The organism is Streptomyces sp. NPDC001220 (assembly GCF_053597895.1).
The window spans coordinates 1-55288 of record NZ_JBSFJE010000028.1; the positions used below are offsets into that span (position 1 = coordinate 1).

A 55288-nucleotide genomic window follows, 5' to 3' on the forward strand; every position below is an offset into this window, starting at 1 on the left:
GCGGCGATGTCTGGGCTCAAGTGCACGACCGCGCTTGACACACAGCCGCGCTGCCGCGTTTCGGCTGCCGCGCTCGTCATTCTGAAACGATCAGTAAGACTTGTCCCGTAACTGATCTTCGACTGCAACAGGGGTGGATCGCCTGCGTTGGGGAGCTCCGAGCCATGCGGCCGAGAGTGGGTTGTGCAGCCGGGCGGCGCCAAGCGCCAAGGCGTGGACGCTGTCGCCTTGCAGTGGCAGTCACGCCGCAACACCAGGCTTCGGTCGCGCTGCTGGGCACTTGCTGGGGAGCTGCTGCTCGTGGAGGAGCGGAGCCTCAGCTGTTGTGAAAGCGCCGGGCCGCAGCCACGAGTTCGGCCGACAGCGCGGGGCCAGCACACGCGTGATCAATCAGCAGGTCCCGGTACGAGTCGTTCGGCAGATACGGCGCCAGTTCGATGAGTTCGCTCAGATCGGCACGCGAGCCGGTCAGTCGTGCACGGTAGGCAGCCCCGGCCGCGCGAAGTGAGAGCTCAGTCGGCTCGTACCTCATCCCCTGGTCGATCAGCCGGACCGCAGAGGTGAAGTCGCCCTGCTCAGCACGCACATCGGCCAGGTCCAGGTAGAGCGACCAGTTGGCCGGCTCCAGGGCAAGAGCGCGCTCGAACGCCGCCACGGTCTGCTGAAGATCACCCCGCTTGCGCCACGTGCCCGCTCGCACAACCTCCGTCAGCATGATCCGCTCCACGGAGTCCGCCTGGTCGCAGAGGGCAAACGACGCATCGGTGAGACCGCACGCCCGCAGCAAGATCGCCATCTTGGCCAACGCCTCCGGCAACGGCTGGCGGGCAGAGACCGCGTCGACGGCTTCGAACCAGGGCCGAAAACGTTCCCGCATGCTTTCGGTGTCCAGATCACGGCCGTAGTCCATCGTCCGCATTGCGGCCTCGGCCAGCGCATCGGCACTCACCACACCGAGGAATCGTTCATCGCTGAACCAGGGAGCTTTGGCCCAGGCGATGTCGGGTCGCACACCCGTGGCCGATCCGATCGCCAGCGCTGCGCCGTCCATGTCGCCCTGAAGGAAACTGATGTACGACTGCGCCAGTACCATCCTCAACGAGTCGGCACCCTGAACGACCTCGGCCAGCTCCGACGGCTTGTCCCTCCACAACTCGGCAAGCACCGCATAGGGCTCGGGGTTCTCAGGTGCGGAGGCGATGGCACCCGCCAGATAGTGCACAGCTGCTGAAGGGCTGCCCCCGCAGTGGGCCATCACTCGCGCGAGACCTACTCCAGCTGCTACCGCCCGATTCGACATCGTCCGAGGGTATCTCTGGCCCGAACTCTGTCGGCCGTCACCCCATGGCTCGCTGGAGACGATGCCATGATCTTGTTGTGGCAGGAGTGATTGCGGCGTCGGAACCGTCCTGGATAGCCCCATTCACCGGGCTGAGCCCGCGGCAGTTCCGCAAGCTGATCACTACGCTGCGGCGTGAGGGCGCGGACCCGGTCCGCAAGGGCCGGCCCTGGGGGCTGCCGTTCGAGGACCGGGTTCTGTTGGTCGCCGCGTACTGGCGCACAAACCTGACACTGCGGCAGCTCGCCCCGCTGTTCGGGATTTCAAAGTCCGCGGCCGACCGCATCATCGGGCATCTCGGTGCCCTACTCGCCCTGCGGCCGCGCAAGCGGTTCCGCAAGGACGCCGTGCTCATTGTGGACGGCACCCTGGTGCCCACGCGCGACCACGCGGTCGCCGAGCAGTCCAAGAATTACCGGTACTCCACCAACCACCAGGTCGTCATCGACGCCGACAGCCGTCTGGTCGTCGTGGTGGGCCGGCCGCTGCCCGGCAACCGCGCCGACTGCAAGGCATGGGAGGAATCCGGGGTTAAGGCCGCCGTCGGCCGCACCATGACGATCGCGGACGGCGGCTACCCGGGCACCAGCCTCGTGATGCCCCACCGGCGCCGAAAGGGCGAGGAACTCCCGGACTGGAAGCAGGCACACAACAAGTCCCACAAGCAGGTCCGTGCCCGAATCGAGCACGCTTTCGCCCGCATGAAGACGTGGAAGATCTTGCGCGACTGCCGTCTCAAGGGTGAAGGCGTACACCACGCCATGAGCGGCATCGCCTACCTGCACAACCTCACCCTCGCCGGGTAGAGGAGGGTGCCGCACGGCGACCGACCTGGCCCATGCCTATTCGAAGACCAGTTACAGGACAAGACTTAGACGGCCGGCCTCACGTCCTGGCCGGAGGTCAAAGGCATCGTGTGGAAGACCCCTTGTGCTCTCAGAGCGCGTTCTGCGAGCTCTGGTCGGCTCTCGGCTTTCGGCTCTCGGCTGGAGTCGGTGGCTGGCGTGTTGTGACTGAAAGGGGGAGTTGGCTTGCTGGATCTCGGCATCACACGCCGCCGGGCGGCAGGTTGCCTCTCATGACACGCCGTAGGCGCCCGTCGGACTGGCGGGCAGACTGCGTCCATGCAGCTCCCCGCACAAGCCGTTGCAGCCACCGCGCTGATCGAAGTCATCAGGATCTCCGCCCTCCCGACCAAGCGGAGCGCCCCATTCCCTGGCGAGGTGGTCACCCACTGGGCCGGGAGTGAGGCCGCCGACGCCTTGGCCTTGATCGAGACCCTGCCCGGCAGCGAACAGTACCGCTGCGGCTTCTCGCCAGGCTGGAGCATCCGGGCATACGAGGACACCCTCGACCTCGCGTTGTTCGAGGCGGCATTCTGCTTCAGCTGTCATGAGGTCCGGATGCATGGAACGGCTGTGCCACCCACGCTGGCCACGCAGTTCTTCGACGCGGCCGCCCCGTCGGCCCAGACCCTCCTGGCCCTCTTCCGCGAGGCGGCCCTGTAGTCAGCAGGCTTCCGGGTTCGGCGCTCAGGCTGGCCAGACGGGCCAACCTGAGCGCTCAGCCTCGTCGAGGGCAGCGAAGATCTCGTCGACCAGCCGCTGGGCCATTCGCCATCGCCTCCAACGAGTATTTCGGCGGCTGGACGCACCTTCAACGGCACCATCATCGAGCTGAAGCCCCCGGTTCCCCGGCGCGATCACCGGTGATGTGAAAGATGGCGTGTCGCTCCGTCGTACCGGTCGCGACATCCTGTGTCGAAGCCAAATATCGGCGCTGCCTGCTCCCGAGGCCGCGTAAGCCCGGCACCATGCGGTCGTTCACCCGGGGGAGCGCCTCCCGTCGACGCAAAAAGCAGGACTTCATGAATTCTCATTCTCGCTGCTCAGAGGCACTCTGCAGATCGCTGGTCAGCTACCGGATGACCGGACAGCCCACCTAAGTGGCGTCCCGTGATGATCTTCTGGCCAGCAAGATCGACGGACACATCCGGTCAACTGACCACCGATCAAGGAAACGCTCTCTAAGAGCTGTCCCGCTAATGATCTCAAGCCGTGTGTTGGGCGATCTACTGAACTTGAATAGGTGATGTCGGGGTCGGCTGCCAGGCGGGAGTTGCGCGCCTCGCGGGCCTATGGGTATTGCCGGGCAGTCCATCGGGAGACGATCTTCCCGTGAAGCCCCTGCCGCAGTTGCCGAAGCCCGAGTTCGTCTTGATCGCCGTCGAGACGCCATCCGAGGTGCCCACCCAGATCGCTGTCGATCTCAGGGAGACCTGTATCCCCTGCGGGTTGATCGGATACGAGTACCGGCCACTGAGCGAGCCGGTGTACTTCGGGGAGATCGGTGAACGGGGGCTGGTCGCCATCGCGACGAGTGGCCTGTTCGGACGTATCGCCATCGATGTGGCCAGTGGTCACGTGGTGCAGATCCCCCATGTCGAGTCATCGACGACCCATCACGTGAACCGCGACCTTGACTCCTTCGGCCGATGCATCGCGGCCGTGATCGCACGCTTCCCGTTCTATGCGGACGACGAGGAGGGGTTTGAGGAGGTGGCGGAAGAACTGCGCGAGCTAGTCTCCGGCATCGACGGGACCGCTTTCGCGGACAACGGGTTCTGGGAGACCTTCTGCGACGACGTGGCGATCGGAGACTATGCGGACTGGGATGCGTGATCCGGACCAGTCCCCCACGTTGGTCAGCCGTCCAGGCTCAGGACGGTGGCAGCGATGCAGCCATCGACAAGGTCAGGGCGGTACTGGATCTTCTTGAGCCGACGTTTCACGGCTCTGGTGATCTCGCTGAGGTCCGCAGCGGCCAGGTTGCCCAGGTTGCGCTTCACCAGCGCCCAGATGCCCTCGGTCGGATTGAGGTCAGGGGCGTAAGCCGGCAGTTGGAACACGGTCAGCCACGAGGCATTCGCCTCGATGAATGCCTTCATGCCAGCGGTCAGGTGGAGGCGGACGTTGTCCGAGACCAGCACGATCGGGCCCCCAAGCTGGATTCGAGCGCGGACGACCAGGTCGCGGAAGTCCCGCCATCCGAAGACCTTCGGCTCATCCTTGCGGCCCCGATACTCGCGGATCGCATAGATGAGCCGGGACCGCCGGCCCGGCTTGAAGCAGGCCATGCCTGCCATCGACGCCCGCCCCGAGCCCCGGCCCCGCACCCTCACCACCGGGGTCTGCCCGATCCGGCCCCAGGTCCTGGCACGCGGCGGAGCCATCGACTGCCCGGCCTCGTCCTCGAAGACGATCCAAGCACTGCGCTCCGCCGCGGTCCTCTTACCCGCGGCCAGGTCTCCTTCTTCCACACCTCGACCCATCGTCGTCCCGCTCGATGGCGCGCCGGGCCGGCTGCTGCCAACTCCAGCCTTCAGCAACCGCTACGTGCCCTCGACGGTGTAGGAGACGTGGAACAGCCGGCCGATCAACGTCTTGACCCGCGCCAGCGTCCATCGCTGGTCCGCCCAGCCGTGGATCAACGGGCCACGCTCCAACTCCCGCTCCAGCCTGGCGACCTGCGGTGTGCTGAGCCGGGACCGTCCCGGAGAGCCTTGCGACAGGACCCCGACCCGGCCGCGCTCGCGCCAGGCCCGGCGCCACCGCTTCACCGACCGCTCGGTCAACCCTTGCTGATGCGGTAATAGCTTCGCTGGCCAGGCAGTTGGATGGCCCCATCCGGGCATGTCCTGGTGTTGCTCTTCACGACTGCGGAAGTCGAGTGTGCGGCGCGACTACTGAACTAAGTGATGTCGGGTTTGTCGCGGGCTGACGTGTGTCAGATGTGGGCCCTGACTTGCTGCACCGGATGTCTGAGTGCGTCCCCGATGGCGGTCAGTTCCTCGTCGCTGAACCAGGCGCGCTCTGGGTTCCAGACGGCGATCTCGAATCGGGCAAAGCCACAGGGCCAGTCGTACTCCAGCGCGTCCAGCGAGGTCGCAGCGCCGCAGCACGGGACCACCAAGGCAAGGGTCGCGAAGCCGTCGTCGCAGTGAGCTTCGAGTAGGTCAGCCCACCACTCGGTGTCGATCGACGCGCCGCATTGGGGACAACCGATCTTCTGCAGATTCTGACCACAGTCGACGACGGTGAGTGCGTCGTGCCAGGTGACGTCAATCTCGACGTCGACGCCGTCGGGGAGCCCAGGGGCCAGGTCCTCCACGAGCGACGCAGCACGCTCAGCCGCGGCCGGCTCAGGCTGCCAGTGCGGATCGGTCGGAATGACAGAGAGGACATCGTCACTCACGAGCTCACTCGATTCATCAGGCGAAACCTCATCCAGGCGACGCGATGTTACCGAACGCGCATTTGGGTGACAGGTTCTCCAGGCGGGGCATGCCTCGAAAGCCAGGCCCGTGCCGATGAGACAGCCATCGAGCAGCTGGGGCCGGTACTGAATCATCTAGAGCTCGTGCTTCACCGTCCGGGTGATCAGACCCAGGTCGGCGGCCACCGTTTCACCGATCTTTCAGACACCCGCAGAGTGGCGGCGATGACTGGTTCCTGTCCCCGGCTTCGAACCGAGCCACAGCATCCAGCCGTACCAGCTGCCGGGCTGCTCTCTGGGTGTCGGTCAAGCCGCCGCCCTGCTGCGTGTACCTCACAGTGACAGCAGTGGAGCACAGCGAGCTCAACGCTCGGCCGAACGACCCGACATCACCAATCAAGTTCAGTAGTGGGAGCAGAGCTCTTTGCATGGATCTCGGCGACCACTGACTCTTTCCGTAATTCCTGGCCCGATCAGCCGCGCTTGATTCGACCCCGAATTGCCAGAGCAGCTAGACCTAGCAGAACGGGCTCGCTGAAACGGCTGACCATCTCCGTATATGTGCCCCACGTCGTCAGGCTCTGAGGGCTTGCGCGGAATACTACAGAATTCAGTACTATGCGGAGCGCTGCGTCCGCACGGTCGAGAGTGAATCTGTCAGCAACAGGTGTCCGTAGGGTAGGATCCTCCGTGTCGATTTGCAGGGAGATGGAGCTTCCTGTCGGCGGCACCACTCCGGTGACGCTTTGTTTCGATGGCGAATCAGGCAATCCGAGACCCATCATTAGCAGAATGGTCGTCGCAACAGATACGGCGAGCCACCCGAGTGCGCGGGAAGCGCGTAGTCCATATCCGGAAATCAGCCAGTAAAGATGGAGCAGCCAACGCTCTGCTCGCGAAGTTTGAAGGTAATCTCGGCGTCGCATCTCCATCTCGCCATAGTAGAAATCTGCTGCACCCGGTTCGAACTTGCTGTCTTCAAGCGCCTTTCGTAGTTGTCGGTAAAGGCTAGCAATATGGGCGGGCTCAACCAGGATTCCCGGTATATCGTAATCGTGATCGTTCCACGAGCGTGCTCTGTGTTGAATGTGGCGCGCTCGCCATTGGTGCTCATCCGCTATGGCCACCCTCCGCGACCAACGAAATGGTAGTATTCCCATTCTGGTCACGTGGTGATCGGGGCCTGCGAAAAAGCACTCACCTTCAATGCGAATTTGGTCAAGATTTCGCGCCCCGAAGAATCGGCACTCGTCCATCCATAGATCTATGATGGTCAACTGTGCGGCGTTTACGCCCCTCAGCGAGACGACCCTCGGAAGATTTCGGAACAGAAAGTTCGACTCGTCCATTCTTCTGCCGTCGGGTAGTTCAAATTCTCCGAGGTGGCTTACCAGCGACGCCTGGTCGCCAAGTGTCGCGCTAGTGAGATCTATTCTCGCGTGGCGCAGTTGTAGGGAAGTGGGACCCTTGAAGGTTGCCGCTGTGCAGTCGATATCGGACGCGGCCAGCTGGAGCCTAAGTGCGCTCTCCGCGGTTGTGTCGCGCAATTGAACTACGCCGCCGCATACCATGACCCCTTCCCATACACCTTCGAACCGAGCTTTCTTGAATTCGGCGTTACCGGCAATTTTTACGCCGACGAACGAGGTTTCTTGTAGAAATCTTGACCGAGAGAATTGTGTACTATTCGAGAAGGATGCATTATCGAATATCGCGTCACCCTCAAAGGTGACGTCATCGAAGTCGGCGAATCCTCGGAACGCGGTATAGTGGAAGTCTGCCTTACCTTTGAATGTAGCACCGTTGAAGCTGGCGTCACCAATAAATACCGCATCGGACGACGCCGCCCATTCTTCTCTTAAATAAGGTCCGGAAAAGGTGATGTCGCCGAGGAAAGTAGCCGAGTCGAATCGCACCTCATAAAAGAACCTTGTGGTATTCACCAGCTCTTCAAAGAGCTCGGCTGTGAACGAGACTCCACGGAAGTCGGCAGGGCTTCCAGCGGCTATCGCGAGCAGTGCCACGGATCGCCGTGAACGGTCCAGATGAGCCAAGCATCTGTCCCACCATAGCGCGCGGATTCCGGCACAACCTGCACGGTGCCCACAGGTGTGCCAATTAGACGTCCCCGGGATGGTCATGCACTTATCTTCCCTGCTCGTGGTGCTGAAGTTGGTTGGTTTCGGCAGGTTGAGGAGCCAGGGGCGCGGCGCGGTCGTTGACCTTCCGATTCCGCGCAGGTCCTACATCACAAACGACAGCTTCGCGCCCGCACCGTGGTTGGCCTGCTAGAACGGGAGTTCGAGTCTGGTGGCCCCTCGTTGGGGGGCGTCACCTGCTCGTGGAAGTCGCGTGTGGCGGCTTCGCGGGGGGTACCGGTGCAGGTCGGCTTCCAGGGCTATGGTGCCTATGCCGATGACTTCTTCGACTCTGGTCAACTTCTGCTCATGCGGTAATAAGACGTCATTTCACTTGGTGAGTCGGCGGTGGCATATGAGGGTTGCGGCGATGGCGGTGAAGGCGAGGAAGTGTTCCGGCTTGCGTTCGTAGCGGCGGTGGAGGCGTCGGCAGCCGGACAGCCAGGACACGGTCCGTTCCACGACCCAGCGGTGCCGGCCCAGGCGTCGTGATGACTCGACGCCCTTACGAGCGAGACGGTGCCGGATGCCGCGGGATGCGAGCCATCGCCGCAGGAAGCGGTAGTCGTAGCCCTTGTCGCCATGCAGTTTGCCGGGCCGTCGGCGTCGTGGGCCGCGACGGGAGCGGATGGGCGGGATGCCGCGGATCAGCGGGATCAGGGCCTGGCTGTCGTGGAGGTTCGCGGCGGAGATGTCGACCGACAGAGGCAGACCCTGGCGGTCCACGATGAGGTGGATTTTCGAACCCTTCTTGCCGCGGTCGGTCGGATTCGGTCCCGTCAGCTGCCCCCTTTGAGGGCCCGGACAACCCTCGACATCGACGACGCCCACGGCGCCCCGCTCCGGATAGACATTGGCGCGCATCTGCTGCGCACCGCCCTCACCGCGCTCTTCCCTGCGGGCACCCTGCCGCCCCCGTACGTTCTCCAGCCCCTCCCGGCGAATTGGAGAGACGACGCCACCACTGAACGTCGCATCAACGACCGGATGGAGGTGGTGGAACGCACCGGCGGCAAGATTTTCGTCCAGAGGCTCCGCTATCGCTGGACGTCCAGCACACCAATGCCTTCACACCGTGGCAGTCTGACCCTCCGCCCGGTCAGCACCGATGAGGAAGCGATCGATCTTCTCACCCGCATCCTGCCGGGCACGCTGGATGCCTACAGCCAGGCCGACGTCGCCCGTTCCTCGGCCAACGACTACGCACGCGTGTAATACCACGACGAACTGCTGAGCTATCCCAGTCCGTGCGCATGGTGGCGGATCGGGGTCTGCCCAGAGGGCGAACCGATCGGCTTGGTTGTTCCGGCGCAAAGCCCGAACGGCTTCGTGATCGCCTACCTCGGCGTAATCGACGGCCACCGAGGCCAGGGCTTCGTCAACGAACTGCTCGCCAAAGGGACCCAGGTGCTGGCCGCCCAGGGCGCCGAACGCGTCACCGCAGACACCGATCTGGGAAACCAGCCGATGGCCCGAGCATTCGAGCGTGCCGGGTATGACAACTTCGCCGGGCGCATCGACATGCGCTGGGACTGATCGGCACCTCCCAACCTTCACCCTCGCCCCGCCCATCAACCCTCTCGCCCCCCTGGCCACTGACTTCGGTTTGCGGGACATCCCTTAGGCGTCGTCACCCGGCAGTTCTTCCCTCAACTTGGTCATCAGCCGGGTGCGCAGGGCCGGGGGGATGTCACCGAGATCGATCTCTTCCGCCTCGTAGGCTTCCATGAACATCAGCAGGCCTTCGGTGGCCGGCCCGCTGCACCGAAGGGCTGCGCTGGGCCGACTGGTTGCGGTTCACTCGCCGCATCCGGTCCAGCTCCGCGCGGCTGGGGATCGTGAATTCCAGCAGGGTCCCACCGGCCAGTGGCCTGTCCTCGCTGAACTGTGTCGCCCTTGTCGACCAGCAGTTCGAAGCCCTCACCATTGAGCTGAACCGTGTTGATACCCAGGTGCACCAACACTCCGTGCCCCTGGTCGTCTACTACAACGAAGGCATGAGGGTCCAGCTTCACGACTACTCCGTCCACAGGGCGACTGCTTCAGCAGCCTCCCGGATCGGGTCGACCGCGGTGCCCGGACCCACCATGGCGCCCGAGAACACGGGATCGGGCACGGCAGCCGGCCCAACCGCATTGTCCGCCAGCCGGGACGACACTGACGTCATTGCAAGCACCTCTGCTTTGGCATCCGCAACGTACGGACGCACCATCCGTCCGATCTTGCGGCCTTGCACGATGAGACCGTCGCCGACATCAACGCGGACCATGCGGACGAGTGATCACGATGCAAGACGGGGAGAAAGATCCCCTGCGTGCGTGTCGCATCCCGCGCCTGCAGACTGCCTCAGCTGCCGGGGGATCGAATACTTTCGGTCAGGATCTATCCGTGTGGCTGGTTTGTGATGCATGGTGTGGGGACGGGCGCGATCCAATCCCCCAGGTGAGGGCCCTTGTTGGGCTCTGCCGTCCTTCCTGTGATGGCGGGGCCTGCCGCCCCTCCCGGCCTCCCCACGGGAGGGTTGGCGGCTGCCTGCGCGCGGACGACTGGACGCAATAGGCCGGTCGCCGTCGGCCTCCTCTGCGTGATTCTCCTGCTCCGGGGCAGCGCGGCGGTGGCTGGGCGTGTCGTCGCCCACCTGGAAGGGTGGTCCCTCACCGTGCCCGTTCCGGGCCTGTTCCCGGTGGTGATCTTCGCCGCGGGCGCCGCGGCCCTGTATCTCGTCCTGAGTCTCAGGAAGCAAGCGCCTGCGCAGGACCGGTGCCCCTCGACGCGGCCGGCTCCATCGCGGAGACGGAGGCCGGGGTGGCGGAGCACATGCCAGGCCGGTTCCCTGGGGGCGAGCCTGACTGTGCCGGGGGAGTGCGCGGGGCGGGATTCTCTTGGACTCCCGCCCCGCAACCGTGTGCCGAGCCCTTCCTGTCGGTCCGGCACAGAACGGGTTCTGTCACACCTGCGGTTCTGTCTCGCACCCGGCGGCAGCGGAGGGTGACGCCATTTGAGGAGGGTGCTGTGACGCGGGAGCGTGAAGCCTGTACGTCCCTGCATCTGGCGCGCGCTGCGGGGGAACTCCATGAGGCCACGGACGCAAGACAGCGGACCGCCGCCTCGCACCGTGGGCCGGGGACGGAGGGAGCCGTGCCTGCATCGAACGCGCCAGCCCAGCGAGGAGAAGGAGGACGTCATGGCCATTGCCGTGATCGGAGCGACGGGACGCGTCGGCAGCCTCGTCGTGGAGCAACTGCTCGGCGCCCATCAGGCAGTTCGAGTGCTCGTGCGTGATCCCGACAAGGCTCACCGGTTGTTCGACGCGGCAGGCGGTGACCTCGATGTCCGCGCGGTCCCGCTTGACGACCGGAGGGCGATCCATGCAGCCCTGGCGGGGGTCCGCGTCGTGTTCGTCGCGATGGGCTCGGTGGGGCTGGAAGGCAACCTGCAACACCTGATCCTTGATGCCGCCGCCCGCTCGCCCACCTTGGAGCAGCTGGTGCGCCTGTCGGTCCTCAACGCGGGCCCGTCGTCACTGGGGCTGAACCAGCAAGGCCACTGGAGTATCGACTTTGCAGCCGAGGCTCTCGATCTGCCCTACACCACCATCCGGCCCTCGGTCTTCTCCGCCTCGGTTCTCGCAGCGGCAGCCGAAATCCGCTCCGAGCGCATCTGGACCGGCTTGGCCGACACAGGGAGAGTTGCCCTCTGCGACCACCGCGATGTCGCCGAGGTCGCAGTCCGCATTCTTCGTGATTCCACTACCTGGAGCACCCACTACGACCTCACCGGCCCCCGCCTGGTCAGCTGGCCCGATGTGGTGGCTCTGATCTCCGCCGAACTGGGCGCATCCGTGGAGTTCCGCGTCATTCCGGATCGGACTCTCCTGCACCGCATGATCGATGCCGGAGTCCCGCCGAGCAAGGCCGAACTGCTCGTCACCCGGGAACGGGCCATCCTCCGCGGCGAGAACGAGCGCACCAGTGAAACCATCAGTGAACTGCTGGGGCGCCCCCCGCGCACAGTGGAGACCTTCCTCCACGACTACATCGACTGCTTCCGATGACATCTCCCACCGCATGGTCTGCGCCCGCGCCGCACCTTTGCAACCGTCAGCGCCCGCCGCATCCCCCTTGCCGAACCCGTCCGCGACTGCCTGGACACCTACCTCGCCCACCGCCACCGCCCATGTTGCCGGGGACTGAATCAGACAACACCTCGCCCCCTCACCCCCGCGCCCTGCGCGAGGACCGCCTCATCGCCGCAGCCCACGCCACCGACGGCGACGCCAGACACCTCACCGGCCTTTTCGGCCTGAGCACCAACAGCGTCCTGCGCCACACCAGGACCGTCACCCACCCCCCCGCCTGGAGGCCCTGCAGCGACCACGCCATGGGCAGCCGTAGGCCGGGACGGACTCAGCTGACTGTCATCATCGCCCGGATCAAGGAACTCCTGACACGAAAGGCCCGATCAACACCGAAACTTGCAGTTGATCCGAAGAATGATTCACCGCCAATCCAGTCGACGCTCACACGACCGCACCCGAAGATGATCGAATGGATGGCCGGCATCGGCGGACGCACAGGGCGGCAGCCGGACTCCGGGAGCACGTGCGATAGCTCGAGGCCCGGACATCCTCGTCCTTGACGTTGCGGCCGTCGGCGCGCAGCCAAGCTACGACGGCGTCCAGAGAGCGAGATCCACCTTCAGCCTGCGAACATCCCTGGCCCGCGCCCCGATCATCCGAGGCCATGTCATCATCCGCCCCCAGAACGGCCCCACAGCCGCCCTAAGAGGTCCTAACAGAGGCCGTCGATCATGTGACTGTCGAGCTGGTTGCTCGTTGGTCCCGTCGTGGGAAAGGGGGAGTCGCGGTCGTGGTTCGTGTCGGATGAACTGTGGCTGCTGATCGAGCCGTTGTTGCCCGAGCCGGGGCCGAAACTGGTCGAGGGCAGACCGCGGATCCCGGACCGGCAGGCGCTGTTCGGGATCTTGTTCGTGCTGCACATCGGCATCCAGCGGTAGCACCTGCCCCAGGAGCTGGGCTTCGGGTCTGGCATGACCTGCTGGCGGCGCCTCGCCGCCTGGAACGAGGCCAGCGTGTGGGACGAACTGCATCTTGTGCTGCTGTGCTGCTGTGCTGCTGAGGAAGCTACGGGCAGCGAAGAAGCGGGACACGTCGCGGGCGGTGATCACGCGCTGCCATGAGCATGCCTGGGGTAGGCCGCCGGCCGATTTCGATCTGACCCGTCAGGGGCACGCGGACATAACCCGGCACTCGCTGCCGTTCTCCGCCTCAGAGATTTTCGACGTTGAGAACCACGAGGGCGTCCTGGTGACGTACGAGCGTGAACTGCCCGGAGACCCGATGCGGGTCGACTCCACACACGCGGCCTATGAGCGCGAGCTGCCCACACAGCACAACGACGCACTCCTCGCCGTTCTGCGGGGTCTGGCCTCCGTGCCGGGTACCGACGCCATGCGTCAGTTGACTGTGCAGGGTGACGACCGTCCGTTGTGGCGGGATCACGACTGCTTCCGCGACGCGCTCGCGGCTCTGGTTGCCCGGGCCGCACCGGGCTCTTCGTCCACGAACTCGGGTACGCGCCGGCGACCCTCACCCTTTTGAGGTGGTTGATACCGCACTCGACCACGTGGCGCTCGCGGTAGTAGTCGGCAGGGTCAAAGCGCGGTGGCCGGCCACCAGCCGACCGTGGGCACCGGCCAATGCAGTGCGCGGCGCCTTCCGATTCCAGTGGCTCATCCTCCGCTGGGAAAACTTGCCGGTCCGAGACGGCGGCGACGTGCTCGCTGTCGGCAAGTCGCCCCGCAGTAGCGGGCCGGGCGGCCAGTGGGCCGGGCGTCGAGCCGGGCACCGCACTGATCGCACCGTGGCGCCGCGTGAAGCGTGCCGGGCATGTCACGGAACGCCTGCCCTTCCGTGACGGATCCAGGACTCCGCAGGCTCTCCAGCGCCAGCCGCACCATGCGGGTGCCTCCGTTGCGGTCGCGGTGTGCGCCCCGCATCGTCGCGCACCCGACGGTGAGCGCGGCGACGTCGTCCGCGCTGACATCGATGCGGACCCCGCCGACCTGCTGGGCTGCGCGGAGCAGTTCGTCGAGTGTCTGGCGGAACCGCCGCGCCGACGCGGCCAGGCCCGGGCGCGGCCAGCTCGTTTCCGTGGTCAGGGCGTCGCACGCGTGCTTGCGCCCGTGGGACGTGTCGACGACCTGCAGGAGGAAGCCGAAGAACGCCGCGACAGGGTCAGTGCGGGCTGCCCACCGTCGAGCGGCGTCCACCAAGTCGTCGATCTGCTGGACGAGTACGGCCTCCAGCAGAATCTCCTTGCTCGGGAAGTGCCGGTACACGGTGCCGGCGCCGACCCCCGCCTGCCGTGCGATCGCGCCGAGCGAGATGTCCAGGCCGTGCTCGTCGAACGCCCGGGATGCGGCGGCGAGGACCTTCGTGCGATTGCGGCGGGCATCGGCCCGGCCGATGTCGTGGGGGGCTGCGGTCATGTCACGTAATCCCTTGTCCGTCGGACTCAACCGGGTGGAGCATTCCACATCGCCACCGGGCCCAACACGACCGTGCCCACCGACAATCCCGGGGCGGAGGACGACATGACCACTGACCGCTTGGTCGTCGTGACCGGTGCGACCGGTCGGCAGGGCGGCGCCACCGCGCGTCGGCTCCTGGCGGCCGGCAGGCCGGTGCGCGCGCTGGTGCGGGACACGACCGCTCCCGCCGCCAAGGCACTCGAAACCGCCGGAGCCGAGCTCGTGCGCGGCGACTTCGACGACCCGTCGAGTCTGCCGGCGGCGCTGGGGGGAGCTGCGGCACTGTTCGCCGTACCGCCCGTGGCATTTGGGCCGGCCGGCACCGACGTGGAGCAGGAGTTCGCCCGGGGCCGGGCACTGATCGATGCCGCGGCCGCCGTGGGGGTCGAGCACATCGTGTTCACGGGTGTGGCGTCCACGCCGGGCCGTCCGGGCGGCTCCGAGGGGAAGAAACGCATCGAGGACCACCTGCGTGAGCGGATCCGGTCGGTGACCGTACTGCGTCCGGTGCGCTTCATGTCGAACTATCTCGGCTCGACACCCATCGGAGTCGACGGCATCGTCCACGGCGTGCACCGGCACATCTTCCCGCCGGACGAACCTGTCCAGATCATCGCGGTGGAGGACATCGCCGAATTCGCCGCGCTGGCCTTCGACCAGCCGGACCGATTCGCGGGGCGAAGTCTGGAGCTGGCCGGGGACGCCCCCACCCCGGCCGAGGCAGTTGCCGCAATCAGCGAGGCCACTGGTGCCACAGTGCGCTACGAGCAGATCACCCACACCGAGGCCGCCGCACTCAGCCCCGAGATCGCCCAGGTCCGGGAGCGCTGGGCAGCCGGATCGCGCTGGCATGCCGACGTCGAAGCGCTGCGCATCATCCACCCCGGACTGCGTACGCTCGCGGACTGGCTTGCCGAATCCGGCGCCGCCCTGCTGCGGAGGCGACTCCTCGAAACCGCCTAGTACTCCGGCTGTTGGTCGTGATCTTGCTGGTCGGGCCGGTGCGGACATGGGTGCGGCCACCGCTGATCATCGTGAGTTGTGTGGACTGACGACGAGACGGTGGCCGCAGGTCACAGCCGAAGTTTGTTGAGTCTGTCGCCCGGGATACGGTCACGAACGCCGCCGAGGTCTGAAGTCACCGTGATCTCGGTGGACGGCCAGTCCAGAACGGTCAGCTCGGGCCACTCCTCCTGCCACCGAGCCGCCTTGGCCTCATAGACAGACCGCGGGGCGAGCACCGGGTTCGGCCGGAGGACGAGGTTGAACACGTCCGACAGCCCATGGGGTGCATAGACACGCCACCGCCCGTCCGTGTCCACACGTACTCCCAGACAGCATGTGGTCGCGGCGAAGCTGTCGATCGCAGCCTCGGCGGACTCATACGGCGGACACGGGACACCGAACTTGTCCTCGTACCAGAGGTGAACCCGTGCCTCGTTCCTGATCTCAACCTCTGCGGGCAGATCGGCAAAGGCCTCCCGGCCGGCCTGGATCACTGCGTCCTCCGCCTCCCAGGAAAGATCGCTGCCATCGAAGTAGAAGACGTCGTAGTCCTTGATGCCGCTGGTCGGAGGCTTCTCCGTGACCACGTTCCATACCGTTTGGAACAGGCACCCGGCCGTCACATACCACCCAGGCAGGCCCAATGCCGGAGTTCGCGCAAGCACTTCCGTCAACACGTGGTTACGGGAAAGCACCGAACGAAGGGACTCAAGTTGCTGGTCAAGAGGGAGTCGGCTGATCACCGGCCCTGCCTACCACAACTCGCCCATGGGCAGCCTCGATCAACTTCGATTGACCGACACACCGACTGGATGGTTACGTAACTCGACAACATTCCGGGCCCGCTTGATCAACATCTGTTGCCCGAACTCGGCATCAACCGTTCTCGCCCCACACCGACGAAGCCACGGCAGGCAAGGTCCTGGATCCGGTGGCGGCCCTGCAGGAGTCCGTGGACAAAGCGAAGGTCACGCGCGGTGAGGACACCGGTGCCGAAGCCGAGGTCCACGAGTCGCCCGCTAAGAAGAAGACCGCGAAGGCCTTGGCGACGAAGACCGCTGCACACAAGCCCCGTCGTAGCGCGTAGCCGTACATATCGCCGGGCTGGCTTGCCCTGTTGGGCGGCGACAGCCGTGCTGGTCGTCAGATGTCAGACTCGTTCCAGAGGCCGGTGCGGCCCGCTGGGAAGCTCTGCTGTGATCGTGTCGCCCGGGCGCACTGCGCCGCCCTGTTTCACGATGCTCATGATTCCGGCCCTGCGCACGATGTGCCCCGCGTCGTCGCGGCCGACAACCTGCTTCAGCAGCCCATCCTGGAAGTTGTCGATCTGCAGGCAGGGATTGCGAAGGCCGGTCACCTCCAGCACTGCATGGTTGCCGATGCGCAACAGCGTGCCGACCGGCAGACCCAGCAGATCGATGCCGCGGGTGGTGATGTTCTCGCCGAGGTCACCGGGCGCCACCTTGAATCCCGCTGCACTGACCTCGGCGAAGAGCTCTTCATGGATGAGGTGGACCTGGCGCAGGTTCGGCTGGGTGGGGTCCTGCGCGACCCGCGAGCGGTGCTTGACCGTCACGCCAGCATGTACATCACCCTCCACACCGAGCCCCGCGAGCAGCATGATGCTCTCCCGGTTCGGCTTGGTGAACGAGTACTCGCCGTTGCTGCTGACTGCCGTGACTGTCCCGCTCATCCTCGGTCCCCTCCAGTGAGAATGGTCAGTGACGACTTTAGCCGGGGCCTCAAGGCGCAGCAGCCACGATCGATCGCAGGTGGACTGTTAGGGATCCGCCCGCCCCCCACCGGCCGCAGCCCCCCACCGGCCGCAGCCCCCCACCGGCCGCAGCGCCCCACCGGCCGCAGCGCCCCACCGGCCGCAGCCCCCCACCCACCGCAGCGCCCCCCACCGGCCGCAGCGCGGCCTGCCCGGAGGGTGAGCTGGCGCGGCCTGTCCGGGACAGTGGCGAGGGTCACTGCGCGCTGCACGGGCGTGGATTGATGACCTGCGGGTTGAGGGGTAAGTGGTTGTCGTCCTGCATGTATTTGCCCGGTGGTGATGGCTGCCCGGGCAGGGAAGAGCACCCGGAGTTGTGATCGCGATGAAGTACTCGGAGAACGGGCGTCCCGTGCCTGGTGACGGGCCAGGTGTGGTTCGGCGGGCGGACCTTGCCAGGCAGTTGGCTGAGCTGAGGCAGGAGATCGACCAGTTGCAGGAAGCGGTCACGTCGCATGCGGTTGTGGACCAGGCCATCGGCGTGGTCATCTCCTTGGGTGGACTCCCCCCGGAGCGGGGGTTCGAGGTGCTGCGGGTGGTCTCCCAGCGCACCAACATCAAGCTCCGGAAAGTGGCCGCGCTGATCGTGAACTGGCCGGGCGGCGGACAGTTGCCCGATGCCCTCCGGAAAGCGTTGGATCAGGCTCTGGTGGACGTACTTTCTCCCTGACGGGCGCACGTCCTGAACCCCCGCAGATCCCGGGCGCCGGGTGGTCACGGGGCTGCGGGCGGCGCGGCTGGAGGGGCGGCGTGCTCGCCGGTGACGAGGTAGACCATGCGTCGGACGATGGAGACGGCGGGTCGGATATCGACCGGACCGACTCCTGACGCCACTGCTGCGTGGGCTTGAGCGCGTCCCGTCCAGCCCGCTGCCCGGCGGCCCGCCCGCCCAGGTCCTCGCCCTGCACGAACAGTTGAAGCCCCGCAGGCCAGGCGTCGTCGGTTGGCGACGGGCTCGTTGCCTCGTCCTACGGGGTGGTGAGGGTGTCGAGCCGGGCGGCGAGGTCGGGGTGGGTGGCGAGCAGATGGGGGCGGGCGGCGGTCAGGGGGGCGATGAGGTCGGCGGGGTCGTCGTGGGCGAGGGCCGCGTGGAGCTCGCGCACCGGGCGGCGGGCGGCGGGGGCAAGGTCGGTGAGTGCGGTGATCTGGCCGGCGAGGCGGCGCAGGTCGGCCGCGTTGCGGCGGGCCCGGGTGGCGGTGCTCCGTTCGGCGGCGCGGGCCTGGCGGGTGGCTGTCACGCGCTGTTCGCCGGTGGTCCCGGCCGGGCCGGGACGGCCGCGCAGGTAGCGGCGTTCGGCGGCCTGACGGCTGGCGACGCCGAGGGGGTGGGCGAGGTCGGCCCAGCTGGCTCCCGCGTCGCGGGCGGTCTCGATCAGGCCGGTCTCCCATCCGGCGAGCTGCTCGCGCACCTCGCGCAGCAGCACCAGGGAGGCCAGCGCCTGCTCCGGGCCGGGGCCGGCGGCGTCGGGGGTCTCGTGCTGGGCGTCGCGCAGGGCGTCGTCTATGGCGGCAAGGGCCGCCACGGCGGCGAGAAAGGACGCCGGGCTGTGGGCGCCGGTGCTGGTCGTGGGCGGCTGGTCGGCCGGGGTCACGGACACCTCCCTCGGGTTGTCGTCAAGAGGACGACATCGTGTTTGTCATCCATTGGATGACATGTTACAACGGTGTCAGTGGAGCGCATTGGCAGTAACTGCCTGAACCTGCTGGAGGTGTTTTCCGATGTTGATGCGCACTGACCCCTTCCGTGAGCTGGACCGGCTGGCGCAGCAGCTGATGGGCCCGGGTACCTGGTCGAAGCCGTCGGCGATGCCGATGGACGCCTACCGCGAGAACGACGAGTACGTGGTGGCCTTCGACCTTCCCGGTGTCACCGCGGATGCGATCGACGTCGATGTCGAGCGGAACATGCTGACCGTCAAGGCCGAGCGGCGGCCGGTGACGAAGGCCGACGACGTGCAGATGGAGCTGTCCGAGCGGCCGCTGGGTGTCTTCTCCCGCCAGCTCGTGCTCGCCGACACCCTCGACACCGAGCACATCCAGGCCGACTACGACGCGGGCGTGCTGACGCTGCGCATCCCGATCGCCGAGCGCGCCAAGCCCCGCAAGATCTCCATCGGCGTCGGATCCGGCCGCAAGGAGATCTCCGGCTGACACCGGCCGCACGGGTGCGGAGGACGGGCACCTGATCTCCCCCTCACCCCGCCCTTCGCACCCCCGTGGGCAGTCCGAAGAAGAAGGGGGCCGCCGTGATGACTCTGCGACACGAAGCGTTCCTCGGCCACGTGAAGGAACGCGGCGAGTACGACACCCTGGAGGAAGCCGAGCGCGCGGCCCGCGTGGTGCTCGCCCTGCTCGGCGCGCACCTGGTCGGCGACGTCCGCGCCCAGTTGGCGGCGCGCCTGCCGGAGGAGTTCGCCCTGATCCTGCTCAACCCGCTGCAGAGCGCCGAGCCGCTGCCGCCGGAGCGGTTCGTCCGCGCAACCGCCGCGTGGATCGAGGGCACCACCGAGCAGACCGCGGCCTGGGACGTCAGCGCCGTGCTGTCCACCGTCGCCGACGCGGCCGACGAGGACCTGCTGGGCCAGATCCTGCTCCAGCTCCCCGCCGGTTACGACCTGCTCTTCGGTCGCCCCCAGCCCACCTGACCCATACCGGGGTGCCGCGCACCGGCACCCCGGCTTCACGAAAGGCATGCACCGCAGTGATCACCGACGTGCGCGTACCGCTCGAGCACCAGCAGCCGTACGGGACGGCGTATGAGCAGATGCTGGAGAAGGTCCGCTACGAAGGCGCCTACCCCACCCGTGAGAGAGCCGAGGAAGCCGTCCGCCTGATCCTTGCGGGGCTGGGACGTCAGCTGACCGGCGACGAGCGCGTCGACCTGGCCGCCTGCCTGCCCCTGGAAGCGGCACGTGTCCTGACCGCGCAGATCCCCGACGCACAGCCGCTGACCGGATGGGGCTTCGTCAAGGACCTCGCCGCCCGCTCCGGTGCCTCCCTGGCCACCACCCGCTGGGACACCGGCTCCGTGTTCTCCGCCGTCGCCGCCCACGCCGGCCACGACCTCGTCACCCGCATCCTGCACCAACTCCCGACCGGCTACGCGCTGCTGTTCGGCCGCGCCGAGCTCACCTCGGCCGCGTAAACGAGCCGTGCCCTTCCAGCGCCGGGGGGCATCGCAGACGGCGGCGCATGCACGATTCGTCAAGCCCCTCGGCACTGCCCGGCGGCCCCGGGTGCTGCACCCGGCACTCGGGGCCGAAACAGGGTCCCGCCCCGATCCCCTCCCACTGTGCCGCTCAGCAGGGATGTCGTTTCGACGGTGATCCCGGGAGCCACTGGCTTGGGTCTGTTGATCACCATCGTCTGAGCTGACCGTGCTTACGCGGGCAAGCTCGTGACCTGGGCCAAACGCCATCTCAACCTGACGGTCAAGACCATCAGCCGTCCCAAGGACACCACCGGTTTCGTCGTGATCCCCAGGCGTTGGGTCGTCGAACGGAGCCTGGCCTGGATGGTGAACGCCCGCCGCCATGCCCGCGATTACGAGCGGCTCGTCCAGCACTCCGAAACCCTCATCACCTGGGCCGTTATCACCCCCAGGACCAGGCGATTGACCCCCAAGAAGCCCCCCTTCGGCTGGTCGAAGAAGTCCCAGCCGACGGCCTGAGCCTGGACGACACCCTGGTCTGACACTCCGGGTTCACCGTTCCCACCATGATTCGTCCTCGGGCCTCGACAGGAGTCACGGGTGCACGACGTGGTGCGCTGACTGTCCGGGAGAAGGGGCGATGGCCGGTCCGCAGCAGCCGGAGCTGCTGCGGGGGCGTGGTGGCGAACCACGCTATGCCTGCCATCGGTGCGACAGTCCGGCCCGCAAGGGTCCAACACCCGTAACCGTTGAGGCCGCGTCTTCTGGGCGGTGGGCGACAGTGCGCGCATCGCCGGTCTCTATTGTCTCGAACGGCGCTGGGCGGCCTGCTGGAGGATCCGCCGGCGGGTCCACCGCCGGTGGCCGCCCTTCGTGAGCTCATCGGTTTCGGCCAGCAGGGGAAGGTTTCCCTGGGAAACACTGCTGGAGAAGTTGTTGACGCTCTTGTAGCCCAGTAGGGCCGCGGCCTGGGTGGCCCCCAGCAGCTCGTCGGGATCACCGTCGACCGGGACGTCGGGCAACGCAGGGGCGGCACGCTTCGCTCCGACGCGTTTGCCGCTGCCCGGCCGGGTGGCCATCCAGTCCAGCAGCGTCTGCACGCGCCACAACCGCCGGCCACTGTCGGGATTCTTCGAGTTCGGCATCGTCTCGACGGTATCCGGGTCGGGAAAGTACCCGGGATGCTCGCGGACGAAGGTGGTGACCTGGTTGGCGTTCTTGTAGCCGAGGAACTGGGACGCCTCGGCTGCGGTGAGCAGGTCCTGCGGATTGCGTGCGGGCGGTGCGTGCTCGACGAGCCGGGCTTGCTGACGCCCGGCGAACCACTCGTCAACCGCGTTGACATCCCACAGGCGGCCGCCGCCGGCTCTTTTGCCGGCGGGCTCGGGGAAGGCCACACCGGCCGCGTTCAGGGGGCGTTCGTTGGCGAGAGTGTAGATCCGGCTGACGGCCAGCTGGTGTGTGGCCGCGATCTCTGCGGCGTCGGCCAGGCGAGGCGTTCGGTGCGAGGTCATGCCAGCTGGGATCCGTCCTGTCACAGGCGAGCCGGCCTGCCCGACTCACGAGTCTCATAAAGGCAGGAACCTCAAGGGGCGGTCCCGTACGCTGCCCAGGTTTTTCCCGGGCGGAGCGACATCAGGCATCACTCGTCCGGGACCAGGACCACGCCGCGACCTGGGACATCTCCACATACGACAGCGCCGCCGGAGTCATCTCCCACTGGGACACAGCGACCAGAAGTAGCAGTTCGTCGCGGTCCTGGGACGCGTCGCAGCGCATGCCTGCCGCGGTCGCGGCCTCCGCCAGGTCTCTGCTGGACAGCCCGGACCACCGTGCCTCCGCCGCTCGGCGCAGGTCGTCGAAACCCTGGTGGTACAGCTCGCTCGCTTCGCGAAGGATTAGCACCAAGTCCTCGTCGTGGCTGACTGGTGCAGCCGCGGCGAGGTCGAGAAGGCGCTGAGGGGACATCGTCACTACGAGAAGTATCCCCTTTCAAGGGAGGTGGAGGGGCAGAGGCAGCCGGTGGCCTCAGTGCGGGGCAGTGCACCCCTCGCATAGGGGTCGCCTGGAACGGCGGGCCGGGTCAGGCGTCTTGCGGGGCTCCAGCGCGAGGGCCGCCCGGACCCGCACCTGCGAGGCGGGGAACTCCGGACCGTCATCCGGGCACACGATGCCCGGATCGGGCGCCCCGCACGTAGTGGCGTGCCGGATCAGGTCGGTGAGGCGCCAGTCGGCACGGAAGCTGCACTACGTCAGCGTGCGGGGCCAAACCACCAGCTAAGGAGGCCAACACGCACGAATCTGCACGGGCAGTTGGCCTCCCAGGGAGCAGTCCGCGTCCTGGTCCAGCGACGTCGAACCTGACTCCGCGCGACGAGACGCCGGGGCAGACCCTTCGCTGGACTCGACGCCTTGCGTGCGAAATATGCCCCCGCCCGGTATCCCCGGGCGGGGGCATGGCGCGGCCGGAGCACATCACGGTCCGCGATAATTGACGGTTACCGCGTTGCGGTGGCCAGTGCCGCGCGGATGGCGTCCTCGCCGACCGGCTGGCCCTCCTCGTTCGAGTACGGCCCGTACGGTGTTCCCCACACCGGCGTGCCCGTCGCCTGCCGCCAGCTGTCGGCCAGCGTTCCCGCGTCCACCACGCTGTAGCCGATGGAGTCGATGAACTCGGTCACTGCCGCCTTGGCCGGTGCGAAGTCACCGGCGATCGGCAGATAGGAGCGGTCGGCCGCCCCATCCGGGCGGGCGAGTGACAGCAGGTGCTTGAAGAAGATGTTGTTGAACGCCTTCACGAGCAGGGCGTCCGGGACGTACCGCAGAAGCAGCTCGCTCGAGGTGAGGGACTTACTGTCGAGCTCGGGGATGTGTCCGTCACGCTCGGGGCCGTAGTTGCAGGTGTCGATGACCGTCTTCCCGGCCAGCGGTGCGGCGGGCACGTTGGGGAAGGCGCTGACCGGCACCGTGACCACGACAATGTCACCGGCCGCCGCGGCCTCTTCGCTCGTCGCCGCGGACGCCCGCGGCCCCAGTTCCGCGGCCGTGTCCACAAGCGTTTCGGGACCGCGCGAGTTGCTGAGCACCACCTGGTGCCCGGCCCCGACAGCGAGTCGCGCGAGGGCCCTGCCGATGCTTCCGCTTCCGATGAATCCCACAGTCGTCATAATCTCAACGTCCTTGATAAAAGCTGAACTTGCCGGTTGCCGGGCTCGTTACGATCCCGGTTCCCGTTGTCAGCCGGCGGGGAAATAGTGGCCGTTGTCCAGATCGGCGAGCAGGCCGGGCCGGGCGGGTTCCCAGCCGAGGGTCCGGCGGGTGATGAGGTTGGACGCCGGGTAGCTCTGCGTGGCGATATTCGTGAGGAACCCGAAGTAACCCGGCGTCATCAGGGCATCGTTGGGAACGCTCACGGCGGGCAGGCCCAGGCGGCTGGCGATGGCCTCTGCGATGTCGCGGAACGGGATGGCCCCGTCCCCAACCGCGTGCCAGTATCTGCCAGCTGACCCCTTCTCCAGCGCCAGGCGGAACAAAATGGCGACATCGCGGATGTGCACGGCGTTCCACAGGTTCGCGCCGTCGCCGTGGTAGCCGACGAACCCCTTTTCCTTCGCGAGCGCGATCAGCGTGGGGAGGAAGCCGGCACGATCGGTCGTGCTGTGGGCGATGTTGGCGATCCGCACGACCGAAGACCGCACCCCCTGCTCGGCGAGGTCGACTACGGCCCTTTCCACGACGTTGCGGATCCGCAGGGTGCCTTTGTGCTCCTCGCCGGCGGGGAGGGCCGGGTCCTCCTCAATGGCCGGCCGGCCCAGGAGCTGCCCGGGTGAGCCAATGCTCCCCGCCGTGACCAGCGGCTTTCCGGTTCCCGCCAGCGCCTCGCCGTACGCGAGCATGATCGGGAGCTCCGCAGCGGCCACGGCGTCCATCCCGCCGGAGGGCAGCAGATCCTGCCTGTGCGCGACGTGGATGACGCCATCGGAGCCCGAGGCTGCCTCCTTGAGTCCGTCGAGATCCTGAAGGTCGCCGCGACGTACCTTCGCGCCGAGCGCGGACAGGGCCGCCGCGGAAGCGTCCGACCGGGCCAGGCCGGTGACCTCGTGCCCGGCGGCGATGAGCTCGGGGATGATGTATGAACCGGAATGGCCGGTCCCCCCAGCGACGAAAACGCGCATCTGATTGTCCTTGTGAGGGTCGGTGCAGGGTCTTTTGTGCCGTTAGTGAACTGGCGTAATACGACACGAGAGATAGTGGTAAGGGCGCGCTCAGTCGAGGAGGGTGATTCCGAAGGAGAAATTGCTGTGCTTGACGGAGTGGTTCATGAGGCCCAGTTCCAGCAGGCCGACGTTCTCCAGTGCCCGCGCCATGAAAAGTTCCCCCGTGTCCCAGGGGCGCAGCCCCAGGCTCTCGACGAACGCCGACACGCGGGCCTTCGCCTGCGCGTCGTCGCCGGCGATGAAGACATCCAGAGGGCGGCCCTCGGCCGGGCCGGCCTTCAGAATGTGGGAGAACACAGTGTTGAACGCCTTGACGACATGCGCGTCGTCGGGAGCCGCCTTGGCGATCTCCTGTGCGCCGGAACTGTCGTCGGGGACGACGAAGCCCTGCAGGTCGGGGGCTACGGGGTTGGTGATGTCGACGATGATCTTGCCGCGCAGTGCGTCCCCGTACTCCCTCACCACCGCTGCAGCGCCGGCGTACGGTACGGCGAGGACAACGATGTCCCCGGCCGGGGCGGTGCCGGCCGTCCCGACAGTGGCGCCCCCGAGCGCAGCGGCCAATTCCTTGGCCTTGGCCGGGTCGCGGCCGATGATCTCGACTGCGTTGCCGCCGGCGCGCGCCCGGGCGGCCAGGGCGCGCGCCATGTTCCCCAGGCCGATAATGCTGATGCTGCTCATGGAGTTCCTGCTTTCTGGAGCTGGATAGGACGCCATGCCCACCCCATTGTTGTCAACGGTTGTGTTGTCGACGCCGTCGAATGACGCGATGGGGGCGTTCAATTCCTGATGTGCTCATTCTGGGCCTGGGTCCTCCGATGTCGAATTCTTGTGCCGAATTCGCTCGGACCGGTAGGTACCTATTCAGGCTGCCATTGGCCTGAGTGGGCGTCCAAGACTTCTTTTCGCCGTGGTGATACCTTGGAGGCATCACCGGCTGGGAGGCGCCATGGATCTGGACCTGCGCAAACTGCGATATTTCGTCGCTGTGGCCGACCAGTTGCACTTCGGCCGCGCCGCCGATGAGCTGCACATCGCGCAGCCGGTGCTCAGCCGGCAGATCCGTGCGCTCGAGGAGGATCTCGGCGCCTCGCTGTTCACCAGGGATCGCCACGGCGTGGAGCTGACGGATGCGGGCCGGCAACTGCTGGCCGACGCCGGTCCGCTGCTGGCCTCAACCCACGCGGTCCGCCGCCGGGTGTCCGCGGCCGCCGGCGGCAAGCGGCGGCTGATGGTCGGGTTCCGGGCCGGGGTTGCAGTCACCCCGGCGGCCCGTGCGTTCGAGGACCGGCACCCGGACGTGGTCGTGGACGTGCAGCGGATCGAAGGGGACGACCAGGCTGCGATGCTGCTCGACGGCCGCATCGACGTCGGCTACGTGCGGCTGCCCATCGACGAGGCCGGCCTGCGCGTCACCCCGCTGTACACCGAGCCGCGGGTAGCGGTACTGCCGGCCGGACACCGGTTGGCCGGCAAGGCGGAGGTCACCGAGGCCGACCTGGCCGGCGAACCGCTGGTCTGGCACGGTGACCCGAGCACGCAGCCCACCAAGCGCCCGCTCCTCAATGCCGGGTACCCGGTGCGCGGGGTGGACGAGACGCTCGAGCATGTCGCGACCGGCCGGGGCATCTCCTTCCTGGCCCGTTCGGCGTCCGTGTTCTACTCGCATCCGGACGTCGTCTATGTGCCCATCCCGGATCTGGCGCCCGACCAGGTGTGCCTCGCGGTGGCGGCATCTCACACCTCACCGCTAGTAGATGACTTCGTCACTGCGGCCCAGTCGACGGCCGAGATCACGGCAGAGTGTGGGAACTACGAGATGTGGCAGCTTGGAGGCGATGCCGCCACAAGGCACGCTTGAGTAGTTCGACTGGCCCCCGTTCATCATGCGCTGAAGAGTGAAGTGGCCTGACGGAGTGGTGCTGTTGCGGCTGACCTCTGAGCCGGTTCCGTTCTTCGGCCGGCAGTTGTCCGAGGGGCCCCGAAGCACCTGAGACCGACTGGAAGTACGTGCTGCGGACGCGGCTCAAGCCGTCTGATCGTCGGCGGTCCGCCGTTCGTAGTGTCGGGAGTCCGCCTGCGGCTCCAGAACCCGACGGCGGGTTCCAGCCGACGTGTTGGCCGCCCGCCTCTAGGCCTTCGTTTCGGGCTGGCGTGGCCAGATGGACCACCCACTGATGACCAGCGTGAGTGGTTCAGCTGGCTCGGACCTCCCAGGTGCGTACGAGTCCTTCATGCGCCACCGCGTATGGATCATGCGATCAGCCGTCTGTTCGAACCGGCGGCGCGCCAGCGCCCTGGGCCGGGATGGCGGCCTCGAATTCCTGAAGTCTTCGCGGGTCGCCGGTCTCCCCGGCCGCTTCTGCCGCGGTCTGCAGCAGGCGGGCGGGCAGTTCCGTAAAACCAGCAGGCTTGGGCAAGGTGCCGGGCGGCTGGTGTGGCGTACCAGCGGTTGCGGCCGCGCGGCCGGCAGCGTGGCCGGCCCGGCCGCGGAGTGCCAAGTCAGCTTGGCACTTCCTCCCCTCGCCGGTCATCGCCGGCTGTGGCGGGGATGGCGTTGTCGATGAGGACGGCGGCGATGGCGGCGGCGGTGGGGAAGGCGTCGGCATTGAGGACCCGGGTGCGGGCCGCGGCGCCGTCGATGAGCAGCGCGAGCTGCTCGCCGAGCTGTTCAGCATCGGCGGCGCCGGCTTCGCGGGCGGTGTCGGCGAGCCGCGCGGCGACGGCTTTCTTGTACTCGCGTGCGTACTGGGATGCGGGGTGCTGGGGGTCGTGGAGTTCGACGGCGGCGGCGATGTAGGGGCACAGGGGGGTGGTGGGGGGAATGTCGAAGGCGGCGAGGAGCCGTTCGCGGGGCGTGAGGTCGGTGCGGTCGAACACGCCGGACAGAACGGAGGGGTCGAACCGGCGCAGGTACTCGGCGACGAGTTCGTCCTTGCCGGCGAAGTGCTGGTAGGCCGTGCGCTTGGACACCTCGGCCGCCGCGCAGAGCTGGTCCATGCCGGTGCGGTTGATGCCCTGCTCGCGGAACAGCTGCTGGGACGCGCTGATGATGCGCTCGCGGGCGCCCCGGCCGCGGCGGCGGCCCGTGGGGCCCTTCTCCAACTCCGTCATGGATCCACCCTACCGCAGCTGGGTAACGACCGGTGTACATAGTTTGCGTCCCAGCCGCCCGCCCCGTACCGTAAGCACACAGAGCGGTGTACATAACAGCATCGCCTCAGGTACACACGGCACCACCGACCCAAGGGAACGACTATGGGAAAGCTCGACGGCAAGGTCGCGGTCATCACCGGAGCCACCAGCGGCATGGCACTGGCAGGCGCGAAGCTGTTCGCCGACGAGGGAGCGCACGTCTTCATCACCGGCCGCCGCCAGGACGCCCTGGACGAAGCCGTGAAGCAGATCGGCCGCAACGTCACCGGCGTCCAGGGCGACGCCGCCGACCTGGACGACCTGGACCGCCTGTACGACACCGTCAAGCGGGAGAAGGGCAGCCTCGACGTGCTGTGGGCCAGCGCAGGCGGAGGCGAGCCCGCCCCGCTCGGCGAGATCACCGAGGCCCAGTTCGACACCTGGTTCGGGCTCAACGCCCGAGGCACCCTGTTCACCGTCCAGAAGGCCCTCCCGCTCTTCAACGACGGCGGTTCCATCCTCATGACCGGCTCCAATGCCTCCCTCGGCGCCTTCCCCGGCTGGAGCGTCTACGCCGGCAGCAAGGCCGTCCAGCAGGCATGGGCCCGAATCTGGCTCAACGAACTCAAGGACCGTCGCATCCGCGTCAACGTCCTGACCCCCGGCCAGGTCGCCACCGCCAAGCAGGAAGAACTCTTCGACGAGGCCACCAAGCGCCAGTTCGAGTCCCTCATCCCCCGCGGCCAGATGGGCCGCCCCGACGAGATCGCCGCCGCCGCCCTCTTCCTCGCCTCCGACGACTCCAGCTACGTCAACGGCATGGAACTCGTCGCCGACGGCGGCACCACCGCCATCTGAACCGAACAACACACAACCAGGGCAGGACATCTCATGAGCAGCATCAGCATCATCGGCACCGGGAACATGGCCCGCACCATCGGCGCGCGGGCGATAGCGGGCGGCAACACCGTGGAGGTCATGGGCCGCGACCAGTCCAAGGCCGCTGACCTGGCCAAGGCTCTCGGCGGCGGCGCCACGACGGGAGAATGGGGCACTGCCCCGGCCGGGGACATCGTCATCGTGGCCCTGTTGCACGGCGGTGTCGTGCCGGTAGTCGCCCAGTACGGAGACGCGCTCGCGGGGAAGGTCATCGTCGACATCAGCAACCCCTTCAATTCCACGTTCGACGGGCTGGCCCACCGCGAGGAGACCTCGATCGCGCAGGAAGTCGCCAAGGCGGCTCCGGCCAGCGCCGGCGTGGTGAAGGCGTTCAACACCATCTTCCGCCAGGTCCTGGAGAAGGGCCGGCCCGACGTCTTCATCGCCGGCGACAATGCGCAGGCCAAGGCAAGTGTGGAGGCGTTCGTCGAGACCCTCGGGCTGCGCCCGCTGGACGTCGGCGGCCTGAAAATGGCGCACTGGCTGGAAGGAGCGGGCGTGGTCACGGTGGGCCTCGCCAACCACGGGGTGGGGAACCTGGACTTCGCCCTCGGCATCACCGAACTTCCCGTCTGAGCAAGCGGTTGACGGATCGCCGAAAGGACTCGCCAAGTGAGCCCGGGGCGAGTCGGTGGGGCAGCGGTCCTGCACGTCCTTCTCGAAGGCGGAGATCACTTCCGCCAGGTCGATGAGTGCTGCGTTCCTGATGGCCCGGCACAGCAGGCGGTGACAGGTCGAAAGAGCCGCCGCCTCAGGCACCGCCACCGGAGGTCACCCGGACGCATGTCCCGCCGCTCGGCGCGGTGTTCAACGGAGGTCATGGAAGAACGCGGTGATGTCAGCGGCGAGCAGGGCGGGTTCCTCGTGGGCGGCGAAGTGTCCGCCCCTGGGCATGTGGGTGTACCGCGCGATCTGGTAAGTGCGCTCGGCCCAGCTTCGTGGCGGCTGCGAGAGGTCCGCGGGGAACAGGGCGAGGGCGGTGGGGACTTCCACCCGCCGTACCCGCCGGGTCAGGTGGTGCGCGTACTCGTAGTACGGCCGGAAGGACGTGGAGATCGTGCCGGTGAACCAGTAGAGCGATGCCTGGGTGAGGAGGAAGTCGTCGCTGAAGCGTGTGGACAGGTCGCCTCCGCAGTCGCTCCACGCTCGGTACTTCTCCAGGATCCAGGAGAGCATTCCGGCAGGTGAGTCGCTCAGGGCTGGAGCGAGGGTGAGCGGACGGGTGCTCTGCTGGTGCATGTAGCCGCCCTCCTCCACCTGCCAGGCAGCTGCGGAGGCGACGTGCGCCTTCTCCTCGGACGTCAACAGGGCCGGGTCGTAGTGGGCCGGGGCAGCGGCGGCGAGCAGGTGGATGCCCACGACGGACTCGGGGTGCGCTTCCGCGAGGCGTGAGGTGACGCCGGCGCCCAGATCTCCGCCGTGGGCCGCGTAACGGCGGAAGCCGAGGTGGCCGTGCATCAGCCGGTGCCAGAGCTCATGAGTCTGCTCGGTGCCGGTGAGAGCGGGCCGCTGGGGAGAAAAGGCGAAGCCGGGCAGTGAGGGGACGATGACGGTGAAGGCGTCCTGGGCGTCTCCGCCGTGTTGGGAGGGGGCGGCCAGTCGTTCGGCCAGGGCCGTGAGTTCCAGGACGGTGCTCGGCCAGCCGTGGGTGAGCACGATCGACAGGGCGTCCGGGTGTTCGGCGTCGTAACGGAGGTAGTGCACCGGTGTGCCGTCCATGTCGGCGAAATGGGACGGCAGGGCGTTGACCGCCGCTTCATGAGTGCGCCACGCGTAGTCGGTGGCCCAGTACGTGACGAGGCGGCGAAGTTCGGAAGTGGCGGTGCCCGCCTCCCAGCCGTCGACCGGCCAGGGTTCGGCCCACCGGGTGGTGCGCAGTCGGGTCCGGAGGTCTTCCAGGTCGGCGTCACTGACCTCGATGACGGGGGCGGCAGTTGGCACGGTGTGCTCCTTGCGTCTGTACTCAGGGGGCGGGCGTGGCAGGGGCGGCGTCCAGGTCCATGCGTTCCCGGATCTGCGGCAGGCGGGACGCCCACGTCGCCCCGGCCAGGCCCAGGAGGGCGAAGACGAGGTAGGTCGACCGTACGGCGCGCGTGGTCTCGCGCAGGGGCGGGCTTCCGGCGTAGGTGTTCACGTGCTCGAGCCGGTGTCCGGGCCGAGTATCCCCGCGATGGCTGCCCGGGTCTCCTCACGCCCTTCCCGCTCAGTGGAGAGCAGCGCGTGCATGATCATTCCCTCCAGAAGGGCGTCGAGCCGCGCAGCCGTCTCCGGTCCGGTGAAACGGGCCAGCACCGCACGGCTGGACCTGGTCCACTCCTGGGTCAGCGCGCGCAGTGCGGGCTCGCGCAATGCGGCCAGGTGCAGCTCGAAGCCGAGGACCGCGCTGCGGTGCCGGGACGGGACTTCGCGGACCATCCCCACCAGGACGTCGATCAGGTCCTCGCGCGAGGCCACCTCTGCGAAGAGCGCCTCGTACTCCACGGTCCGTTCCGCGACGTACCTGCCGAACGCCTGCGCGCACAGTTCGGTCAGGCTCGCGAAGTGATAGGTGACGGAGCCCAGCGGCACGTCCGCACGAGCGGCGACCTTGCGGTGCGTGATCCCGGCGACCCCGTCCTCGACGAGTACCTCCAAGGCGGCATCGAGCACACGGTGTCTGCGCCGCGGATCGTGCCGGCGGGCGCGTCGCCCCCCGCTGCCCGGTGCTTCTTGCGCTTCGGGTACTTCCTGCTCACCCATAAGAACAAACGTACACTACGCTAGGAACGGATGTTCTTATCCTGCTACCGCGCCGTGGGCGGGGATCAGATTGCGGTGCTCGACCGCCACCCCCGCTTCTTGGCCGACATCACCGGCGACGGCCTTCAGGCTTACGCCGTGCTGTTGCGCACGCTGAACAGCGAGTTCAACCGCATCGCCCACACGTTTGCGCACGCTCACGACCTGCATGCCACCGATGTCCATGCTTTGGCCGCCATCATGGACGCGGCCGCCCTCGACGGGCGGCCGATGACCCCCTCGCGCTTGGGGGAGCGCCTGAATCTCACCTCTGGCGCCGTCACCGCCTGCCTGGATCGACTGGAACGGGGTGGTCACATCGGCCGTACCCGCGACAGGGCAGACCGGAGGGTCGTCCATCTCGTCTACAAGCCCGGCGCCCGCGCCCTCGCCCGTCAGTACTTCAGTCCTTTGGCACGCAGCACCGAGACAGCGATGCGTCAGTTCACCTCGGAACAGCTCGCGACGGTCGCGGACTTCCTGCGCGCGCTCAACCGAGAGCTGGCCGCAGAGCGCTGAAGCACGGCGGGCCTTGATCGGACCCCGCATCGAGGCGGTCTCGGACGGATCACCACGCGCGCCGGCGTGAGCGAGGTTTGAAGGCCGGTTGCCACGGATCCGACTCGGCGGATGGACTGATCGCGGTCCTAGTTCGTTATCGGCGTTCGGGCGCAGGGGAAGCAGCTAACCGATGAGCGAATCCGTACCGACCCGGCGAGCCCGTCTCCTGGGCGGGGTAGAACCTGTGGCTTCAGACGCCGGACAGGGTTTCGGCGGTGCTCACTGCCATGTCGGCGCTGAACACTGTGGTTTTCAGGGTAGAGCCGTCGCGAAAACCCTGCGGGTCACGATCGCCCCGATCGTGACCCGCAGGGCATCGGCAGCAGAGCAGGAGCCGCGGCTGCCTCAGCCTGGGAAACGGCCCGTGGACCGCAGCTCCCAGCGACGCTCGGCGTAGGCAAGGTCGTCCCGCCACAGCCGCCCCGCAGCGGCCCGCATGAGTGGTCGCAGTAGCGGGGCCGCCCTGCGTGCCACGGCGAATCCGCGACGGTCCGAAGCCGCCACGACCGCCTCGATGACGGCTGTCCGAGGCTGGCCCCGGTAGTCGGAACCCAGCGGCGTGGCATGCGTTTCGACGACGGAGCCCGCCCCCTCGCCCTGCGTGATCTGCATGACGACCGTACGCGGCTCGGGGGCGGTGAACACCGCCCGCACCGGTACGACGAGCCGCCCGGCCACCTTGAAGGAGACGTCGACGATGAAACCGTCATCGGGCTCTGCGTCCGTGCGCGCGTGGACGACGGTGAGGTCGACGAAGGAGTGCGGGTGGAACCAGGCTCCGTGCCACGGATCGAGCCGGTTGGCGACGACATCCTCCGGTTCGCAGGTCCCTGCGCCCTCGTAGACGGCGGAGACCGCGCCGGCGAGGGCAGACCTGATCGGCACCACCGGCGCGTCCAGCGGGGGCTCGCCGCCGACGCGGTCCAGCCGCACCCACACCAGCAACCCGTCGTCGTGAACAGGCAGGGGATCCCATCCGGCGAACGGCACGCCGTTGAGGGCGAGCCCGTGCCAGTGGCACACGAGCGTGCCGCAGCGCACGGGACTGTCCCGCAAAGGTGCGCCGAGGTGCGGACAGACTCCGGGCCCGGCAACCAACCGGCCCTCGGCATTGCGCCAGACGACGACCTCCTGCCCGGCGACGGTCCGGCCGAGAGGCCGGTCCGCGGGGATGTGCCGGGTGGCGCCGATGACGTACCAGTTCCCGGAGGGGCGTGCCTGAGCCCGCTTCAGTGCCTGCGCGATCAGGGCGGGCCGGGCCTCGCGCCAGGTCGGCCCCTGACGCTCCCACGGGACCGGCCGCCTGCGCAGCGACAACGGGACGCGCCGGCGGGGGACGGAGCGGTCGGAACTCACGTGGCCTCCTCACGGACCGGCTCGGACGCGGACAGCGGCTGTGCGTCCGGCGGGTGCGGCGGCTCCGGACGTGTGGAATTGCGCGCTCGGACGCGTGACTGCGCTCGTGCGGCCATCACGGACAGCAGACCGTTCAGGGCCACTGCGGCGCGGCGTCGGCGGGGGACGACGGCCCGACGGTGCACCGCCGCGTACCCGTCGTCGGCGATGGCGTCCAGGATTCCTCCGTACAGCACGAAGGCCGTACGGACGCAGGGGCGGGAGGCCGGGTCGAGCATGGCGAGTCCGGGGGCCGCCGTGCGGTAGACACTGCGGGTGAGGTCTGCGGCTGCCCGTAGTGCCTCGGTGATGCGCCGGTCGCGGCGGGCAGTGCGTCTGCTCCAGTACAACAGGTCGCGGTCGACCCCGTGGGCCGCCAGCAGGTCGCCGGGCAGATAGACCCGTCCACGGTCCAGGTCCTCGCCCACGTCCCGCAGGAAGTTCGTGAGCTGGAAGGCGATACCCAGGGCTGCCGCGCGCGGCGCCGCCACCTCGCGCGGGGCCACCGTCCCCAGGACCGGGAGCATCTGTAGCCCGATGACCGCGGCGGAGCCATGCATGTACTTCCGAAGAGCTTCGTAGGTCGGGTAGTCCGTGACGCTCAGGTCGCTGCGCATGGAGACCATGAAGTCGCTGAAATGACGGTGGTCGATCCCGTACCTCCGGGCCGTGTCGGCGAGCGCGATGACCACCGGATCGGAGCTGCTCCCGTCCCGCAGTCCTTGCTCCAGGCTTGCCTGGAGGCGGGTGAGTTCTGCGAGGCGCCGGTCCACCGTGATGCCGGCGTCCAGCGAGTCGACGATGTCGTCCGCCCAGCGGGCAAATCCGTAGAGCGCGTGGACGGCCGGCCGGCGGTCGACCGGCAGCAGCCGGGTGGCGAGGAAGTACGTCTTGCCATGGCGAGCGTTGAGCTGCCGACAGCGTTTGTAGGCGTCGCGCAGCGCCAGGCCGGTGATGCCCGCCGCGTCGAGCTCGCGGTCGGTCATGAAGGTGTTCCTTCTGATGTGGTGTGCGCCGTGCGCAAAGGCCCGGGAGTGCGGTTCATGCGGCCGGTGATCCGGGCCGCGGCGAGCTTGCCGGACAGCAGTACGGTGGGCACGCCCACGCCCGGCGTGGTGCCGCAGCCGGCGAGTACGGCGTTGTCGGTGCCCCGGACGAGGTTCCGGGGGCGGAACGGGCCCGTCTGCGCGAAGGTGTGGGCTGCCGAGAAGGGGGTGCCCGCCGCGTGGCCCTGTGCCTGCCAGTCGGCAGGCGTCACCAGACACTCCTGTTTGATGGCCGCGCTGATGCCGTCCAGGCCGCGCTGCTCGAGTTCCTTGAGAAGGCTGTCTCGGTAGCGTGGCGACAGGTCCTCCCACTCGGCGGCGTTCGGTCCGATGTCCGTGTTCGGGCAGGGGGCCAGGATGTAGTGCAGGTGGTGTCCGGGCGGTGCGAGGCCCGGGTCCGTGGTTGTCGGGCGGGTGATGAGCAGCGAGGGATCTCTCATCAGTTCGCCGGTGCGGGTCAGTTGGTGGAAGGTACTGCGCCAAGCCGCACCGAAGGAGATCGTGTGATGGCCGAGCCAGGGCCAGGTCTTGTCGGTACCTGCATGCAGGACGACGGCGGACGGCGAGTTCCTGATCCGCCTGGGCCGACGGGGGACACGGCCTAGGAGACGGTAGGTGACTGGAAGGTCCGGAGTGAGGACCACGGCGTCGCACGGGATCCGGTCGGTGTCGGTCACGACGGCGGTGACCCGGGCACCGGAGCGTTCCAGGCGGATGACGTCCTGTCCGAAACGTAGGTGGGCACCCGCCTCGGCGGCGGCATCGGCCATGGCCCGGGGCAAGGCATGCATACCGCCGCGCGGAAAGTACACACCGGCCACGGTGTCCATGTAGGCGATGACGGCGTAGGCGGCTAGCGCCCGCTCTGGCGGGACACCCGCGTACAGGGCCTGGAAGGAGAAGACGCGGCGCAGCCGCTCGTCTTTGAGGAAGCGGCCGATGCGCGCGTCCAGTCGGCCGAAGCCGCCGAGGGCCGCGAGCCGGGCGAGGTCGGGGGTCATCAGCTGGAAGGGGGAGTCGAAGTTGGCGTCGATGAAGTGGCGCATCTGGGCCCGGTACAGCTGCTCGAGCCAGTTGCGCAGCCGCCGGTATCCCGCGGCTTCCCCGGGGCCGGCGAAGCGCTCGATCTCTACCTCCATGGCGGCGGCCCCGGTATGCACGTCGAGGCCACTTCCGTCGGCGAAGCGGGCCCGGTAGGCCGGATGCAGGGGAACGAGATCGACGCGTTCGCGCAGACTGTCGCCGACGGCTGCGAAGGCCTCGTCGGCGATGTCGGGCATCGTCAGTACGGTGGGGCCGGTGTCGATGAGGTAGCCGCCGCGCGTCAGACGTCCGGCGCGGCCGCCCGGCATCGGGTCGCGCTCGACGACGGTGACCCGGCGTCCCGCGCCGAGCAGGTGCAGCGTCGCCGACAGCCCGGACAGCCCGGCACCGACGACGACGACGTGATCCGTGCGTCCCGGGATGCTTCTGGTCATCGGACGGCTCCTTCCGTAGCGGCGCTCAGGGGCAGAGACAACGGCAGGCTGTCCATGGCGTGGTGCGCATCGCCACTTCGCTGCGGCACGGAGGGCTGTGCCCCGGCCGTGGCGTGCAGCAGTTCACGAAGGCGTCGGCGGCCGACCGGTTCGAGGACTGCGGCTCCCAGATGGCGCATGCCCTGCTCCAGCAGCCGGTCGATCCTCGTCTCGACCGTCTTCCGCGCCCCGGTCGAGACGAGGACGTCCCGTACCTCGGCCAGATCCGCATCCGACAGATCGGCGCGGCCGAGGGAGTCTCCCAGCACGGTGAGGGCCCGAGGGTCGACTTGAGCCTTGGCCCGGGCCCATGCCACGGCGACGAGATAGGTGGCCTTGCCGGAGCGGATGTCGCCGCCCGTGGGCTTTCCGGCCTGACGTGGGCCGCCGAAGACGTCGTGCAGGTCGTCGCTGAGTTGGAAGGCGATGCCGACGCAGCGGCCGGCCGAGCACAGGGCTTCGGTCGTCGCGGCGTCCGCGCCCGCGACAGCGGCTCCGAGAGCCATCGGCCGCTCCACGGAGTACATGGCGCTCTTGAGGCAGGCCGCACGGATCGCCTGCGCAAGGGACCGCGATGATGTGGTCTGTCCCTGGATGTCCAGGTACTGTCCGGCCACCATTTCCATGCGCATGGCGCTCCACAGGCCTCGCACCCGGCGTGCGTTTTCCGGGGCGAGCCCCGTATCCGCGAGCACGTCGTCCGCCCACGCCAGCGCCAGGTCCCCGGCGAGAATCGCCGCTGCTTCCCCGAAGCGTGTGCTACCAGGTGAGCGGGCGGCAGTGGCGTACTGGGCCTCGACTTCCGTGTGCAGGGTCGGCCGCCCGCGACGCATGCGCGAGCCGTCCATCAGGTCGTCGTGGACCAGGGCGCAGGTCTGGATGAGTTCGAGGGCGGCGCCGACGCGCAGGGCGGCCTGTGCGTCTGCGGGTGTTCCGGCGCAGGAACGGAACGCCCACCACACGAACTGCGAGCGGGTCCGCTTGCCGCCGTCAAGGGTGAAGCGCGCGACCCGCTCGGCGAGGTCTTGAGCGAATACCTGGTCGAGAGCGGAGGCCTGCGTGGTGCGTTCGGCCACCAGGCGTTCGAGGAGGCGCCCCACCGCCGCGGGGACATCGTCGTCGACGGCGCGGACGTGATCGAAGCTGACGGCAGGAGGGACGGGACCGTTGTCCGCGGGTCGATGACCGCCCGGAGGCGAGGGTTCGGTGCGGCACGGATCCTCCGTGGGCGGGACAGCCCGCGGCGGCGTGCGGGAAGGGGTGGGGGATGGCCGTGCAAGGGACTCCCTCTGCTGATTGGGGCACATCCCGGTTCCTCTCGTGTTGATCGAAGCTGGCCTCTCTAGACGCATTCCGCGCCGGTGGCTGCGCCGGATGCGCCAAAAGTGGGGTAGACGGCGCTGCTTTCCCGTCCGACGGCGGTCGAGTGCCGGATCGTCCGGATCTCCGACACGGCCTGGACGAGAGATGCTGAGCCTGTTCATCGCTTCGCAGGGGGAGAGGCACTGCCGCTGTCGGCATCGCTGTCGCGGCGCGACGGGGGCACCGCAGCCTGCCGACACGGCGCGGCCACGGCAGGCGCACGGGCGACGGGACGGATGCCGCCCCGCACGAGAAATGGTCACCATGCCCGCGTGGAAGGCCACCGACCACACCCTTGAGACCGTCGCGCGTGGCCCCGGCAGCGCGTCATCTTGTACCGAGCGTTCCGACAGGCCCTTGCTGGCGGCCTGCCCCGCGGCTCAGCCAAGTCAAGAGGCCATGCACGGCATGGGCTGCACCGTCCCGGGCCACAGCGGACGGCGTCCTTCGCTCGGGCGGACGGAACTCGACGCGCAGACGATCCGAGAAGTCGCCTGCGGCGCATGACGCAGACAAGTAGAGCGCACCCCGGCCGATGAGGCGGGAGACCCGCATCCATCGTGCGGCCAACTGCGCAGCGTGGCCTGCATCCGGAAAGCCGCACCAGTTGGAATGCTTCCGACAGCGGTCGCGTGCACGCGTTGCCCAGCCACAGGGCCCGGCTCCGGTCGCGTGCGGAAGGGAAGGGTACAGCCGTGAGCGATGCGGACGTCGCCATCGTGGGCGCGGGAGCCGCGGGACTGGCCCTGGCTCACCGGCTGTCGCACCCCGCGCCCGGCACCCGCCGGCTGTCAGTGCTCCTGCTGGAGGCTCCAGCAGGCCCGCTGCGCCCACCCCGCCGTACATGGTGTTTCTGGGAACGCGGCCACGGACGGTACGACGCGGTCGTCACCGCGACGTGGCAGCAGCTGAGAGTGCGTACCCCGGCCGGCCAGGCAATCCAGGACGACATCGCGCCCCTGCGGTACAAAATGATCCGCTCGGACGACTACGAGGGCCTGATCGCGCACGACCTCGCGATGAGCGATCAGGTCCAGCGACTCGAGGCGACCGTCGAAACGGTGGAGCCCGTCACGGACGGGGCCGTGATCTACGCGCACAGCGCCGACGGACGTCCACTGACAGTGTGGGCGCGCTGGGTCTTCGACTCCCGCCCGCTCGGCAGCCTTCCGGCGGCCCGCACCACGCTACTCCAGCACTTCCACGGCTGGTTCGTCCGCTCCGGCCGGCCGGTCTTCGACCCCGGCACCGTCGAACTCATGGACTTCCGTACCCCGCAGCCGCCACGAGGCCTGTCATTCGGCTACGTCCTGCCTACCGGCCGCCGGGAGGCGCTCGTCGAATACACCGAGTTCTCTCCCCGTGTCCTCACCCGGCAGAGCTACGAAGCTGCTCTGCGCCACTACACCGAGGACGTCCTCGGCCTCCGCGGCCTCGAGGTCATCGCGGACGAGACCGGCGTGATCCCCATGACCGACGCGTCGTTCTCCCGCCAGGCCGCGCCCTCGGTCTTCCGGATCGGCGCCGCCGGAGGTGCGACCCGGCCGTCGACGGGCTACACCTTTGCCGCCGTACAGCGGCAGACCCAAGCCATTGCCGGAGCCCTGGCGGCAGGGGATCGCCCGCTGCCACCACCGGCTCACTCAACACGGGCCCGCGCCATGGATGCGGTCATGCTGCGCGCCCTGGACAGCGGCCGGGTCGACGGCGCCGCCTTCTTCTCGCGCCTGTTCTCGCAGGTGCCGATGGAACGACTACTGCGCTTCCTCGACGGCCGCACCCGTCTACTGGAAGATCTCGCCGTCGGGATCCGAGCCCCCGTGCTGCCCATGCTCCGGGCAGCCGCCGAACTCACGTACCTGCCCCGCCGCCCCTTTCCACGACCCTGACCGCGCACCCCGCGGACACGGCCTGTGCCCTCGGACAAGGAGACCGCATGAACCTGCTGCGTGACGCGGACCTGGCCGCCGCGTTCGACCACGCCGCTCGCAGCTACGACACTCTGGTAGCCGCCAATCCCGGCTACCACGCCCATCTGCGCCGCTCCGCGCGCCGCCTCGGTCTGGCGGACAATGGGCGTGGGATGCGCGTGCTGGACCTCGGCTGCGGCACCGGTGCCTCCACCGCGGCCCTGTCGAGCGTGTTCCCCGCTGCCGAGATCACCGCGGTGGACGCATCCGCCGGCATGCTGCAGCGGGCGGCGGCGAAGCGCTGGCCGGCCAACGTCAGCTTCGCGCACGCCCCGGCGGAACGGCTGGCCGAGGCGGGTGTCGGAGGACCGTACGACGCGGTGTTCGCCGCCTACCTGTTGCGCAACGTGGCCGATCCCGACGGCGTGCTCGTCACTGTGCACGATCTGCTGGCGCCCCACGGCCGGCTGGCCGTGCACGAGTACACCCTCAGCGGGCGAGCAGTCCACCGCACTGTCTGGACGGCGGTGTGCGCCGGCCTTGTCCTCCCCGTGGCCACCGCCCTCGGAGACGGCGGGCTCTACCGTCACCTGTGGCGCAGCGTCGTCCAGTTCGACACGGCGGACGAGTTCGCCGCCCGCGTCCGCTCGGCTGGGTTCGACCGCGTACGAGTGCTGCCCCTGCCGGGGTGGCAGACCGGCATCACCCACACCGTGATCGCCCGGCGCACGATTCTCGACGCGGGCGGTGCCCAGTGAGTGCCGCGGAACGGCGAAACACCGCCCGGCGCGGCCGAGACCGGCGTGCCCGAACACTCCGTCCCCGGCCAGGAACGCCACGGTTCGACGGGGAGCGCCCGCCGACGACCGCCGTCGTGGGCGGCGGCATCGCCGGGCTGGCCGCCGCAACCGCCCTGGCCGAACGCGGCGTGCGTGTCACGCTCTACGAGCGTGAACCGATGCTCGGCGGACGCCTGGCGGGATGGCCAGTCAGCTTGCGCGACGGCACCACGGTGACGATGAGTCGCGGCTTCCATGCTTTCTTTCGCCAGTACTACAACCTGCGCGGACTGCTGCGGCGGACAGATCCTGGTCTGGAACGCCTGACGGGTCTCGCGGACTACCCCCTGCGCCACAGCGGAGGCCTGACGGACAGCTTCCGCCGAATTCCGCGCACCCCGCCATGGAGCGCACTCGGATTCCTCGCGCTGAGCCCGACCTTCGGAGCCAGGGACCTGATCCGCATGAACCCGCTCGCCGCCCTTCCGCTGCTCGATGTCCGGGTCCCCGAGGTGTACGAGCGCCTCGACACCGTCAGCGCCCATGACTTCCTGGAGTCCGTGCGCTTCCCCAAGGCTGCACACCATCTCGCGTTCGAGGTCTTCTCCCGCAGCTTCTTCGCCGACCCCAAGGAACTGTCGGCCGCCGAGATGGTGCTGATGTTCCACATCTACTTTCTCGGTTCCGCCGAGGGACTGCTCTTCGACGTGCCCGCCGAGCCGTTTCCCGACGCCCTCTGGAAACCCCTGGCCGACTACCTGCAAGGCCACGGCGTCGAGATCCGCACCTCCACGCCCGTCGAGCACATCACACCCACCGGAGCCGGCGACTTCCGTCTCACCACCCCTGACGGAGAGCGGATGCACGACACCACCGTCCTGGCCCTGGACGCGGCCGGCCTGCGCTCGGTGGTCGGACGCTCTACGGACCTCGCCGACGCCTCGTGGCGCGAGCGGGTGGGCCGGCTCCGCAATGCGCCGCCCTTCCTCGTCTCCCGCCTCTGGCTCGATCGGCCGGTCGGCAGCGACCGGCCCGGCTTTCTCGGAACGAGTGGGTACGGAACCCTCGACAACGTCAGCGTGCTCGAGCGATGGGAAGGCCAGGCTGCCCGCTGGTCGGCGCGCAGCGGTGGATCCGTGATCGAACTCCACGCCTACGCCCTGCCCGACGGCGCGAACCGCGGGGTGGAGCAGAAGCGTCTGGTCGAGCAGCTGCACGCCGTGTATCCGGAGACGCGTGCGGCGACGGTCGTGGACGAGCGGCACGAGTGGCGGACCGATTGCCCGCACTTCCCGGTCGGCGGATACCGCGACCGTCCGACGGTCCGCACCTGCGATCCCGGTCTGATGGTGGCTGGCGACCTGGTTCGGACGGGGCTTCCTGTGGCGCTCATGGAGCGGGCGGCGACGAGTGGATTCATGGCGGCCAACGCCCTCCTGGAACGTTGGGGAGTCCGCGGACAGACCCTCTGGACCGTCCCCGACCAAGGGCGGACCGCTGTCCTACGGTGCTTGGCCCGGTGGGCAGGGAACTAATCAGTTCGACACCCCCACGACGGGCTGAGCCTGTGTCCTGAACGGTGAGGCGGACGCGTCGCATCCAGCAAGGCAACGAGCAGTCCAGCCGTCCGGCGTACCGTCGGCCGCCACCGGCCGCATCCGCCTTGTGCTGGCGCTGCACAGCGGGGTGCGGATCACCCCTGCGCCTGCGCGAGCATCGCGGCCGTCGGCGCGTACGCCCGGGAGTACGGCCCGTGCGGCATCGCTCGCGGCGCGGGCAGACGCACGCCAGCCAAAACGTGGCGAAGAGATCGGCGTGAGGCGCATCCAGTGAGACGCCTGACGCTGAAGCTAAGACAGAAGGGATCAATTTGTCCTGTGTCGTACGTCAGGCGAGACAAATTTCCCGAGATAGGAGACAACCGTGACGGTCAAGAGGCTTCACGACGCCGGCGTCACGAGTGAGAACGCCTATCTTGCCGCGACCGCATCGAACGGCTCGTCTCTCGCACCCTGGCTGACCTCGTCCAAGACCGAGGACATCGAACCCGCTGACCGCTGGCGCGTCTTCGTTGGCGAGCGGGCCCCCACATTCTCTGCACTGGCGCCTGCTCTCGCCGGCTACGACGACCGCGAGTTGGCTGCAACAGGCCCTCACGGTTCAAAGGAGTCACGATGACGGAGTCACTCACGCCTCCGGGCGAGACACCGCCCGCAGAGGGTTGCACAGCCGAAGCTCATCAGGAGCGACCCGACGGTGGCCTGTGGGAGCATCCCATTTTCTGGCTGTCGCTCATCGTGGTCGGCTGCCTGATCGTAGCGGCATTCTTTGTCGCACGTGTTTTCGATCTCTGAGACCACAACATCGCGAGGCTGCGGGACTCCTCGTGTACAACGCGTCGACTGGCTCTCTGGCAAGAGCGGTTGAGCATGTGACTGCGGGCTTGTCTGTTCGTTGGTCTGACTGCGGGGATACGTCAGTCGCGGCGGTGGATCGGGTTCGGGTCGGGTGAGCTGTGCCTGCTCATCGAGACGTCGCCGCAGTAGCAGGCGCCGAAGCCGGGCGAGAGCAGGCCTCAAGCGCCCGACCGGCAAGCCTCAGCGGGCCCGCGTGCCTACCCGCCCGTGGGGGAGCAAGCGCCACGTCATCGCCAGCGTCCATGGCATCCACGCTCGCGGTGCCGCTGACCGGCGGCACGGCAACGACGTCGCCCAAATCTTGCCCTTGCCGGACACGATCCCGGCATCAGCGGCATCGGCCTGGCAGGGTGCGGCGATCTGCCGCAGACGGGTTGACGTCGTTGTCCCGGGCCGCCGCCGGAAGGCTCTACCGTCGCACAGAGCGGGCCGCGTGCCACCGACTCGCACGCGGTCGCTGACGTCCGGGCGTGGGCTGAATGCCTTTGTGGCGATCCTCTTTGTGACCACTCACTGCATCTCCCGGATGTTCACCGTCACGCTGACTGTGCTGACGAGTCGGTTGTGGTTGCCGGCGCGTCCAGGGTCTGAAGCATGCGCAAGGCATCCCCCAGACTGTGCGGACGGAGCAGACCAGGTCCCTGGATTCGACCCCAGCCGGGGCCGCACAGCAGCACCAGGCTGTGGATGCGGGCCCCGCGAACACCCCAGCCGGTGGCGGCGATGTGATGGGCGAGCGGCGCGCTCGCCGTGGCGCGAGACTGTCAATCATCGAGCCTCTTCGAGGAGGAGACTGGTCGTCATCATCACCCTGAGCGTCCGCGTGACACCGCGGTGTCTGAAGGAGAATCTGCTGTTTCCCGTCTCTGCCCGAGTGGGCCGGGAACGGTTCTGTCCGGGCGGATCGCGCTGTAGGCCAGGCGGCTGTGGCCGTCGACGGGGGAGTGGGCGTGGTCGGATCCCATGGTGTTGCGCCAGGCGTTGCCGGCCTGGCGGCCCTGGACCGTGTGGTCGCCAGGCGTCGGGGATGCGGCCGAGGTTCTCGACGTCGACGTGGAGCCGTCCGCCGGGTTGGTTTCGTGCGTCGAGACACCTGACTCCGGCGGACCCCGAAATAGACGCTGAACACCCCCTCGACATCAACTGCGGGGTGCCCGCTGACCCGGCGGAAGGTGGGCGTCAACCCGCTGCTGCCGCGAGTGGTGGGCAACAAGCTCCTGCCACCCGCGTGGCACGAGGCGGCCTACGCCAACCCCGAGCTGCCCCCAGGGGCGGTGGACGAGGACGACGACGGCGCGGCGTGACCCAGACGGTGCCGCTGAGCGACTCGCGATCCCGTGGCCACATGACATTCCGGACAAGGATGGCGCCGCCCCGTGACGCTGAAACACGTGCCTCTCCATGTGCTCGGCCGCACAACTCGCGCCCTGCCGGCAGGCGCCGGACTTCGCACGTTGCGTGATCCGCATGCTTGTGAGGATGGCGGCGAAAAGGAACGGTCGCCCCACGGTTCCTGCGGCCTGACCTGCATCGGAGGTGTTCGTCCGGAACCGCGCACACGCACTTCGTCTTCATATGTGTGCAGATGAAGGGCGTGGTGTGGGGGCGGGTTGCAAGAAGGATGCCTCGTGCGGGATTGTTGCCTGAAGGAAATGATTCCTTTTGAGTTGGTGAGGTGAGGGATTCGCCCAGCGAGTCCTCCATATTTGGCTTCCACCCAAGCGCAGACCGTCACAGACACTGACCCGGACTTCCCGTGGGGCCGTGCCCCCTACCCGGTCCTGGTCGCAGACGCGGCGGGTCTTCTCACGCAACGCAACGACGCCGCACAGGCCCTACTGCCCGCAGCGCACCCCGGCACACGCCTGGCCGATGTGGTTCCGGCCTGGCTCGCCGCGGCCCACCGGTCGATGCGCCTGCGCGGCCCGCGGGCCGCGCAAGAATCGGACGCGCCGCTCTCCGGTGAGATCGAAGCCCGGCGTTTCGAGGCGCACCCCAGCGTGCGTGACGACGGCACGGTGGCGTGGTGGCTGGTGGACGACACCGACCACCAACTCGCCCGTGAGGCCCTGCACATGGAGCGGGAGCGGACCTCGTTCCTGGCGAAGGCGTCGAGCACCCTGCTGTCCTCCCTCAACCTGGGGCGCTGCATGGACGTGACCGCGCAGATGGCTGCCGAGAACCTCGCCGACGCGGCCCTGGCCATCGCCCCGGCCCACGGCCAGCGGCTGCCCGTGGTGACCTGCCTGCGCGGCGGCACCCCCACCCCCTCGCAGGAAGCGGTCGACCCCGACGAGGTTCCCGGTCTCGGCGAAGCCCTGCGCGGGTTCCCGCCGGTGCCCTCCCGGTGGATCGACCCCTCTGCCGCGCCGCCCTGGATGATTCCCGAAGGCTTCGGTCCCATCGGGGCGATAGTGATCACTCCGCTGCCGGGGCACGGCGTCCCGGCCGGTGCGCTGGTCCTGCTGCGCAAGGAGGGCAGCGCCGCCTTCACCGAGGAAGAGGAAGTCTTCGCCCGCCTTTTCGCCGCCCGTGCCGGAGCGGCGCTGTCGGCGGCCCGCCTGTACGCGGAGCAGACGGCCATCACCGAGGTACTCATGCGGGAGCTGCTGCCCCCGGCCCTGCACCAGATCTCCGGCGTGGACTTCGCCGGCAGCTACCGCCCCTCGGCAGACCACGAGCGAATCGGCGGAGACTTCTACGACGTGCACCCCGCCGCAGTAGAGGGTGAACCGTCGCTGGTGACGCTGGGCGATGTGTGCGGCAAGGGCCTGGAGGCCGCCGTCCTCACCGGCAAGATCCGCAACACCCTGCACGCCCTGCTGCCCCTGGCGGACGACCACCAGCGGATGCTCACCCTCCTGAACACGGCACTGCTCACCTCGCACCACACCCGGTTCGCAACGCTGGTCCTGGCCTCCGCCGCCCGCAAGGGCAAAGAAGTCCATGTCCGGCTGACCAGCGCAGGCCACCCGAACCCGCTGATCATCCGCGCCAACGGCACCATCGAAGAAGCCGACACCCGCGGCACCCTGATCGGGGCCCTGCATGAGGTCCGCGCCCACACCACGACCGTCACGCTCGCCCCCGGGGAGTCCTGCATCCTGTACACCGACGGAATCACCGAGGCCAAGGGCGGCCCGCTGGGTGACGCCCTCTTCGGGGAAGAACGCCTTCAACGCGCCCTCGCCGGATGCGCCGGCATGCCGGCCGAGGGCATCGTGGAGCACGTCCAGATGCTCGCCTCCCAATGGGTCGGCAACCGCCGCCACGACGACATGGCCGTCCTCGCCATCTCCGCACCCCGCACCCATCATCTGAGCGCGGTGAACGGCCACACCCGGGGCAGGTACACAGCATGAGCACGAGCACCCCGCCCCGCCTCCCCGAAAGCGCCCACATCCGGGAACTGGCCGACCAGCTCTGGCACGCCGTGGCGGTCGCAGACGAGTACACCGCCACCGACATCGTCCTGCGCGCCCTCGACGACGGCATCGACCCCGAGTCCGTCCTCCTGGATGTGATTGCAGCGGTCCAGGGCACCGTCGGTGAGGAATGGGCTGCCGACCGCATCAGCGTCGCCCAGGAACACGCCGCGACGTCCATCAACGAACGCGCCGTCGCCGCGCTCTCCCTGCACCCCACCGCCCGCCGGACGCCCTACCGAGGCCGGATCACGGTGGCCTGCGTGGACGGTGAATGGCACGCGCTGCCCGCCCGGCTGGTAGCCGAGGTACTGAAGCTGCGCGGCTGGCAGGTCGACTACCTCGGAGCGCAGGTTCCCGCCCCGCATCTCATCTCCCACCTGCACACCACGAGAGCCGACGCGGTCGCCCTGTCCAGCTCGATCGCCACCAGGCTGCCCACCGCCCACGCGGCCATCACCGCGTGCCAGGCCATCGGCGTCCCCGTCCTGGTCGGCGGCGCCGCGTTCGGCCCCGACGGCCGCTATGCGCAGCTGCTGGGCGCCCAAGCATGGGCCCCGGATGCCCGTGCCGCTGCCGACCGGCTCGCCGAGGGGCCGCTGCCACGACCGCAGGCCGACCACCAGCAGATGGACGATCTGCCGCACCTGGCCGACCAGGAATACACAATGGTCGTCCGCAGCAGTGACTCCCTGGTGCGGACCGTCTTCCTCGCCCTTGAGGACGCCTTCCCCGCCATGCGCGCCTACGACGACGTGCAGCGCGAGCGCACGGCGGAAGACCTCGCGCACATTGTGGAGTTCCTCGCCACCGCCCTCTACCTCGGCGACGAAAACCTCTTCACCTGGTTCATCACCTGGACCGCCAAGATCCTCCAAGCGCGGGGCGTGCCCGCACAGTCCCTGCCGCCGGCCCTCAGCCTCTTCAATCGTGAGCTCAAGGACTTCCCCCGGGCGTCCCGCACACTCCAACGCGGCATCGAAGCCCTCACCACCGATCACCCCATAGCTGGAACGCCCGCATGACCACTTTGCCCCCCGCACTCCACCTGACCACCATCGACACCGAGGACACGGTCCGCATCGAGATCACCGGGGATCTCGACTACGACACCGCCGACCTCCTCCTGGACGAGGTCACCGCCCAGCTCTCGGCCCGGCCGGGTCTGCACGACCTGCACTTGCACTGCACGGGAATCGGCATCGTCGACTCCATGGGACTGTCGATTCTGCTGATGATCGGCCGCCGCACCACCGCGGCCGGGGCACGTCTGCACCTGGACGACCGGCCCGCGACACTGGACCGGCTCCTCAGCATCACCGGTACGCTCGACCACTTCACGGCAACGACCCCCACCGACGCCGCAACCGCACACCAGAACACGGCAGAACCCCCGACGACCACGGGGACAGCACAAGCGGCCCGCCCCACCGGACCGGACGGCACCACCTGAGCCACGCCCGGCCGACCACCCGGCACAGCACCCAGCCACACGGGGGAGTCATGCCCGCATCCGAAGCCACCCCTAGCAGGATCTGCTCCGAGGCCACTCAGAGCGCCAGCAGCATCGCCGAACTCCTCGAGGTCCTGTGGACGCGCTCAAAGGACGCCACCGCACAGGCCACCGCACCTGCCTCCCCCTCGCAGCTGCGGCTGATGTATGTCGTCGACCGGCAGGACGGCATCAGGATGCGCGCCGTCTGCAAGCTGCTGGACTCCTCACCCCCGAGCGTCAGCCGTATGTGTGACCGTCTCCAAGCCCTCGGCTTCCTCGAACGCCTCCCCTGCCCGGCAAGCGGCCGTGAAGTCACCCTCTGGCTCAGCCCCGCCGGAAAGAGGCACCTGCAGCGCATCCGTGAGCAGCGCGAGGCCATGCTCCATCAAGCCATCCACAACATGCCCGCCAGCGAACGGCGAGCCCTGGCACGAGGCCTCACCCAACTCGCTGTACAACTCACCGCCACCGACGGCAAGGAGCACAGCAGACCCGGCGCCCACTCCGCAGCCTGAATCCCGCGCGCAAGCCGGGAGCACCGCTCACTCGCCGACTGGACTCGCCCGCCTGTCCGCAAATGATCGTTTGACGAAAGGCGGTGTCCAATGAACCTGTTCAGTCTGGGGGCGCCCCGAACCCAATCAGATCTGATGGTGATTGCCGACAGGTAGGGACCGATCCTCCGCACGGAAGAGGCCCCTCGGTGGCGAACCTGGTCTAGAAGCGCGTCCGACCGTCCAGCAGTCCACCGCCCGGCAGAATCTCATCGTGGACGAGGACGGGATCGAGGAGCCGGTCTTCTTCGAGGAAGACGGCGGCACCTCCAGCCGCCACCCCTCCAACGCCCGGAGTTCCGCGAGCTTTTCGACTACCCGCGGCCCGGTGCACGTCCCCGAGATGTTCCGCCTCGTCCGCGGACCGGCCACATCCTCGACGGACTCGACGTCCTCCACCCCGACCAGGTGGCGCTGTACATCCACGGCCGCGCGTTCTCCGCCATGGACCTCACCGCCCGCCACCCACGCACCGGATCACTGCTGTCCACCGTGAAGTTCATGGCCCAGACCCTCGCCGCCGGCGAATTCCAATGCGAACTGACCTATGACGGGCTGCGCGGGCCGAGTGCAGTCAGGGCGGACCACGCCCCGCCGTGGCGGCCGACCAAACCGATTGCGCGCGCACCGCGTACCTGGAGGGCCGCTCCATCGCCGCCCTCGTCCGCGACCACGGCGGCACCCGCGGCGCGATCCGCACGGCCGTCGCCGACCTCCCGCCCGAGCACACGCCATCGAGGAAGACGCCCCGGCCCCTGAGCTGCCGTCACCTCGACATGCCAGGCAAGGTCTCCGACTTCCTCCGCACCACCGTGCTGGAACCCCCGAGCAAGCCGCGCTAGACAAACGGGTGACCGTACGGCGCGTCCAGGGCTACACCCTGCCCATCAGCGCCGTCCCCGCCGTGCACCGCCAGCTCCTCGCCCGCTGCCGGCCGCTCGACGGCGCCCATGGCGTCCCGGCTCAGCGCAAGGGCCGCCGCGAGTACAAGAACCGAGTCAGCACACTCCCGCCCTGACCATGATCGAGGCCGGACTCGGCCCGCCGATACCGCTACCGGCCGCCGGGGTGCCGATCGCCTGCCCAACCGCCATCGACGCCCCCTCCATCATCCAGCACGCACCTGTCGGGCTATGGCTGGGAGCGTTTCCCGTGGCCCTGTTTGCTGCGATGTCGCCGGAGGCGGTTCGCCGGCGCGCCGAGGACCGCGTGAACGGCGTGGGTCGCGTTGCCGTCCACGGTCATCGGCTCGTCGCCGCGGGCAGCAGGGCGGGCCTTTGCCGGGAGGAACGCGATTGCTGTGGCCGTTGTGCCCCCAACGGTGGAAGCGACCGGAGCCGCAGGAGTCAGGGCGGTTTCGATGCAAAGACGATGCGAGTTGTTCGTCTTGCATCGAATCCACACAGTTGGAGGTGGTAGTCGCTCATTGCGACCGATTGACCCGCCGGAGGAGTAGCCATGACGAGCTCAGAGCGAACCAGCGCGGAACTCGACGACAGCGGCCTCGTGGACGGGTTCCTCAACGGCGACGAAGCGTGTCTCGAGGCTGTGCACCGACGCTGGGCCTCCCTCGTGTACTCCCTCGCCACGCGGTCGCTGGGGGATGCAAGGGAGGCGGAGGACGTCACCCAGGTGGTGTTCCTCGCCGCGTGGCGAGGCCGCGCCGGATACATCCCCGAACGGGGCAGTCTGCCCGGGTGGCTGCTGGGCATCGCCCGACGGAAGATCGCCGACGCGCTGTCCGCCCGAAGCAGGCGTACCGAACTCGTCGCCACCGCCGGCGCCCACATGCTGCTAGGGGCTGACGACGAGGCGACATGGCCAGAGGCCGCCCTGGACCGACTGCTGCTCGCCGAGGAACTGTCCCGGCTCCCGGTCGCGCAGCGTCACGTGATCAACCTTGCGTACTACGCCGACCTCACCCAGACCCAGATCGCCGAACTCACCGGCTGGCCCCTGGGAACCGTCAAGAGCCACGCGCGGCGCGGGTTGCACCGTTTGGCGTCGCAGCTCCGCAAGGACGACATCGCCGCGTGCGTTGCGTGACAACGATGCACGATCGATTCGCCCCAAGATCTAGGCGGTTTCGTTTGGCGCATCGAGCGGACGCCTGCGACGTGGAGCCCGGCCATGCGGCGCCCGCGGCGCGATCCGCACGGCCGTCGCCGACCTCCTGCCCGAGCACACCGCGACCACGTCCGAGGAGGCCACCAAGGGCGAAGCGGGCTGATGGAGGACTGGCACCAGCACGTCTCGCAGATGTACCTGCTCCCACCCCAGCTCCAGATCACGCCATGCTTTGGGGAATCGAGAGGAGCGAGCCCTCCACCGCGGTAACCAAGTACGCGAAGGAAGCCGCGAAGCTGGGTGCGCCCGCGGAGGTGCAGTGGGCCGAAGGGTACGGGCGGATGTACGGGTGCGGCGCGCCGCGCGCCGCGGGTCAGACCTACCGGTGGACCTCTGACGGCACCCACATCTACGCGGCGGACAGCACCACGGTCCCGGCCGAAGAAACGTACTGGACGGATGAGAACGGCACGCTGACGATGGCCCGCAAGGGTGCGGCGGCGCAGGAGTGGACGCTGGCCTCGTGGACCCCTCAGCCGTCGCCGAGCAACGCAGAGCGGGCGGTGCTGCTGACCGGCCTGTTCGGCCCCCTGGGTGCTGCCATCGCTGACACCGTCGGCCTCTGACAGCACATCACCCGTACCGGTCCGGACAGGGGGGTGTGCGCCTTCGAGTGCGCGCCCCGCTGTCGTGCGGCCGGCGCGCCCGCCACGTGCAGTCCGGCCAGGTAGACAGCCGCTGTCTTCTCGTAGCGGGTGGTCTGCCACCCCGGCTGCCGCGTCGTAGGCGGTGGCCACGTTGATCTGCTGGCACGGGGATGACCGCCCGGATGCCGCGCCGCCGAGGATGTTCACGGATGGCCCGTGACGAATACGCCTTGTCGGTCAGGACAGCCTCTGGCCGAGACCGGGGCCGTCCACGCCTGCCGGGAACACGCCGGCGGGCCATCACTTCAGGGAAGACAGGCGCTCACCGGCCTGTCCGGCGGTGAGATGGAAGGTCAGCGGACGGCAGTTACCGTCGGCCGCAAGATGGATCTTCGTGGTCAGACCGCCACGGGATCGGCCGATGGCGTGGTCGTCCGGCTCGCCGGCTGGGCCCCCTTTTTGCGGGCTCCAGCCGCGTGCTGGGGAGCTCGCACGATAGTGGAGTCCACCGAGACGGGCTCTGGCCGCAGTTTCGTGAGCCCGTTCAGAAGGACCGGTAGATCCCCTCGGGATCATCGTGAGCCCATGCCGCGTACTCCTCGAAGCCCAGGTTGCCGATGCTCAGGTTCGCGTGGACGTCGTGGAGCCCTGCGGGCGTGGTGCGGAAATCGCGGCCGAACTCGGTCAGTTGTTCGTAGTCCTCTTCGTCCACGCACTCCTCCCGCGTCAGCGTGGTGACCGCCAGCAGCGGGCGGCTCTCGGCCTGCATAGTTGTACGGTCGGCGAGAAAGACAACGGCCAGGTTGTCGTCCCCGCAGACCGCAGTCAGCACCTCCTCAACGGTCGCCCCTGCCCAGGCCGGATCGTTGATGAAGTGGACGTGTGCCTCGTACTGCCTGTCTCCCCAGGGCTCCATCAGTGCCGCCGCCACGTCCTGCCACGCCTGGTCGTCGAGGTAGTCGGTTCTGACGACCAGGGCATCGAACTCATCACGGCCGGTGACGGCGGGCAACACTCTCATGGATCCTTCTCCTCGGTGACGATCGGTGAGCCGTGCCCGACTGTCTCATGGGCCGTTTTCGAGGATGCGGGTCCGGAGGAGTTCGAACGAGGCTCGGCCATACATAGCTCGCTTGAGTGTTTTCACCCGGTTTACGTGTCCCTCGACGACCCCAGAACTCCAGGGCAGGGTCAGACCGGCGGTCACCGCGTCGAGATCCTGGCGGAGGAAGCCCGCGAAGCCCTTCATCGGCTTCGGCGCGTCCTGCTCGGCCTGCCGGATCCACTCCAGCAGCAGGTATCCGCGCCGGTGACGGACCAGGTCGGCGAACGCCCGAGCGAGATCACAGGCCCGGGCGATGTCCGGGCAGGCGAGCCGGACATCAAGGAGTCGCTCGTCCTGGCTTTCGGTGAGCGTCTCCCGGGGCCGCATGATCCATGAGGTGATCTTGCGAGGGCTCGGAATGTCGGCCCGGACCGGTTCGGCGGTGCCCGCGCGAAGGGCAGCGAGGTGTTTGCGGACGACCTGACGGCTGCCCCGGTAGCCGCGAGCCTGGATCTCCAGGAACAGTCGGGTGCCGCTGACCTGGCCTTGTGCTTCGGTGAAGCGGGCGTTGAGATATGCCTTGAATGGCTCCAGGACGCCGTTGGGGCGGCGCTCGCGGGCGGAGGCCAGCAGCTCGTCGAGGTCGGTGTCGCGGAAGCGGCGCACTGTCTTGCGGTCGAGGCTCAGGCAGCGGGCGATGGCACTGATCGTCCAGCGTTTCTCCAGCAGGCGGTGGATGTCCTCGTAGCGGTGGCGGGTGCGATCGAGGATCTGAGTGCGGGGCAGCTCCGCGGGCGGTAACAGCATCGGGAGCGGCTCCGGCACCTCCGTCACCGTCTCCTCCTCGGCGCGTTTGCGCAGGCAATCGCGGTGCTGGTGGCAGGTCTTCTCCACCGCGGCGGACAGGTTCTGCAGCAGGTGCCAGCGGTCGGCTACTTCCAGGGCGTCCGGGGCGGCTTCCCTGACCGCCTTGGTGTAAGCGGTGGCCCGGTCCCTGCAGATGATCTCCGCACCGGGATGCTCGGTGAGCCAGGCCGCGAACGTCTCCGAGGTGCGGTCGGGCAGTACGTCCACGACCCGGCCGGCCTCGACGTCGACCAGCCCGGTGCCGTAGGTGCAGCCCTTACGGAAGGCGAACTCGTCCACCCCCAGGACCCGCGGCGCACGGTCCGGCACCGTCGGCGCCGTCAACAGCCTGAGCAGCCGGGTTCGGCCCGCGACCAGCCGCAGGCGGCGGCACAGCCGCGCGGCCGGACGGCCGCCCAGCTCCACCGCGATCGACCGCAGCCACCCGGTCAGTCCGGTGCTGGAGCGGCGGTGCCGCTCGGACAGGCCCGGCACCTGCTCGACGAACGTCTTGCGGGAACAGTTCTTCCGATCACAGAAGTACCGACGGACCCGCAGCCGGACTATGACTCGGCGCGGCCCCAACGGCCTTTCATCCAGGGCTCGTTGATACGTGCTATGCATGCGCCTCGCCTGTTTCCTGCAGTCTGGGCACCGGCCCGGGCGAGCGGTGGACACGGCCTCCACCACGAGGACATCGGAGGAGTCGCTGACGCGCTCCACTCGCACATCGATCCCGGGAAACAGCACAGCCTCGACCGTCTTGCTTGCCATGCCGGGACATACTCTGCCGAAACGATCCCTCGCTCACCTCCCTGACCTGGGGATTCACGGAACTGCGGACAGACCCCCGAGACGACCCAGTTCAGCTCCTCGTCGGCGTCAGCCTGTGCCAGAAGCGTGGTGAACACCTGCTCCCAAGTGCCGTCGGCAGACCACATCCGTAGCCGGTCGTAGACACCTCGCCAGCTGCCGTACTTCGCCGGCGGCTGCACCCACTGCGCCCCTGTCTGAAATTCCAGGCAACGGCGTCGATCACCTCTCGGTGCTCCCGCCACCGTCCACCCCGCTTCGGTGTCCGGTCCGCAAGCAGCGGCTCGATCCGGGCCCACTGTGCGTCAGTCAATGACACACCCTGACAAACGAGCAGACAATCCTGAGGGAGCGACTACACGCAGCCGGTGCCATCGGCCTCACCAGCAGCTGTCCACCAGGAGATCACTCGCACAGCCATCGCCTCTGGCTCTGACGGCAGAGGGGAGAGTCCGAAGTGATCCTCCAGCTTGTGCCGCAGGAACTCACCGATCTCTCCTTGGTCGCAGCCACCCCGGAGCCGCTTGAGGAGGGGAGCGAGCATGCAGTCGTACTCATCCTGCACATCGTCAGCGACGCCGATCGGATCCCACTCATTGAGCAGATGTCGCAGGCCATTCTCGGTGACGTCGGTTCCCGGTCGCATCGCTCCAGGGTGCCACCCGGAAGTCGTCGTGATCACTCACCCCCCACCATGATCCAAACGAAACCGCCTAGTACTCCAGCTGTAGATCTCGATCTTCATGTCTCGGCGGCTTGTCGCTGATAGTGGCTGGCCCGGGATCGAGTCTGGTGACGGCGGCGCCAGTGGGACCACTCGAGTCGGTGGGCCGCGCCGTGGATCGGCCAGCCGACGAGTGCGATGAACAGGTGCTGGATCTCGTTGCAGGTGAGGGGGATCAGTCCGTCCGGTTTCGGGTGGCGGCCGTGTTCGTCGGCGCGGACGACGGTGAGGAAGGCGTGGGCGAGCATCGCGAGGGTGACCCAGCGGTGCCAGGACGTCCAACGCCTGACCTGGTGTTCGTCCAGTCCGGTCAGGCCCTTGCCGGACTGGAAGGTCTCCTCGACGGTCCATCTGCGTCCGGCGACGCGCACCAGGGTGGACAGCGGCGCCGGGGCGGCTGAGTACCAGCGGTAGAAGGCGAGTTCGCCGGTGCGTCGGTTGCGGCGGACGAGTAACTGGTGGTGGCCAGGACGGCCGTCGGCGAGGTCGGCCAAGGCCCAATCGTAGAAGCGGTGCCCCTTCGCTCCGGCGCCGGCGGGGAGTTTCTGCCAGGCTCTCCGTGGCAGCTTCCTGATCAGGGCGTCGGCGCGGAACGTGCCCGCGTGGGTGGTGATCTGGTGGTCACGGGCGACGGCGAGTACGTAGCCGACCTGCCGTTTCCCCAGGGCGGTGCGCAGGTGCGGGTTGGCTCCGTAGACCTCGTCGCCGGCCATCCAGGATGCGCGGACGCCAACGTCCAGCGCGCGGGTGATCATACGGACTGCGAGGGCGGGTTTCGTGGCGAAGGCGACGTCGTCGGGTATCCCGGCGGCCTGGCAGCGGGCCGCGTCCTCGGTCCAGGAACGCGGGACATACAGCTCCCGGTCTATCGCCGCGTGCCCGAGCGGAGTCGAGTAGGCAAGGTAGACGGCGACCTGGGAGTTCTCGATGCGCCCGGCGGTGCCGGTGTACTGGCGCTGCACCCCCACCGTGCCCGTGCATTTCTTCAGGTCGCCGGTCTCATCCACGACAAGCACCGCATCCTCGTGGTGCAGGTGCTCGACGACGAAGCCTCGGATGTCATCGCGTACTGCGTCGGCATCCCACTTGGCCCTCGACAGCAGGTGTTGCAGACCGTATGGGTTCGCGTCCCCGGCCTGCTCGGCGAGTGTCCAGCAGTTCTTGCGCGGCAGGTCCGACAACAGTCCGAGTACGAACGCACGTGCCCGGCGGCGGGGTTCGACCCGGACGAACCGTCCCGCGATACGGCCCATCAGGACCTCGAACGCCTTCTGCCAATGGGCAGGATTTATGCTGTGACCTGCGGCCACCGCCTGATCTTCTGTCTTCACACACTGATGATCACCGGTGGCTGCATCCGTTCCGGAACCACCCCGACCAGC

General features: G+C 68.1%; 56 protein-coding genes and 9 pseudogenes (1 of these 65 cut by a window edge). 33 read left to right on the forward strand and 32 right to left on the reverse strand.

Going from position 1 to position 55288, the window contains the following annotated elements:
- Positions 1–316: 316 nt before the first annotated feature.
- Positions 317–1222: a tetratricopeptide repeat protein gene (locus ACWDGI_RS41325; protein ID WP_450768197.1), complete on the reverse strand. Its 906-nt coding sequence runs from the start codon at positions 1220–1222 to the stop codon at positions 317–319.
- A gap of 155 nt (positions 1223–1377) precedes the next feature.
- Between ACWDGI_RS41325 and ACWDGI_RS41330 the strand changes: the two genes are divergently transcribed.
- From ACWDGI_RS41330 to ACWDGI_RS41340, 3 genes are all read left to right on the forward strand, one after another.
- Positions 1378–2145, forward strand: coding sequence for a transposase (locus ACWDGI_RS41330; protein WP_450768198.1), 768 nt, complete (start codon positions 1378–1380; stop codon positions 2143–2145).
- A gap of 318 nt (positions 2146–2463) precedes the next feature.
- A complete protein-coding gene (locus tag ACWDGI_RS41335) occupies positions 2464–2847 on the forward strand; it encodes a hypothetical protein (RefSeq protein ID WP_450768199.1) in 384 nt (127 codons plus the stop codon).
- A 669-nt stretch (positions 2848–3516) separates the two neighbouring features.
- Positions 3517–4020: an SUKH-4 family immunity protein gene (locus ACWDGI_RS41340; RefSeq protein WP_450768200.1), complete on the forward strand. Its 504-nt coding sequence runs from the start codon at positions 3517–3519 to the stop codon at positions 4018–4020.
- A 23-nt stretch (positions 4021–4043) separates the two neighbouring features.
- Here the strand turns inward: ACWDGI_RS41340 and ACWDGI_RS41345 are convergent.
- The 5 genes and pseudogenes from ACWDGI_RS41345 to ACWDGI_RS41365 all read right to left on the reverse strand — a co-directional run.
- Positions 4044–4973 (reverse strand): annotated as a pseudogene (locus ACWDGI_RS41345) (IS630 family transposase); the annotation flags it as partial.
- Between the two features lie 152 nt (positions 4974–5125).
- A complete protein-coding gene (locus ACWDGI_RS41350) occupies positions 5126–5593 on the reverse strand; it encodes a hypothetical protein (RefSeq protein ID WP_450768201.1) in 468 nt (155 codons plus the stop codon).
- A gap of 191 nt (positions 5594–5784) precedes the next feature.
- Positions 5785–5951 (reverse strand): annotated as a pseudogene (locus ACWDGI_RS41355) (helix-turn-helix domain-containing protein); the annotation flags it as partial.
- Between the two features lie 136 nt (positions 5952–6087).
- Positions 6088–7638 carry a pentapeptide repeat-containing protein gene (locus ACWDGI_RS41360; RefSeq protein WP_450768202.1) on the reverse strand — a complete coding sequence of 517 codons (1551 nt, stop codon included), beginning with the start codon at positions 7636–7638 and terminating at the stop codon, positions 6088–6090.
- Positions 7639–8082: 444 nt separating this feature from the next.
- Positions 8083–8604: pseudogene (locus ACWDGI_RS41365) on the reverse strand (IS5 family transposase); the annotation flags it as partial.
- Here ACWDGI_RS41365 and ACWDGI_RS41370 point away from each other — a divergent pair.
- Positions 8485–8967, forward strand: coding sequence for a hypothetical protein (locus ACWDGI_RS41370; RefSeq protein WP_450768254.1), 483 nt, complete (start codon positions 8485–8487; stop codon positions 8965–8967). The pseudogene ACWDGI_RS41365 and the gene ACWDGI_RS41370 sit on opposite strands and share 120 nt — an antisense overlap.
- Before the next feature lie 15 nt (positions 8968–8982).
- Positions 8983–9288 carry a GNAT family N-acetyltransferase gene (locus ACWDGI_RS41375; protein ID WP_450768247.1) on the forward strand — a complete coding sequence of 102 codons (306 nt, stop codon included), beginning with the start codon at positions 8983–8985 and terminating at the stop codon, positions 9286–9288.
- A 305-nt stretch (positions 9289–9593) separates the two neighbouring features.
- Here ACWDGI_RS41375 and ACWDGI_RS41380 read toward each other — a convergent pair.
- Positions 9594–9919 (reverse strand): annotated as a pseudogene (locus tag ACWDGI_RS41380) (PTS sugar transporter subunit IIA); the annotation flags it as partial.
- 1017 nt (positions 9920–10936) lie between these two features.
- Between ACWDGI_RS41380 and ACWDGI_RS41385 the strand changes: the two are divergent.
- The 3 genes and pseudogenes from ACWDGI_RS41385 to ACWDGI_RS41395 all read left to right on the forward strand — a co-directional run bounded on the left by ACWDGI_RS41385 (position 10937) and on the right by ACWDGI_RS41395 (position 13372).
- On the forward strand, positions 10937–11806 hold the full coding sequence (locus ACWDGI_RS41385) for an NmrA family NAD(P)-binding protein (RefSeq protein ID WP_450768203.1): 870 nt from the start codon (positions 10937–10939) through the stop codon (positions 11804–11806).
- Positions 11807–12627: 821 nt separating this feature from the next.
- Positions 12628–12873: pseudogene (locus ACWDGI_RS41390) on the forward strand (transposase); the annotation flags it as partial.
- Positions 12874–12880: 7 nt separating this feature from the next.
- Positions 12881–13372 carry a hypothetical protein gene (locus tag ACWDGI_RS41395; protein ID WP_450768255.1) on the forward strand — a complete coding sequence of 164 codons (492 nt, stop codon included), beginning with the start codon at positions 12881–12883 and terminating at the stop codon, positions 13370–13372.
- Between the two features lie 131 nt (positions 13373–13503).
- On the opposite strand, the gene ACWDGI_RS41400 is transcribed toward ACWDGI_RS41395, so the two are convergent.
- Positions 13504–14262, reverse strand: a complete 759-nt coding sequence (locus ACWDGI_RS41400; protein ID WP_450768204.1) for a TetR/AcrR family transcriptional regulator — start codon at positions 14260–14262, stop codon at positions 13504–13506.
- 105 nt (positions 14263–14367) lie between these two features.
- Here ACWDGI_RS41400 and ACWDGI_RS41405 point away from each other — a divergent pair, with 105 nt between their 5' ends.
- Positions 14368–15267 carry an NmrA family NAD(P)-binding protein gene (locus ACWDGI_RS41405; protein ID WP_450768205.1) on the forward strand — a complete coding sequence of 300 codons (900 nt, stop codon included), beginning with the start codon at positions 14368–14370 and terminating at the stop codon, positions 15265–15267.
- 110 nt (positions 15268–15377) lie between these two features.
- Here ACWDGI_RS41405 and ACWDGI_RS41410 read toward each other — a convergent pair whose 3' ends face one another.
- Complete coding sequence (locus ACWDGI_RS41410; RefSeq protein ID WP_450768206.1) at positions 15378–16052, reverse strand: nucleotidyltransferase family protein; 675 nt, start codon at positions 16050–16052, stop codon at positions 15378–15380.
- Positions 16053–16459: 407 nt separating this feature from the next.
- A complete protein-coding gene (locus ACWDGI_RS41415) occupies positions 16460–17002 on the reverse strand; it encodes an MOSC domain-containing protein (RefSeq protein WP_450768207.1) in 543 nt (180 codons plus the stop codon).
- A gap of 406 nt (positions 17003–17408) precedes the next feature.
- On the opposite strand from ACWDGI_RS41415, the gene ACWDGI_RS41420 reads away from it, so the two are divergent.
- Positions 17409–17753 (forward strand): ANTAR domain-containing protein, encoded by a 345-nt coding sequence (locus tag ACWDGI_RS41420; protein WP_450768248.1) that lies wholly within the window; start codon positions 17409–17411, stop codon positions 17751–17753.
- Between the two features lie 298 nt (positions 17754–18051).
- Here ACWDGI_RS41420 and ACWDGI_RS41425 read toward each other — a convergent pair whose 3' ends face one another.
- Positions 18052–18675: a type III effector protein gene (locus ACWDGI_RS41425; protein WP_450768208.1), complete on the reverse strand. Its 624-nt coding sequence runs from the start codon at positions 18673–18675 to the stop codon at positions 18052–18054.
- Between the two features lie 127 nt (positions 18676–18802).
- On the opposite strand from ACWDGI_RS41425, the gene ACWDGI_RS41430 reads away from it, so the two are divergent.
- The 4 genes and pseudogenes from ACWDGI_RS41430 to ACWDGI_RS41445 all read left to right on the forward strand — a co-directional run.
- Positions 18803–19234, forward strand: coding sequence for an Hsp20/alpha crystallin family protein (locus ACWDGI_RS41430; RefSeq protein ID WP_450768209.1), 432 nt, complete (start codon positions 18803–18805; stop codon positions 19232–19234).
- A 98-nt stretch (positions 19235–19332) separates the two neighbouring features.
- The gene (locus tag ACWDGI_RS41435; RefSeq protein ID WP_450768210.1) at positions 19333–19728 is read left to right on the forward strand and encodes a DUF2267 domain-containing protein; all 396 of its coding nucleotides are present in this window, start codon (positions 19333–19335) and stop codon (positions 19726–19728) included.
- A 56-nt stretch (positions 19729–19784) separates the two neighbouring features.
- On the forward strand, positions 19785–20228 hold the full coding sequence (locus ACWDGI_RS41440) for a DUF2267 domain-containing protein (protein WP_450768211.1): 444 nt from the start codon (positions 19785–19787) through the stop codon (positions 20226–20228).
- A 225-nt stretch (positions 20229–20453) separates the two neighbouring features.
- Positions 20454–20750 (forward strand): annotated as a pseudogene (locus tag ACWDGI_RS41445) (transposase); the annotation flags it as partial.
- Positions 20751–21034: 284 nt separating this feature from the next.
- Here ACWDGI_RS41445 and ACWDGI_RS41450 read toward each other — a convergent pair.
- The 5 genes from ACWDGI_RS41450 to ACWDGI_RS41470 form a co-directional block, all read right to left on the reverse strand.
- On the reverse strand, positions 21035–21748 hold the full coding sequence (locus ACWDGI_RS41450) for a hypothetical protein (RefSeq protein WP_450768212.1): 714 nt from the start codon (positions 21746–21748) through the stop codon (positions 21035–21037).
- 121 nt (positions 21749–21869) lie between these two features.
- On the reverse strand, positions 21870–22202 hold the full coding sequence (locus ACWDGI_RS41455) for a hypothetical protein (protein WP_450768249.1): 333 nt from the start codon (positions 22200–22202) through the stop codon (positions 21870–21872).
- Positions 22203–22732: 530 nt separating this feature from the next.
- Positions 22733–23392, reverse strand: coding sequence for an NADPH-dependent F420 reductase (locus tag ACWDGI_RS41460; RefSeq protein ID WP_450768250.1), 660 nt, complete (start codon positions 23390–23392; stop codon positions 22733–22735).
- 78 nt (positions 23393–23470) lie between these two features.
- Positions 23471–24409 (reverse strand): SDR family oxidoreductase, encoded by a 939-nt coding sequence (locus ACWDGI_RS41465; protein ID WP_450768213.1) that lies wholly within the window; start codon positions 24407–24409, stop codon positions 23471–23473.
- 90 nt (positions 24410–24499) lie between these two features.
- Positions 24500–25132 (reverse strand): NADPH-dependent F420 reductase, encoded by a 633-nt coding sequence (locus ACWDGI_RS41470; protein ID WP_450768214.1) that lies wholly within the window; start codon positions 25130–25132, stop codon positions 24500–24502.
- A 268-nt stretch (positions 25133–25400) separates the two neighbouring features.
- Between ACWDGI_RS41470 and ACWDGI_RS41475 the strand changes: the two genes are divergently transcribed.
- The gene (locus ACWDGI_RS41475) at positions 25401–26312 is read left to right on the forward strand and encodes a LysR family transcriptional regulator (RefSeq protein WP_450768215.1); all 912 of its coding nucleotides are present in this window, start codon (positions 25401–25403) and stop codon (positions 26310–26312) included.
- Positions 26313–26953: 641 nt separating this feature from the next.
- Here ACWDGI_RS41475 and ACWDGI_RS41480 read toward each other — a convergent pair.
- Positions 26954–27565: a TetR/AcrR family transcriptional regulator gene (locus ACWDGI_RS41480; RefSeq protein ID WP_450768216.1), complete on the reverse strand. Its 612-nt coding sequence runs from the start codon at positions 27563–27565 to the stop codon at positions 26954–26956.
- Positions 27566–27709: 144 nt separating this feature from the next.
- Between ACWDGI_RS41480 and ACWDGI_RS41485 the strand changes: the two genes are divergently transcribed.
- Together ACWDGI_RS41485 and ACWDGI_RS41490 are read left to right on the forward strand one after the other, a co-directional pair.
- Positions 27710–28444 carry an SDR family NAD(P)-dependent oxidoreductase gene (locus ACWDGI_RS41485; protein WP_450768217.1) on the forward strand — a complete coding sequence of 245 codons (735 nt, stop codon included), beginning with the start codon at positions 27710–27712 and terminating at the stop codon, positions 28442–28444.
- 33 nt (positions 28445–28477) lie between these two features.
- A complete protein-coding gene (locus tag ACWDGI_RS41490; protein WP_450768218.1) occupies positions 28478–29101 on the forward strand; it encodes an NADPH-dependent F420 reductase in 624 nt (207 codons plus the stop codon).
- A gap of 231 nt (positions 29102–29332) precedes the next feature.
- Here ACWDGI_RS41490 and ACWDGI_RS41495 read toward each other — a convergent pair whose 3' ends face one another.
- The 3 genes from ACWDGI_RS41495 to ACWDGI_RS41505 are packed head-to-tail and all read right to left on the reverse strand — an operon-like array spanning position 29333 to position 31159.
- Positions 29333–30466: an epoxide hydrolase family protein gene (locus tag ACWDGI_RS41495; protein WP_450768219.1), complete on the reverse strand. Its 1134-nt coding sequence runs from the start codon at positions 30464–30466 to the stop codon at positions 29333–29335.
- Positions 30467–30488: 22 nt separating this feature from the next.
- Positions 30489–30659, reverse strand: coding sequence for a hypothetical protein (locus ACWDGI_RS41500; protein ID WP_450768220.1), 171 nt, complete (start codon positions 30657–30659; stop codon positions 30489–30491).
- Positions 30656–31159 carry a TetR/AcrR family transcriptional regulator gene (locus ACWDGI_RS41505; protein ID WP_450768221.1) on the reverse strand — a complete coding sequence of 168 codons (504 nt, stop codon included), beginning with the start codon at positions 31157–31159 and terminating at the stop codon, positions 30656–30658. Before ACWDGI_RS41505 ends, ACWDGI_RS41500 begins: the two co-directional genes overlap by 4 nt.
- A gap of 174 nt (positions 31160–31333) precedes the next feature.
- On the opposite strand from ACWDGI_RS41505, the gene ACWDGI_RS41510 reads away from it, so the two are divergent.
- Positions 31334–31822: a MarR family winged helix-turn-helix transcriptional regulator gene (locus tag ACWDGI_RS41510; RefSeq protein WP_450768251.1), complete on the forward strand. Its 489-nt coding sequence runs from the start codon at positions 31334–31336 to the stop codon at positions 31820–31822.
- A gap of 387 nt (positions 31823–32209) precedes the next feature.
- On the opposite strand, the gene ACWDGI_RS41515 is transcribed toward ACWDGI_RS41510, so the two are convergent.
- The 4 genes from ACWDGI_RS41515 to ACWDGI_RS41530 are packed head-to-tail and all read right to left on the reverse strand — an operon-like array spanning position 32210 to position 36922.
- Positions 32210–33220: a DUF5914 domain-containing protein gene (locus ACWDGI_RS41515; protein WP_450768222.1), complete on the reverse strand. Its 1011-nt coding sequence runs from the start codon at positions 33218–33220 to the stop codon at positions 32210–32212.
- Entirely contained in the window at positions 33217–34245 is a 1029-nt protein-coding gene (locus ACWDGI_RS41520; RefSeq protein WP_450768223.1) for a phytoene/squalene synthase family protein, read from the reverse strand. Before ACWDGI_RS41520 ends, ACWDGI_RS41515 begins: the two co-directional genes overlap by 4 nt.
- Entirely contained in the window at positions 34242–35783 is a 1542-nt protein-coding gene (locus ACWDGI_RS41525) for a phytoene desaturase (protein WP_450768224.1), read from the reverse strand. The genes ACWDGI_RS41520 and ACWDGI_RS41525 overlap by 4 nt, the downstream gene beginning before the upstream one ends.
- Positions 35780–36922: a polyprenyl synthetase family protein gene (locus ACWDGI_RS41530; protein WP_450768225.1), complete on the reverse strand. Its 1143-nt coding sequence runs from the start codon at positions 36920–36922 to the stop codon at positions 35780–35782. Before ACWDGI_RS41530 ends, ACWDGI_RS41525 begins: the two co-directional genes overlap by 4 nt.
- Before the next feature lie 957 nt (positions 36923–37879).
- Here ACWDGI_RS41530 and ACWDGI_RS41535 point away from each other — a divergent pair.
- The 5 genes from ACWDGI_RS41535 to ACWDGI_RS41555 all read left to right on the forward strand — a co-directional run bounded on the left by ACWDGI_RS41535 (position 37880) and on the right by ACWDGI_RS41555 (position 42227).
- A complete protein-coding gene (locus ACWDGI_RS41535) occupies positions 37880–39073 on the forward strand; it encodes a lycopene cyclase family protein (RefSeq protein WP_450768226.1) in 1194 nt (397 codons plus the stop codon).
- 47 nt (positions 39074–39120) lie between these two features.
- Complete coding sequence (locus ACWDGI_RS41540) at positions 39121–39852, forward strand: class I SAM-dependent methyltransferase (protein ID WP_450768227.1); 732 nt, start codon at positions 39121–39123, stop codon at positions 39850–39852.
- Complete coding sequence (locus ACWDGI_RS41545) at positions 39849–41408, forward strand: FAD-dependent oxidoreductase (protein ID WP_450768252.1); 1560 nt, start codon at positions 39849–39851, stop codon at positions 41406–41408. Before ACWDGI_RS41540 ends, ACWDGI_RS41545 begins: the two co-directional genes overlap by 4 nt.
- A 388-nt stretch (positions 41409–41796) precedes the next feature.
- Complete coding sequence (locus ACWDGI_RS41550) at positions 41797–42051, forward strand: hypothetical protein (protein ID WP_450768228.1); 255 nt, start codon at positions 41797–41799, stop codon at positions 42049–42051.
- Entirely contained in the window at positions 42048–42227 is a 180-nt protein-coding gene (locus tag ACWDGI_RS41555) for a DUF6480 family protein (RefSeq protein WP_450768229.1), read from the forward strand. The genes ACWDGI_RS41550 and ACWDGI_RS41555 overlap by 4 nt, the downstream gene beginning before the upstream one ends.
- Before the next feature lie 956 nt (positions 42228–43183).
- On the opposite strand, the pseudogene ACWDGI_RS41560 reads toward ACWDGI_RS41555, so the two are convergent.
- A pseudogene (locus tag ACWDGI_RS41560) lies at positions 43184–43370 on the reverse strand (IS481 family transposase); the annotation flags it as partial.
- A gap of 92 nt (positions 43371–43462) precedes the next feature.
- On the opposite strand from ACWDGI_RS41560, the gene ACWDGI_RS41565 reads away from it, so the two are divergent.
- From ACWDGI_RS41565 to ACWDGI_RS41605, 9 genes are all read left to right on the forward strand, one after another.
- Positions 43463–43594 (forward strand): hypothetical protein, encoded by a 132-nt coding sequence (locus ACWDGI_RS41565; protein ID WP_450768230.1) that lies wholly within the window; start codon positions 43463–43465, stop codon positions 43592–43594.
- Positions 43595–43996: 402 nt separating this feature from the next.
- Complete coding sequence (locus ACWDGI_RS41570) at positions 43997–45652, forward strand: PP2C family protein-serine/threonine phosphatase (protein ID WP_450768231.1); 1656 nt, start codon at positions 43997–43999, stop codon at positions 45650–45652.
- The gene (locus tag ACWDGI_RS41575; protein ID WP_450768232.1) at positions 45649–46740 is read left to right on the forward strand and encodes a cobalamin B12-binding domain-containing protein; all 1092 of its coding nucleotides are present in this window, start codon (positions 45649–45651) and stop codon (positions 46738–46740) included. The genes ACWDGI_RS41570 and ACWDGI_RS41575 overlap by 4 nt, the downstream gene beginning before the upstream one ends.
- Positions 46737–47168, forward strand: a complete 432-nt coding sequence (locus ACWDGI_RS41580) for an STAS domain-containing protein (protein ID WP_450768233.1) — start codon at positions 46737–46739, stop codon at positions 47166–47168. The genes ACWDGI_RS41575 and ACWDGI_RS41580 overlap by 4 nt, the downstream gene beginning before the upstream one ends.
- Positions 47169–47218: 50 nt before the next feature.
- A complete protein-coding gene (locus ACWDGI_RS41585; RefSeq protein WP_450768234.1) occupies positions 47219–47725 on the forward strand; it encodes a MarR family winged helix-turn-helix transcriptional regulator in 507 nt (168 codons plus the stop codon).
- Between the two features lie 635 nt (positions 47726–48360).
- On the forward strand, positions 48361–48606 hold the full coding sequence (locus ACWDGI_RS41590) for a hypothetical protein (RefSeq protein ID WP_450768235.1): 246 nt from the start codon (positions 48361–48363) through the stop codon (positions 48604–48606).
- Between the two features lie 8 nt (positions 48607–48614).
- Positions 48615–48782, forward strand: coding sequence for a hypothetical protein (locus tag ACWDGI_RS41595; protein ID WP_450768236.1), 168 nt, complete (start codon positions 48615–48617; stop codon positions 48780–48782).
- Positions 48783–49222: 440 nt separating this feature from the next.
- Complete coding sequence (locus ACWDGI_RS41600) at positions 49223–49810, forward strand: RNA polymerase sigma factor (RefSeq protein ID WP_450768237.1); 588 nt, start codon at positions 49223–49225, stop codon at positions 49808–49810.
- Between the two features lie 248 nt (positions 49811–50058).
- Entirely contained in the window at positions 50059–50457 is a 399-nt protein-coding gene (locus ACWDGI_RS41605; RefSeq protein WP_450768238.1) for a hypothetical protein, read from the forward strand.
- Positions 50458–50587: 130 nt separating this feature from the next.
- Here the strand turns inward: ACWDGI_RS41605 and ACWDGI_RS41610 are convergent.
- The 7 genes and pseudogenes from ACWDGI_RS41610 to ACWDGI_RS41640 all read right to left on the reverse strand — a co-directional run.
- A pseudogene (locus ACWDGI_RS41610) lies at positions 50588–50993 on the reverse strand (transposase); the annotation flags it as partial.
- A gap of 29 nt (positions 50994–51022) precedes the next feature.
- Positions 51023–51499: a DUF6924 domain-containing protein gene (locus tag ACWDGI_RS41615; RefSeq protein ID WP_450768239.1), complete on the reverse strand. Its 477-nt coding sequence runs from the start codon at positions 51497–51499 to the stop codon at positions 51023–51025.
- A 45-nt stretch (positions 51500–51544) separates the two neighbouring features.
- Positions 51545–53047 carry an ISL3 family transposase gene (locus ACWDGI_RS41620; RefSeq protein ID WP_450768240.1) on the reverse strand — a complete coding sequence of 501 codons (1503 nt, stop codon included), beginning with the start codon at positions 53045–53047 and terminating at the stop codon, positions 51545–51547.
- Positions 52933–53427, reverse strand: a complete 495-nt coding sequence (locus tag ACWDGI_RS41625) for a transposase (protein WP_450768241.1) — start codon at positions 53425–53427, stop codon at positions 52933–52935. Before ACWDGI_RS41625 ends, ACWDGI_RS41620 begins: the two co-directional genes overlap by 115 nt.
- Positions 53385–53501, reverse strand: a pseudogene (locus tag ACWDGI_RS41630) (transposase); the annotation flags it as partial. The gene ACWDGI_RS41625 and the pseudogene ACWDGI_RS41630, both read right to left, overlap by 43 nt.
- A 36-nt stretch (positions 53502–53537) precedes the next feature.
- The gene (locus ACWDGI_RS41635; RefSeq protein WP_450768242.1) at positions 53538–53828 is read right to left on the reverse strand and encodes a hypothetical protein; all 291 of its coding nucleotides are present in this window, start codon (positions 53826–53828) and stop codon (positions 53538–53540) included.
- A gap of 95 nt (positions 53829–53923) precedes the next feature.
- A complete protein-coding gene (locus tag ACWDGI_RS41640; RefSeq protein WP_450768243.1) occupies positions 53924–55159 on the reverse strand; it encodes an IS701 family transposase in 1236 nt (411 codons plus the stop codon).
- Between the two features lie 42 nt (positions 55160–55201).
- On the opposite strand from ACWDGI_RS41640, the gene ACWDGI_RS41645 reads away from it, so the two are divergent.
- Positions 55202–55288 carry the 5' end (the start) of a hypothetical protein gene (locus tag ACWDGI_RS41645; RefSeq protein ID WP_450768244.1) on the forward strand. Its footprint extends 369 nt past the window's final position, so the window shows 87 of its 456 coding nt (coding positions 1–87); the start codon lies at positions 55202–55204; its stop codon lies beyond the right edge, outside the window.

Excerpts from the sequence above, each read along its gene's own strand:
- ACWDGI_RS41335 (WP_450768199.1), top strand. The coding sequence starts at position 2,464 with ATGCAGCTCCCCGCACAAGCCGTTGCAGCCACCGCGCTGATCGAAGTC.
- ACWDGI_RS41385 (WP_450768203.1), top strand. The coding sequence starts at position 10,937 with ATGGCCATTGCCGTGATCGGAGCGACGGGACGCGTCGGCAGCCTCGTC.
- ACWDGI_RS41400 (WP_450768204.1), bottom strand. The coding sequence starts at position 14,262 with ATGACCGCAGCCCCCCACGACATCGGCCGGGCCGATGCCCGCCGCAAT.
- ACWDGI_RS41405 (WP_450768205.1), top strand. The coding sequence starts at position 14,368 with ATGACCACTGACCGCTTGGTCGTCGTGACCGGTGCGACCGGTCGGCAG.
- ACWDGI_RS41415 (WP_450768207.1), bottom strand. The coding sequence starts at position 17,002 with ATGAGCGGGACAGTCACGGCAGTCAGCAGCAACGGCGAGTACTCGTTC.
- ACWDGI_RS41420 (WP_450768248.1), top strand. The coding sequence starts at position 17,409 with ATGAAGTACTCGGAGAACGGGCGTCCCGTGCCTGGTGACGGGCCAGGT.
- ACWDGI_RS41430 (WP_450768209.1), top strand. The coding sequence starts at position 18,803 with ATGTTGATGCGCACTGACCCCTTCCGTGAGCTGGACCGGCTGGCGCAG.
- ACWDGI_RS41435 (WP_450768210.1), top strand. The coding sequence starts at position 19,333 with ATGACTCTGCGACACGAAGCGTTCCTCGGCCACGTGAAGGAACGCGGC.
- ACWDGI_RS41450 (WP_450768212.1), bottom strand. The coding sequence starts at position 21,748 with ATGACCTCGCACCGAACGCCTCGCCTGGCCGACGCCGCAGAGATCGCG.
- ACWDGI_RS41455 (WP_450768249.1), bottom strand. The coding sequence starts at position 22,202 with ATGTCCCCTCAGCGCCTTCTCGACCTCGCCGCGGCTGCACCAGTCAGC.
- ACWDGI_RS41465 (WP_450768213.1), bottom strand. The coding sequence starts at position 24,409 with ATGCGCGTTTTCGTCGCTGGGGGGACCGGCCATTCCGGTTCATACATC.
- ACWDGI_RS41470 (WP_450768214.1), bottom strand. The coding sequence starts at position 25,132 with ATGAGCAGCATCAGCATTATCGGCCTGGGGAACATGGCGCGCGCCCTG.
- ACWDGI_RS41475 (WP_450768215.1), top strand. The coding sequence starts at position 25,401 with ATGGATCTGGACCTGCGCAAACTGCGATATTTCGTCGCTGTGGCCGAC.
- ACWDGI_RS41480 (WP_450768216.1), bottom strand. The coding sequence starts at position 27,565 with ATGACGGAGTTGGAGAAGGGCCCCACGGGCCGCCGCCGCGGCCGGGGC.
- ACWDGI_RS41485 (WP_450768217.1), top strand. The coding sequence starts at position 27,710 with ATGGGAAAGCTCGACGGCAAGGTCGCGGTCATCACCGGAGCCACCAGC.
- ACWDGI_RS41490 (WP_450768218.1), top strand. The coding sequence starts at position 28,478 with ATGAGCAGCATCAGCATCATCGGCACCGGGAACATGGCCCGCACCATC.
- ACWDGI_RS41520 (WP_450768223.1), bottom strand. The coding sequence starts at position 34,245 with ATGACCGACCGCGAGCTCGACGCGGCGGGCATCACCGGCCTGGCGCTG.
- ACWDGI_RS41525 (WP_450768224.1), bottom strand. The coding sequence starts at position 35,783 with ATGACCAGAAGCATCCCGGGACGCACGGATCACGTCGTCGTCGTCGGT.
- ACWDGI_RS41540 (WP_450768227.1), top strand. The coding sequence starts at position 39,121 with ATGAACCTGCTGCGTGACGCGGACCTGGCCGCCGCGTTCGACCACGCC.
- ACWDGI_RS41555 (WP_450768229.1), top strand. The coding sequence starts at position 42,048 with ATGACGGAGTCACTCACGCCTCCGGGCGAGACACCGCCCGCAGAGGGT.
- ACWDGI_RS41575 (WP_450768232.1), top strand. The coding sequence starts at position 45,649 with ATGAGCACGAGCACCCCGCCCCGCCTCCCCGAAAGCGCCCACATCCGG.
- ACWDGI_RS41580 (WP_450768233.1), top strand. The coding sequence starts at position 46,737 with ATGACCACTTTGCCCCCCGCACTCCACCTGACCACCATCGACACCGAG.
- ACWDGI_RS41585 (WP_450768234.1), top strand. The coding sequence starts at position 47,219 with ATGCCCGCATCCGAAGCCACCCCTAGCAGGATCTGCTCCGAGGCCACT.
- ACWDGI_RS41600 (WP_450768237.1), top strand. The coding sequence starts at position 49,223 with ATGACGAGCTCAGAGCGAACCAGCGCGGAACTCGACGACAGCGGCCTC.
- ACWDGI_RS41605 (WP_450768238.1), top strand. The coding sequence starts at position 50,059 with ATGCTTTGGGGAATCGAGAGGAGCGAGCCCTCCACCGCGGTAACCAAG.
- ACWDGI_RS41615 (WP_450768239.1), bottom strand. The coding sequence starts at position 51,499 with ATGAGAGTGTTGCCCGCCGTCACCGGCCGTGATGAGTTCGATGCCCTG.
- ACWDGI_RS41635 (WP_450768242.1), bottom strand. The coding sequence starts at position 53,828 with ATGCGACCGGGAACCGACGTCACCGAGAATGGCCTGCGACATCTGCTC.
- ACWDGI_RS41640 (WP_450768243.1), bottom strand. The coding sequence starts at position 55,159 with ATGGGCCGTATCGCGGGACGGTTCGTCCGGGTCGAACCCCGCCGCCGG.